At 72.3% G+C, this 57,671-nt stretch carries 40 protein-coding genes and 2 pseudogenes (1 of these 42 running past the window's edge); 13 read left to right on the plus strand and 29 right to left on the minus strand.

Annotated features, from left to right (window positions below):
* Positions 1-276 precede the first annotated feature (276 nt).
* The 3 genes from BBK14_RS22630 to BBK14_RS22640 all read right to left on the minus strand — a co-directional run bounded on the left by BBK14_RS22630 (position 277) and on the right by BBK14_RS22640 (position 4,725).
* On the minus strand, positions 277-1,947 hold the full coding sequence (locus BBK14_RS22630) for an ABC transporter substrate-binding protein (RefSeq protein ID WP_071065281.1): 1,671 nt from the start codon (positions 1,945-1,947) through the stop codon (positions 277-279).
* A gap of 121 nt (positions 1,948-2,068) precedes the next feature.
* Entirely contained in the window at positions 2,069-3,913 is a 1,845-nt protein-coding gene (locus BBK14_RS22635) for a dipeptide ABC transporter ATP-binding protein (protein ID WP_071065282.1), read from the minus strand.
* Entirely contained in the window at positions 3,910-4,725 is an 816-nt protein-coding gene (locus BBK14_RS22640; RefSeq protein ID WP_071065283.1) for an ABC transporter permease, read from the minus strand. Before BBK14_RS22640 ends, BBK14_RS22635 begins: the two co-directional genes overlap by 4 nt.
* Positions 4,726-5,014: 289 nt before the next feature.
* On the opposite strand from BBK14_RS22640, the gene BBK14_RS22645 reads away from it, so the two are divergent.
* A complete protein-coding gene (locus BBK14_RS22645) occupies positions 5,015-5,416 on the plus strand; it encodes a winged helix-turn-helix transcriptional regulator (RefSeq protein WP_071065316.1) in 402 nt (133 codons plus the stop codon).
* A gap of 152 nt (positions 5,417-5,568) precedes the next feature.
* Entirely contained in the window at positions 5,569-7,107 is a 1,539-nt protein-coding gene (locus BBK14_RS22650) for a multicopper oxidase family protein (protein WP_071065284.1), read from the plus strand.
* Positions 7,108-7,227: 120 nt separating this feature from the next.
* On the opposite strand, the gene BBK14_RS22655 is transcribed toward BBK14_RS22650, so the two are convergent.
* The 3 genes from BBK14_RS22655 to BBK14_RS22665 all read right to left on the minus strand — a co-directional run bounded on the left by BBK14_RS22655 (position 7,228) and on the right by BBK14_RS22665 (position 10,514).
* A complete protein-coding gene (locus BBK14_RS22655) occupies positions 7,228-7,857 on the minus strand; it encodes a lactate utilization protein (protein WP_071065285.1) in 630 nt (209 codons plus the stop codon).
* A gap of 265 nt (positions 7,858-8,122) precedes the next feature.
* On the minus strand, positions 8,123-8,821 hold the full coding sequence (locus tag BBK14_RS22660) for an alpha/beta hydrolase (RefSeq protein WP_071065286.1): 699 nt from the start codon (positions 8,819-8,821) through the stop codon (positions 8,123-8,125).
* A 598-nt stretch (positions 8,822-9,419) separates the two neighbouring features.
* Complete coding sequence (locus BBK14_RS22665; RefSeq protein ID WP_071065287.1) at positions 9,420-10,514, minus strand: LLM class flavin-dependent oxidoreductase; 1,095 nt, start codon at positions 10,512-10,514, stop codon at positions 9,420-9,422.
* A 281-nt stretch (positions 10,515-10,795) separates the two neighbouring features.
* Here BBK14_RS22665 and BBK14_RS40460 point away from each other — a divergent pair, with 281 nt between their 5' ends.
* Positions 10,796-11,221, plus strand: a complete 426-nt coding sequence (locus BBK14_RS40460) for a winged helix-turn-helix transcriptional regulator (protein WP_275078507.1) — start codon at positions 10,796-10,798, stop codon at positions 11,219-11,221.
* Positions 11,222-11,225: 4 nt separating this feature from the next.
* Here BBK14_RS40460 and BBK14_RS22675 read toward each other — a convergent pair whose 3' ends face one another.
* Positions 11,226-12,782, minus strand: a complete 1,557-nt coding sequence (locus tag BBK14_RS22675; protein ID WP_241831761.1) for an MFS transporter — start codon at positions 12,780-12,782, stop codon at positions 11,226-11,228.
* Between the two features lie 339 nt (positions 12,783-13,121).
* Between BBK14_RS22675 and BBK14_RS22680 the strand changes: the two genes are divergently transcribed.
* From BBK14_RS22680 to BBK14_RS22690, 3 genes are read left to right on the plus strand one after another with little or no spacing between them, the layout of a single operon-like run.
* On the plus strand, positions 13,122-14,114 hold the full coding sequence (locus BBK14_RS22680; RefSeq protein ID WP_071065289.1) for an aldo/keto reductase: 993 nt from the start codon (positions 13,122-13,124) through the stop codon (positions 14,112-14,114).
* A 30-nt stretch (positions 14,115-14,144) separates the two neighbouring features.
* Entirely contained in the window at positions 14,145-15,572 is a 1,428-nt protein-coding gene (locus BBK14_RS22685; protein ID WP_241831762.1) for a TrkH family potassium uptake protein, read from the plus strand.
* Positions 15,565-16,239: a potassium channel family protein gene (locus BBK14_RS22690; protein ID WP_071065291.1), complete on the plus strand. Its 675-nt coding sequence runs from the start codon at positions 15,565-15,567 to the stop codon at positions 16,237-16,239. The genes BBK14_RS22685 and BBK14_RS22690 overlap by 8 nt, the downstream gene beginning before the upstream one ends.
* Before the next feature lie 51 nt (positions 16,240-16,290).
* On the opposite strand, the gene BBK14_RS22695 is transcribed toward BBK14_RS22690, so the two are convergent.
* Genes BBK14_RS22695 through BBK14_RS22705 form a run of 3 tightly spaced genes read right to left on the minus strand, consistent with a single transcriptional unit; the run spans position 16,291 to position 19,378 of the window.
* Positions 16,291-17,022, minus strand: coding sequence for an ABC transporter permease (locus BBK14_RS22695; protein ID WP_071065292.1), 732 nt, complete (start codon positions 17,020-17,022; stop codon positions 16,291-16,293).
* Entirely contained in the window at positions 17,019-18,632 is a 1,614-nt protein-coding gene (locus BBK14_RS22700) for an ABC transporter permease subunit (protein ID WP_071065293.1), read from the minus strand. Before BBK14_RS22700 ends, BBK14_RS22695 begins: the two co-directional genes overlap by 4 nt.
* On the minus strand, positions 18,629-19,378 hold the full coding sequence (locus BBK14_RS22705) for an ABC transporter ATP-binding protein (RefSeq protein WP_071065294.1): 750 nt from the start codon (positions 19,376-19,378) through the stop codon (positions 18,629-18,631). Before BBK14_RS22705 ends, BBK14_RS22700 begins: the two co-directional genes overlap by 4 nt.
* 88 nt (positions 19,379-19,466) lie before the next feature.
* Between BBK14_RS22705 and BBK14_RS22710 the strand changes: the two genes are divergently transcribed.
* Both BBK14_RS22710 and BBK14_RS22715 read left to right on the plus strand, forming a co-directional pair.
* Positions 19,467-20,129: a response regulator transcription factor gene (locus BBK14_RS22710; RefSeq protein WP_071065295.1), complete on the plus strand. Its 663-nt coding sequence runs from the start codon at positions 19,467-19,469 to the stop codon at positions 20,127-20,129.
* Entirely contained in the window at positions 20,126-21,223 is a 1,098-nt protein-coding gene (locus BBK14_RS22715; protein WP_083391180.1) for a sensor histidine kinase, read from the plus strand. Before BBK14_RS22710 ends, BBK14_RS22715 begins: the two co-directional genes overlap by 4 nt.
* Positions 21,224-21,230: 7 nt before the next feature.
* Here the strand turns inward: BBK14_RS22715 and BBK14_RS22720 are convergent, their stop codons facing one another.
* From BBK14_RS22720 to BBK14_RS22750, 7 genes are all read right to left on the minus strand, one after another.
* Complete coding sequence (locus tag BBK14_RS22720; protein WP_071065296.1) at positions 21,231-21,713, minus strand: hypothetical protein; 483 nt, start codon at positions 21,711-21,713, stop codon at positions 21,231-21,233.
* A gap of 28 nt (positions 21,714-21,741) precedes the next feature.
* On the minus strand, positions 21,742-24,000 hold the full coding sequence (locus BBK14_RS22725; protein ID WP_071065297.1) for a hypothetical protein: 2,259 nt from the start codon (positions 23,998-24,000) through the stop codon (positions 21,742-21,744).
* A gap of 134 nt (positions 24,001-24,134) precedes the next feature.
* Positions 24,135-24,536, minus strand: coding sequence for a hypothetical protein (locus BBK14_RS40465; RefSeq protein ID WP_071065298.1), 402 nt, complete (start codon positions 24,534-24,536; stop codon positions 24,135-24,137).
* Positions 24,427-25,476 (minus strand): alkaline phosphatase D family protein, encoded by a 1,050-nt coding sequence (locus BBK14_RS42945; RefSeq protein WP_241831763.1) that lies wholly within the window; start codon positions 25,474-25,476, stop codon positions 24,427-24,429. The genes BBK14_RS40465 and BBK14_RS42945 overlap by 110 nt, the downstream gene beginning before the upstream one ends.
* Complete coding sequence (locus BBK14_RS42950; RefSeq protein WP_241831764.1) at positions 25,427-25,786, minus strand: PhoD-like phosphatase N-terminal domain-containing protein; 360 nt, start codon at positions 25,784-25,786, stop codon at positions 25,427-25,429. Before BBK14_RS42950 ends, BBK14_RS42945 begins: the two co-directional genes overlap by 50 nt.
* Positions 25,787-26,059: 273 nt before the next feature.
* Complete coding sequence (locus tag BBK14_RS22745; protein WP_071065301.1) at positions 26,060-26,737, minus strand: histidine phosphatase family protein; 678 nt, start codon at positions 26,735-26,737, stop codon at positions 26,060-26,062.
* 113 nt (positions 26,738-26,850) lie between these two features.
* Entirely contained in the window at positions 26,851-27,384 is a 534-nt protein-coding gene (locus BBK14_RS22750) for a GNAT family N-acetyltransferase (RefSeq protein WP_071065319.1), read from the minus strand.
* 734 nt (positions 27,385-28,118) lie between these two features.
* On the opposite strand from BBK14_RS22750, the gene BBK14_RS22760 reads away from it, so the two are divergent.
* Complete coding sequence (locus BBK14_RS22760) at positions 28,119-28,712, plus strand: hypothetical protein (protein WP_131802398.1); 594 nt, start codon at positions 28,119-28,121, stop codon at positions 28,710-28,712.
* Positions 28,713-28,803: 91 nt separating this feature from the next.
* On the opposite strand, the gene BBK14_RS39060 is transcribed toward BBK14_RS22760, so the two are convergent.
* Positions 28,804-29,607, minus strand: a complete 804-nt coding sequence (locus BBK14_RS39060; RefSeq protein WP_198541398.1) for a hypothetical protein — start codon at positions 29,605-29,607, stop codon at positions 28,804-28,806.
* A 190-nt stretch (positions 29,608-29,797) separates the two neighbouring features.
* Positions 29,798-30,835: pseudogene (locus BBK14_RS35780) on the minus strand (serine/threonine-protein kinase); the annotation flags it as partial.
* Here BBK14_RS35780 and BBK14_RS40480 point away from each other — a divergent pair.
* Both BBK14_RS40480 and BBK14_RS40485 read left to right on the plus strand, forming a co-directional pair.
* Positions 30,750-30,938, plus strand: coding sequence for a hypothetical protein (locus BBK14_RS40480; protein WP_241831765.1), 189 nt, complete (start codon positions 30,750-30,752; stop codon positions 30,936-30,938). The pseudogene BBK14_RS35780 and the gene BBK14_RS40480 sit on opposite strands and share 86 nt — an antisense overlap.
* Positions 30,939-31,187: 249 nt before the next feature.
* Complete coding sequence (locus tag BBK14_RS40485; RefSeq protein ID WP_241831766.1) at positions 31,188-31,340, plus strand: hypothetical protein; 153 nt, start codon at positions 31,188-31,190, stop codon at positions 31,338-31,340.
* Here BBK14_RS40485 and BBK14_RS22780 read toward each other — a convergent pair.
* The 7 genes from BBK14_RS22780 to BBK14_RS22810 form a co-directional block, all read right to left on the minus strand.
* Positions 31,321-33,591 (minus strand): DEAD/DEAH box helicase, encoded by a 2,271-nt coding sequence (locus BBK14_RS22780; RefSeq protein ID WP_071065305.1) that lies wholly within the window; start codon positions 33,589-33,591, stop codon positions 31,321-31,323. The genes BBK14_RS40485 and BBK14_RS22780 overlap by 20 nt on opposite strands.
* Positions 33,588-34,943: a BREX system ATP-binding protein BrxD gene (gene brxD, locus BBK14_RS22785; RefSeq protein WP_071065306.1), complete on the minus strand. Its 1,356-nt coding sequence runs from the start codon at positions 34,941-34,943 to the stop codon at positions 33,588-33,590. Before brxD ends, BBK14_RS22780 begins: the two co-directional genes overlap by 4 nt.
* The gene (gene pglZ / locus BBK14_RS22790; protein ID WP_241831767.1) at positions 34,940-38,113 is read right to left on the minus strand and encodes a BREX-2 system phosphatase PglZ; all 3,174 of its coding nucleotides are present in this window, start codon (positions 38,111-38,113) and stop codon (positions 34,940-34,942) included. The genes brxD and pglZ overlap by 4 nt, the downstream gene beginning before the upstream one ends.
* A gap of 71 nt (positions 38,114-38,184) precedes the next feature.
* A complete protein-coding gene (locus BBK14_RS22795; RefSeq protein ID WP_071065308.1) occupies positions 38,185-42,387 on the minus strand; it encodes a BREX-2 system ATPase PglY family protein in 4,203 nt (1,400 codons plus the stop codon).
* 85 nt (positions 42,388-42,472) lie between these two features.
* Entirely contained in the window at positions 42,473-46,084 is a 3,612-nt protein-coding gene (gene pglX, locus BBK14_RS22800; RefSeq protein WP_071065309.1) for a BREX-2 system adenine-specific DNA-methyltransferase PglX, read from the minus strand.
* Between the two features lie 110 nt (positions 46,085-46,194).
* Entirely contained in the window at positions 46,195-51,027 is a 4,833-nt protein-coding gene (gene pglW, locus BBK14_RS22805; protein ID WP_241831768.1) for a BREX system serine/threonine kinase PglW, read from the minus strand.
* Between the two features lie 371 nt (positions 51,028-51,398).
* On the minus strand, positions 51,399-52,001 hold the full coding sequence (locus tag BBK14_RS22810; protein WP_071065311.1) for a TetR/AcrR family transcriptional regulator: 603 nt from the start codon (positions 51,999-52,001) through the stop codon (positions 51,399-51,401).
* 273 nt (positions 52,002-52,274) lie between these two features.
* Here BBK14_RS22810 and BBK14_RS22815 point away from each other — a divergent pair, with 273 nt between their 5' ends.
* Positions 52,275-52,490: a hypothetical protein gene (locus BBK14_RS22815; RefSeq protein WP_071065321.1), complete on the plus strand. Its 216-nt coding sequence runs from the start codon at positions 52,275-52,277 to the stop codon at positions 52,488-52,490.
* 20 nt (positions 52,491-52,510) lie between these two features.
* Here the strand turns inward: BBK14_RS22815 and BBK14_RS22820 are convergent, their stop codons facing one another.
* The 3 genes from BBK14_RS22820 to BBK14_RS22830 form a co-directional block, all read right to left on the minus strand.
* Complete coding sequence (locus BBK14_RS22820; RefSeq protein WP_198541396.1) at positions 52,511-52,840, minus strand: hypothetical protein; 330 nt, start codon at positions 52,838-52,840, stop codon at positions 52,511-52,513.
* Between the two features lie 19 nt (positions 52,841-52,859).
* Positions 52,860-54,857: a PASTA domain-containing protein gene (locus BBK14_RS22825; protein ID WP_071065312.1), complete on the minus strand. Its 1,998-nt coding sequence runs from the start codon at positions 54,855-54,857 to the stop codon at positions 52,860-52,862.
* 1,130 nt (positions 54,858-55,987) lie between these two features.
* The gene (locus BBK14_RS22830; protein WP_083391182.1) at positions 55,988-56,926 is read right to left on the minus strand and encodes a DUF2278 family protein; all 939 of its coding nucleotides are present in this window, start codon (positions 56,924-56,926) and stop codon (positions 55,988-55,990) included.
* Between the two features lie 181 nt (positions 56,927-57,107).
* On the opposite strand from BBK14_RS22830, the pseudogene BBK14_RS22835 reads away from it, so the two are divergent.
* Positions 57,108-57,671 (plus strand): annotated as a pseudogene (locus tag BBK14_RS22835) (cytochrome P450); it runs 629 nt beyond the window's last position.

Raw genomic sequence — 57,671 nt, forward strand, 5'->3', positions numbered from 1 at the left:
CCGGAAGCCCTACACACCAGGGCGATCAACACACCACAAGATCAAAGAGTCACACGTTCAGGACACCGCACGAACGTGCGGAGTACAGGGGGGCTGACCGGCGGCGCGAGGAGGTGGCGCGGCTGCCACGGCCACTCGCCGGCCAGTAGCCGGCCAGCAGCCAGCTAACCGTTGCCGGTCCGCCGGGTTGCCGACCGGCTGGACGTCGCGGCGGGCATACCCACCGCGGACCCGCGCGCCGGCGCTTGGCTGCCGGCGCGCGGGTCGGTCACCGGGTCAGGAGACCCAGACGTCGAACAGCGGGGGGATGCGCGAGTCGAAGTCGAGGGCGAAGTCGTGGACGTCGGCGCCCACGCCGACGACCGCGGTGTCCTCGACGAGCGGCACGGCGAGGCCCTGCTCGGCGATCCGCTCCTGGACGTCGGCGAGGATGCCGGCCCGCTTGTCCGGGTCGGTCGTCACCGCCTGCTGCTGCAGCAGCGGCTGCAGGGCCGTGTCCTGGACGTTGTAGATGTTCGGCGCGGCGTTGGCGAAGCTGCCGCGCAGGCCGTTGTCCGGGTCGACGCCCCCGGCGACACCCGCCAGGAACAGGTCGTACTGGTCGTGCTTGCCGAGGGCCTCGACGGCGGCGGCGGCGGTGTCCAGCCGGGGCTGCAGGTCGATGCCGACCTCGGTGAGCTGCGCCTTGAGTAGTTCCACCAGGCCCTGGTCCCAGGGGTTGCCGCGATCGATCCAGCCGAAGACGACGGTGAGCTTCCGGCCGTCCTTCTCCCGGATGCCGCCGTCGCCGCCCCGGCGCCAGCCAGCCCCGTCGAGCAGGCGGTTCGCCTCGTCGACGTCGGTCTTCAGATGCGCTGACTGGTCCGCCCACCCGATGACGGTCGAGGTGAGGACGCTCGTGGGCAGCTTGAACGACGGGTGCAGCAGCGAGTCGCGGATCGCGCCGGTGTCGACGGCGCGCACGATCGCCTGGCGGACGGGTAGTTCGTTGAGCGGCGTCCGGTCGGCGCCGGTCACGACGAGGGCCTCGGTGTTGCGGGGCAGCGGCTGCGTGATGACCGTGGCGCCCGCGGACCCGGCGGCCTCGATGTCGGCCGGGTTGAGTGACGTCGACACCTGGACCTGGCCGTTCTGCAGGGCGCCGGCGCGGACGCTCGGCTCCGCGATGATCCGGTAGACGACCTTGTCGAGGTAGGCGTCACCGGTACGTGAGCGGTACCGCGGCGCCCACCGGTAGCCGTCGCGCCGGCTGAGCACGACCTCGCTGTTCTTCGTGTACGACGTGAGGACGAACGGACCGGAGCCGACGACCTTGTTGAAGCGCTGCTCGTAGGGCAGATCCAGGGTGGCCGGGGCGAGGATGCCGAATCCGGTGTTCGCCAGCGCGACCGGCCACGCCGGGAACGCCGCGCCGAAATGCTGGACGACGGTGAGCTCGTCCACGGCGTCGGTGCCGGTGTAGCCGCTGGTCTTCAGCGTCGACAGCGCCGCGGAACCGGTGCTCTTCGCCGCGTTGGCGAGGATGTCGTCGAAGTTCCGCTTCACCACCTCGGCGGTCAGCGGCGTGCCGTCGGAGAAGGTCACGCCCGCGCGCAGGCGGAAGGTGTACTCGGTGGCGTCGGCGTTGGCCTCGTACTTCTCCGCCAGCCACGGCACCGGCTGGCGGGTCTTCGGGTCGAGCGCGAGCAGCGAGTCGACGACCGGCCGGGCCACGTCGCGCACGATCGGGCTCACCGCCCGCGGGTAGATGCTCACCGGGTCGCTGCTCAGCGCGATGGTCAGAGTTCCGCCGGACGTTGGCGAGGCGGCCTCGCCGCCGGCGTCGTCCCCGTCGTCGCCGCACGCCGCGAGTCCCAGCGCGAGCGCGGGTACGAGCGCGAATGCGCTGAGCAGGCGCGATGTGCGCGCCAGGCGGGCCGGCCTTCGCGGCCGGATGGTTCTCGACATGCGAGTTTCCCCCTCGGGACGGATGACGTGCGGTGACGCGTGGGAACGCAAAGGGATGCGGTGCGCGGCGCCCGTTGGTCGGCGGCTGGTGACAGGTGACAGGTGGTCGGTGGTCGGACGGTCAGCTGGGCGGTTTCGGCCGGCGGCGGGGAACGGACGCCAGCAGCTCACGCGTGTACGGGTCGGCGGGGCTGGTGAAGACCGCTTCGGTGCTGCCGCTCTCGACCAGCCGGCCGCGGCGCATGACGCCGACCCCGTCGGCGATCCGCCGGACGACCGCGAGGTCGTGCGAGATGAACAGATAGCTGACGCCCAGCTCGGTCTGCAGCCGCCCCAGCAGGTCGAGGATCTGCGCCTGCACCGAGACGTCCAGCGCGGAGACGGCCTCGTCGCAGACGACGAGCTCCGGGCGCAGCGCCAGCGCCCGCGCGATCGCGACCCGCTGGCGCTGGCCGCCGGAGAGCTCGGCGGGACGCCGCGTCAGCATGGCCGCGGGCAGCGCGACGAGGTCGACGAGCTCGGCGGCCCGCCGCCGGCGCTCGGCCCGGGCGCCGACGCCGAACGAGGCCAGTGGGTCGGTGATGATCTGCTCGACGGTGAACCGCGGGTTCAGCGAGGCGTACGGGTTCTGGTAGACGACCTGCATCTGGCGCCGCAGCGCCCGCTGCTCCTCGCCGCGGGTGTGGGTGATGTCCTCGCCGGCGAGCGCGATCCGCCCCGAGGTGGGTTCGGTCAGCCGCAGCACGAGCCGAGCGGCCGTCGACTTCCCCGAGCCGGATTCGCCCACCAACGCGAAGGTCCGTCCGCGCTGGATGGTGAAGCTGACGCCGTCCACCGCGCGCACCGCCCGCGCGGAGGTCCCGGAGCGGGGCAGCCGGAACTCCTTGACCAGGTCGTCGACACGCAGGTGTGGAACCTCGGCCGGCGGTGCCGCGGCCGGTGGCTCCACGGCCGTCGCTGTCGCGGGGTGCGTTGTAGCCGAGGGTGTTGTCGTGGAGGGTGTTGTCGTGGAGGGTGCTGCCGAGAGGGGCGCCGCGGCCGGGGTTGCCGGCGTCGGGCGTGGTACCAGTCGCGGGCGGGGTTCGAGGCTCGGCGCGGCCGCGATCAGCGCCCGGGTGTACGGGTGCTCCGGTTGGTCGAGAATCCGTTCCGGGGCGCCCTCCTCGACGATCCGGCCGTCCGCCATGACCAGGATCCGGTCCGCCCGCTCGGCGGCCACCCCCAGATCGTGCGTCACCAGCAGGACGCTTGTCCCCGCGTCCCGGGTGAGACCGGTCAGATGGTCGAGGATCCGGCGTTGAACGGTGACGTCCAGGGCGCTCGTCGGCTCGTCCGCGACGATCAGGCGTGGCTTCGCCGCGATGGCGACGGCGATCAGGGCCCGCTGGCACAGGCCGCCCGAGAGCTGTGACGGGTACTGGCGGGCCCGCAGTTCCGGCTCGGGCATGCCCGCGTCCGCCAGCACCCGCAGTGCCTCCCGCCCGGCCGTGCGCCGGTCGGCCAGGCCGTGGACGATCAGCACCTCGGCGACCTGCGTACCGATCCGCTGGGTGGGGTTGAGGGACGTCGTCGGCTCCTGCGGGATGAGCGTGATGTCCCGGCCGCGCAAAGCCCGGAAACGGCGCTCGCTCAGGCCGGTGACGTCCTGGCCGTCGAACCGGATCCGGCCGGCGGAGATCCGGGCCGAACGCGGCAGCAGTCGCAGCACCGCGTGCGCGGTCGTGGACTTCCCCGAACCGGACTCGCCGACGATCGCCACGACCTCCCCGGCGGCGACCCGGAGGCTGATCGAGCGCACGGCGTGCACGACCTCACCGCGTGGCCGGTAGTCGACCTCCAGGCCGTCGATCTCCAACAGGGCAGGCCKTTCGTCCCGCTCCGCGGCCACGCGCTCCGCCGCGACAGGGCCCGCCGTCACAGGCTCCCGGGCCACGGGTTCCGGGGCCACATCGGGAACCGTGTTCATCGGGCGGCACCCGGCTCGTCCCCGAACTCGTGCGACAGCCGGTTCGCCGCCAGCACCGTCAGCGCCACGACCACGCCGGGCAGGATCGACATCCACCAGGCCCCGCGCAGGAAGTTCCGGCCGGTCGACACCAGCGAACCCCACTCCGGGGTTGGCGGCTGGGTGCCGAAGCCGAGGAAGCTCAGCGTCGTCACGCCCAGGATCGCCGCGCCGAACAGCAGCACGGTCATGGCCCAGACCGGCCCCATCGAGTTCGGCAGTACGTGCCGGGTGAGGACCCGGTGCCAGCGTGCACCCCCCGATCGGGCCGCCTCGACGAACAGGCTCTCCCGCACCCGCAGCACCTCGGCGCGCATCACCCGGGCGGTGCTCGCGACGGCGGCGACCCCGATCGCCACCGCCACGTCGATCGTGTCCCCCCGGCCGAGCACGGCGATCAGCGCTAGCGCGAGCAGCAGCCCCGGGATCGACAGCAGGACGTCCACGACCCGCATCAGCACGAGGTCCGTCCAGCCGCGCAGGAACCCGGCGAGCAGCCCGACAAGGGTGCCCGCGAGGAGCCCGATCACCGTGGCGAGCAGGGCTGCCGGAACCGTCCGGCTGGTGCCGTGGATGGTGCGGGTGAACAGGTCCCGGCCGAGCTGGTCGGTGCCGAACGGGTGACTCCAGGACGGCCCGAGCAGGCGGTTCGCGGTGCTGGTCGCCAGGGGGTCGCGGGAGGTGAACAGTTCMGGGACCACCGCGGCCAGGACGATGACCACGAGCCAGACCAGTGCGAGCAGCAGCCCCGGTCGGCGCATCGCGGCGGACATGAACGGTCACACCCCTGTCAGTGAATTCGGCGTTCCGCGGGGCGCCGGTGACCAGGTGCGGCGGTCACCGGGGTCCCGGTCCGACGATGATCGGCGCGGCGGGATCGGGCTCGGCGTGGCGATGGTGCCCACCTGGGGAAATGTCCATCGCGCCGAGTGCGGCGCATACCCCTACAGCTCCCCACTCTGGCGGAGTCCTTTCCGCCCGCTCCACACGCGGCGAGGCAGGGCCGCAAGCGAGGCCCGGTCGGTGAGAGGGTGGAAGGCCGTGAAGGGTGGTGATCGGGTCATGCAAACGTGGTCCGCCGGTTGGACGGCCGGTTCCCGCGGTCCGCTCGAGGGCGATTCCCAGGGCGGGGCGGCGGACCGTGCCCGGGAGATCGTCGGTCGAGTGGGTGACAAATGGACGGTGGCGGTGGTGCACGCGCTCGGAAACGGGCCGCTGCGATTCACCGAGATCCGGCGCGGCGTTGACGGCATCAGCCAGCGGATGCTCACGACCACGTTGCGGGCGCTGGAGCGTGATGGTCTGGTCCTCCGCACGGTCTATCCCGAGATACCGCCCCGGGTGGACTACGAGCTCACCCCGGTCGGCCGGTCGCTGCTGGACACCCTCTGGCTGCTGATGAACTGGGCGGTGGTGCACACCGAGGACATAGACCGGGCCAGGCGGGAGTACGACGCGAAATAGCTCGGGAACCGTCCCGCGGACTGCGGACGGATTCGCGGGCATTCCGGAGTGTGGGAGGTCTTAGGGGTAGGCATCGGCATGTGTGCCCAGGGATGGTGCTGGCCGTCCGGTGACTGTCCGGAGCGCACCGACCATGGTGGAGGCAATCGCTGATGAGTCGTCTGCTGAGCCGACGAAACGTGCTGGGCGCCTGGGTCGCCGCGACCGCGGCGGGCACCGTCCGGCTGGCCACGGCCGGCGGCGGCGGTGACGGCGGTGCCTCGCTGGCCTCCGCCAGTGTGTCAACCGACCACGCAGCCCATCTCGGTCACTCCGGAACCGTCGAGACGGTCGCGAACGAGGTGACCGCGGCCCCGCCGGTGACGCCGTTCTCCGTTCCGCTGCCGGTCCCGCCGACGCTCGCGCCGACGTCCACAACCGCGGACACGGACTTCTACGAGATAACCAGCCGGACCGCGGCGGAGGAGATCCTGCCCGGTTTCTCCACCGAGATCCACGGCTACGGCGGGAGCTACATCGGGCCGACGATAAAGGCGAAGGTCGGCCGCAGGGTTGTTGTCCGGCACACCAACCAGCTGCCCCACCCGACCGCCGTCCACCTGCACGGGGCACATGTCCCGGCGTCCAGCGACGGCTTTCCGACCGATGTCATCGACACCGGTGCGACGAAGACCTACGAGTACCCGAACAACCAGCCGGCCGCGACCCTGTGGTATCACGACCATGCGCATCATCACGAGACCGAGAACATCTACCGGGGCCTGCACGGCTTCTACCTGTTGGAGGATCCGGCCGAGGCGGCACTGAACCTTCCGAGCGGGGAGTTCGACATTCCCGTCCTGCTGTCCGACGCCAACATCGACGCCGACGGCCAGCTCGTCTTCATCAGCCTGGATGAGTACGGACGGACGACGCTGCTGACGAACGGCCGCCCCGCCCCGTACTTCCAGGTGCAGGCCCGCCGCTACCGGTTCCGGTTCCTGAACGCCAGCAACATGCGGGTGTTCAACCTGGTGCTGGGCCGCCAGGAGCGGTTCACTCAGATCGCGGGGGACGGCGGCCTGCTGCCGGCGCCGGCGACCGTCGACAAGGTCCTGCTCAGTGCCGGTGAGCGGGCCGAGATCGTCATCGACTTCTCCAGGTACGCGCCCGGCACCCAGCTCGTCCTGAACAACACCCGGAACCTCAACGATCCGAGCCGGCCGGTCGCCCTGCCCGTGCTGCGCTTCGACGTGGTCGCCCGGGTGGGGCAGGACACCAGCGCCGTCCCGGCCACCCTGCGAGCGCATCCGCCGCTGCCCGCCGCGACCCGGGTCCGGGACGTGGTCCTCTCGTACCACACCGCGGCCTTCCCGTTCGCGATCAACGGGATGCTGTTCGACCCCAACCGCGTCGACTACACCATTCGCCGCGGCAGCACCGAGATCTGGCGGATCACCAACCCGGTCACCCCGGTGGCGGTCTACCACAACCTGCACCTGCATCTGGTGCAGTTCCGGATCCTGGACCGCAACGGCGTACCGCCCGGTCCGGCCGAGTCGGGCTGGAAGGACACCGTGTTCGTGGCGCCGGGCGAGACGGTCCGCATCCAGGCGACGTTCACCGAGTACCTCGGTAAGTACCTCTACCACTGCCACGTCCAGGATCACGCCGGCACCGGGATGATGGCACTGTTCGAGACTGTGGCCTGAGAACGGGCGCGCACGTGGGCCGCGGCCCCGGTGGATATCCACCGGGGCCGCGGCCCACGCCGTGCGGCGGAAGCCGATTTCGTGCGGCTCGGCCACCGCGGGGAACCACGCTGAGCCGGCTCAGAAGCCGATGGTCTCCCGGACGAGGATGACCGTGCCGCGCTCCGGGAACGCCTCGCGCTCGAGGATCAGGATCCGCCCGATGAACGAGGACTGGCCGTAGAGGTCGGCCAGGCGCTGGTGCTCCCGGGGCAGGCTGTAGGTGCGGATCCGGCGCAGCGCGGTCTCCAGGTCGCCGACGACCTTCTGCGCGCCGACGACCCAGATGGCGCGCCGAGCGCCCGACGCGTAGGGCGCGAACTGGCTGCCGCTGGCGGATCCGACGACCAGGTGACCGTTCTCCGTGATGGCGTGGACGCTGCCGACGACCACGTCCGGCGTCGCGCCCAGCCGGATCGTGGCGTAGACGTCCTCGCTCGGCGGCGGGGCGGCGGCCCGGACGGAATTGTATTTTCCGGACTCGTCGATGTCCGCGGTGATGCCGGCGAGCCGCAGCGTCTCGCTCGACGCGGTGAAGACCGACTGGTCGGTCGGCAGTAGTTCGGCGACCAGTTCACGGGCCTGCGCGGCGGTGTCCACCACGTGTACGAGATAGCCGTTCTCGCGCAGTGCGGCGGTGGCCCGATCGATCACCGCCTCGTCGGCGGCGGTGGCGAAGGTTTCGTCGAGAGGCGGGGCTTCGACAGTCATTTTTGTCCCTTCGGTACGAGTGTTCACTGTTCTCGGGCGCACGCGGCGACGCGATGGCGGAAACGCCGCGTCGGTGCACGATCCGCATGACATTTCCGCCGCTGACGAATACGGCTCCGGGTGACACGGAGGAGTGGGCGAAAGCACCGTGCCGGGCCCGTGACCCGTCGCGTGGTAGGCGCCCTGACCAATTTTTGCCCGGACCGGTGTCAGGGGGAAGAAGGCACCTTTTTCTGCCCTGGTGAACTGGAGGGAACCGACAACGTCACAGCCGGTTCGCGGCGGGCTCGGGCTGGCGTGGGACGCGCGCGAGGCGGGCCCGCCCGCCTCCCACGCCCTCGATCTGGCGCAGGGTCTCGACAAACAGCACCGTGAGCGCCGCTACCAGGCGCACTCCGGGCCCGGTCATGATCTGGTGCCCACCCGGCACGGTCGTCAGTCGAGCCGTGCTCACCGTCCGCGTGATCATCTTGGTGAGGTGGAGCGGGCTTGTCTCGTCCTGCTCGCCGTGGATCAGCAGTACCGGCAGGTCGGGCAGCACGCGCGGTGGGAGCTCGGTCGGCAGCTCGCCGGCGAATGGCTGGTGCACCAGGGGAAGTCCCAGCAGGATCAGGGCGTCGGGTCGCAGCGCCGGTGAGCCCGCCAGCGACAGCGAGCGCAGGGCCCCGGTGTCCGAACCGAGCAGGATGAACGGCACGCCGGGCACCCGCGCCTCCGCCAGCGCGACGGCGCCGTGCTCCTGGGTGGACAGGTAGGTCACGTCGTAGCCGTCGATCGCCAGCCGCACGGCGGTCCGTTCGTAGCTGTCCACGCTCTCGCCGCGGCCGGGGATCATCACGATCGAGGCCCGCGGCGGCCGGCCCGCGTCGGCGGCGGGCCAGAACCGGGTCGCGGCGCGGCCGACGAAACCGCGCACCTGGCGGCCGGACCGGATCGGGTTCCGGGTGTCCGTCGGAGAATGCATGATCTGCTCCAGGGAAAATGGGGCCGGTGCGGTTGGAATGCGCGAGACGACCCAGGCGAGGGTGGGAGTGGCGGTAAGAAAGACCGCCCGGTGGGCAGCCCAAAGAAAACATGCCACGCAGGATAAGGGAGAACACGGCTGTTACCGGAAAAGTCGGAAGAGCGCCGGCGTGGACGTCGCTGAAGGTACGCCTGCCGTCGCTGGAAGAGCCGGCACCGGAATCGTGGGGCCGAGCGGGCGGACGAATCCGTCCTGGTGGCCTGGCTCGGCTCGCCCTCGGTGAGGTCAGCTGGCGGGTGACCGCGTACAGGCGGCCGACGCCACCCGCAGGAAATCGATGTGGCCGCGGATTACGAGGCGTGTCGTCTGCAGGAGCCGCCGGGTCGCCCTTAGAGACTGCTGTGTTGCCCGTGGAAACCGAGGTGTCGCCCGTGGAAGCCGAGGTGTCGTTGAACCCGGCCGGAGCATGGTCCAACTCTGTGCCGTCACGGCGCGGATGTCAACACCATTACGAAATCCGCCCGGCCGGGTCTGCCTGGCGAAAGTACCGCGGGGCCGGGCGGTGGTATTTCCGGTTCCGTCCAGGACGGGGTCGAGGTCACGGGGACCATCGGCCCCGGGCACGCAGGATCGGGAGCACACCCTCCCCGAACCAGTACGCCTCCTCCAGGTGGGGATACCCGGAGAGCACGAACTCGGTGACGCCGACCTGGTGGTAGGTCTCGATGAGGTCCGCCACCGCGTGGTGGCTGCCGACGAAGGCGGTCCCGGCGCCGCCGCGGACCAGCCCGATCCCCGCCCACAGGTTCGGGAAGATCTCCAGCTTCGCGGTCGACCCGTTGTGCAGCGCGAGCATCCGGCGCTGGCCCTCGGACTCGCTGCGCGCCAGCTGCTCCTGCACCGCCGCGACCGTCCGGGCGTCCAGGCCGGCGATCAGGCGGTGCGCCGCCGCCCAGGCGTCCTCGGCGGTGTCCCGGGTGATGACGTGGGCGCGCAGCCCGAAGCGCGGCGCCCGCCCGGCCGCCTCGGCCCTGGACCGGACCTCGGCGAACTTGGCGGCGACGGCGTCCGGCGGTTCGCCCCACGTCAGGTAGACGTCGGCGTGGCGCGCGGCCACCTCGACCGCGGCCGGCGACGAGCCCCCGAAGTAGATCTCCGGTGGCGGGTCGGGGAGCCGCGACAGCCGCGCCCCGCTCAGCCGCACGAAGCGGCCGTCGACGTCCACGGTCCGTCCCCGCCACAGATCGGAGAGCACCGACAGGTACTCGTCGCAGCGGGCGTACCGGTCGTCCTTGTCGAGGAAGTCGCCGTAGCCGCGCTGTTCGTCCGCCTCGCCGCCGGTGACGACGTTGAGCAGCAGCCGCCCGCCGGAGAGCCGTTGGAACGTGGACGCCATCTGTGCGGCCAGCGTCGGCGAGACCAGCCCCGGCCGTACGGCGACCAGGAATTTCAGCCGCTTCGTCGCCTCGACCAGCATCGCCGTGGTCAGCCAGGCGTCCTCGCACCACGAACCGGTGGGGGTCAGGGCGCCGGCGAAGCCGAGCTGCTCGGCCGAGCGGGCGATCTGGCCGAGGTACTCAAGTGTCGGCGGCCGGCCGCGGGTGCTCGCCGTGGCTGGTGCGCCGTGCCCGCCGCCGACCACGTCGCGCGCGTCGCCGGAGGTGGGCAGGAACCAGTGGAAGGTCAGGGACATGAGTGGGCTCCCGGCGGAGGGGACGTGGCGTCGGCATTCGCCACGTCAAGGCCACCAGGTGGGAGGGGACCGGATCTCGAGCGACCGGATCGTGACGAGGCGGCGCGGGAGCGGTCGGACGCCCTGGCGGCCGGCGTGGCCGAGGAGCGTCTCAGGAACAGCGCATGCTGCCGCTGCGCGCGAGGTCGACGGCGAGACGTCGGATCAATCTCAACTTCATCGACACGGAAAGTAGTATTTGCCGAGAGAGAGCCGCCGTCAACCACCGACCGGAGGTCGCGGTGACCCACAACGTGCCAGTGGCCCACAACGTGCCGGTACAGCCGGCGGAGCACGGTTCGCTCGCCGCCGACTGGGAGCCTCGGGGTGAGGCCGACTGCCGGGTACGGACGATCATGGATCGGGTGGGTGACAAGTGGTCGGTCGCGGTCGTCACCGAGCTCACCGCCGGCCCGCGGCGCTTCAGTGAGCTGAAGCGGGCGCTGCCCGGCATCAACCAGCGCATGCTGACCAGCACGCTGCGCGTCCTGGAGCGGGACGGGCTCGTCACCCGCACGGTGTACCCGCAGGTGCCCCCGCGCGTCGACTACGAGCTCACCGGCCTGGGGCGAACCCTGCTCGACACCGTCGCCTCGCTGCTCGACTGGGCCGAGCGCAACGCCGACGGGATCGACGAGGCCCGTCGGCGTTACGACGCCCGCGGTTAGTCCGCTAGTCCGCGGATGCCGCGACGGCAGCCCCGGCGACGGCAGCCCCCGCGACGGCCGGTGCCGCGGGTGGGCGGCGGAGAACCAGGGAGCCCAGGAAGGCCACGCCGACCGAGATGAGGCCGCAGATGATGGCGGCGAAGAGGCCGGCGTCCGCGCCGCTGCGTGCGGTCTCGGCGAAGAAGAGTGCCCCCACGCCGGAGACGCCCAACGCCGAGGCGAACTGCTGCGTGGTGGTGAGGACGCCGCTCACCGTCCCGCTGATGTCGGGGGGAGCGGCCGCCATGACACTCGCGGCCAGGGCCGGGATCACCAGGCCGTTGCCGATGCCGGCGAGCATCAGCAGCGGGGTGAGCTCGTAGGCGGTCATGCCGGTGCCCTCGACCGACACCGCCACCGCGATTCCGACCAGGGACAGGGCGGTGGTGAGCGCCCCGGCGGTCAGCACCCGCGGCCCGTACACGGTGACCAGCCGGCGCGCCGCCAGCGAGGAGAACGCGAAGACCACGCCGAGCGGCGCGAACATCAGCCCGGCGTTCAGCGGGGAGCGGTGCTGGCCCACCTGCAGGAAGATCGTCAGGGCGAGTAGGAAGCTGCCGAAGAAAAAGAAGTACCCCGCGCTCATCACCATGCCGCCGACGACCGCCCGGGACCGCACCACGGCCGGCGGGATGATCGGATGCCCGCCGGAGCGCGCCAGCCGGGCCTCCCAGGCCCCGAACCCGCCGAGCACCACGATCCCAGCGGCGAGCGCGAGCCACGTCCACAGCGGCCAGCCCTCGTCGCGGCCGAGGGTGAGCGGGATGAGGACGAGCCCGATGCCGAGGGTCAGCGTGCCCAGCCCGACCGGGTCGAGCCGCTCCGCCCGAGCCGCGCGCGACTCGCGGACCAGCCGCCGCGCCCCGACGAGCGCCGCCAGCCCGATCGGCACGTTGACCAGGAAGATCGGCCGCCAGCCGAGGCCGAAGATGTCGAGGTCGAGCAGCACCCCGCCGAGCACCTGACCGCAGACCCCGCCGAGCCCGATCGTCACGCCGAAGAACGCGAACGCCCGCGGCCGCTCGGCCGGCGGGAAGGTCACGCTGATCAGCGCGAGCACCTGGGGCACCATGGCCGCGGCACCGACGCCCTGCAGCAGCCGGCCGCCGATCAGCACCGCCTCGTTGGGTGCGAGCCCGCACAGGGCCGACGCGGCGGTGAAGACCGCCATCCCGAGCAGGTAGATCCGGCGGCGGCCGAACCGGTCACCCAGCCGGCCGCCGGTGACCAGCGCGGCGGCGTAGGTGAACGAGTAGCCGCCGACGACCAGCTCAAGCCCGGCGTTGGACGCGTGCAGGTCCGATTCGATGCTCGGTGCCGCGACGTTGACGACGAACACGTCGAACAGGCTCATGAAGCTGGCGATCAGGATCACTGGCAGCGCCCGCCACCGCCGCGGATCGACGCCCGCCTCGTCCACCGCCGCCACGGTGCTGGACGGCGGTGCCCCGGCGGCCCGGGCGTCGCCGTCCCCGCCGCTCGCGCCGGCTGGATCCATCTCTGTGACCTGGGCCTTCGTCATCTGGTTCCTTCCGCGACAGGCGCCGGACCGCCCGCCGAACCACAGCCCCGCACCCGCGGACCTGTCGCGCACCTCATCGGTGACAGCGAAGTCCACACCGGACGTCGGCATTCCCGGCCCCGGCCGGCCGGACGTGCGCGAGTTTCCGCCCGCGACGGCCCCGGGCCGGCCTTTTCTCTGCGGCGGCGCAGGTCATTGGCCTGCGCCGGGTTTGGCGGACGGCATGGTGACTCCGGACACACACCGGACGCGGCCGCGTCGTGGCAGAGTCGTGGGCTGGTGATCGCGCGGCGGCGCGGTGGCGGTGGGTGCGGCTGTGGTGGAGAGGAGCCTGATCTCGTGGAGTACGTCAAGCTGGGGTCGACCGGCCTGGAGGTCTCCCGGGTCTGCCTGGGCTGCATGAGCTACGGCACCCCGGGGGAGGGGAACTGGCCGTGGTCTCTTGACGAGGACGCGTCGCGGCCGTTCTTCCGGCGTGCGATCGAGGCGGGGATCAACTTCTTCGACACCGCGAACGTCTACTCGCTGGGCCGCAGCGAGGAGATCACCGGCCGGGCGCTGAAGGACTTCGCCCGCCGGGACGAGATCGTGCTGGCCACCAAGGTCCACTCCCGGATGCGGTCCGGCCCGAACGGGGCCGGCCTCTCCCGCAAGGTGATCATGCACGAGATCGACGCGAGCCTGCGGCGCCTCGGCACGGACTACGTCGACCTCTTCCAGATCCACCGCTGGGACGAGACGACGCCGATCGAGGAGACGCTCGAGGCGCTGCACGACGTCGTGAAGGCCGGCAAGGCCCGTTACATCGGCGCCTCGTCGATGTACGCCTGGCAGTTCACCAAGGCGTTGTTCATCTCCGAGCGGCACGGCTGGACCCGTTTCGCGACGATGCAGAACCACTACAACCTGCTCTACCGGGAGGAGGAGCGGGAGATGCTCCCGCTGTGCGCGGACCAGGGGATCGGCGTGATCCCGTGGAGCCCGCTGGCCCGCGGCCGCCTCACCCGCGACTGGGACGCCACCACGACCCGCGCCGAGTCCGACCCCTTCGCCCGCGCCTTCTACCAGGACGACGACCGGCTGATCGTCGAGGAGGTCGCCCGCATCGCTGACGAGCGCGGCGTGAGCCGGGCCCAGGTGGCGCTGGCCTGGGTGTCACGCAATCCCGTCGTCGCCGCGCCGATCGTCGGCGCCACGAAGCCCGGGCACCTCGACGACGCGCTCGCCTCCCTGGAACTGACCCTCACCGACGACGAGGCCGCCCGGCTGGAGGCCCCGTACCGCCCACGGCCCGTCACCGGCATCCAGGTGCCGCAGCGGCGACGGCTCTGACGTCCGGCTGAACTCGTCAGGAAACGTGCGGTGGCCCCGCGGCGAGCCGCGACACCCGGCGCGGACGGGATCGCGAGTCTCCTGCGCCCGGAAAGCGGTCGCCCCGCCCGTCGGTTGCGCCCCCGCCCGCGGGCGGGGTTGCTGACCCATCCGGTCCGGCTCGTCGTGCTGGGCTTCGCGGTCACGGTGGCGGCGACGACGCTGTTCCTGCTCCTGCCCGTCGCGACCACGCCCGGCCGGACGACGTCGCCGCTGGTCGCCGTCTTCACCGCGACCGGGGCCGCCAGCGGGGCGCTCGCCGTCGTCGACACCGGCACCCACTGGACCACCTTCGGCGAGGTCGTGATCGCGGCGGCGGTCCAACTGGGCGGGCTCGGGTTCATGACCTCGGCGTCGCTGCTGGGACTGCTGGTGTCGCGCCGGCTGGGTATGCGGATCCGGCTGCTGGCCGCCGCCGAGACCCAATCGTTCGGCCTCGGCGAGGTGCGGCGGGTGGTGCGCGCGGTCGCCCTGGTGACCTTCACCGTCGAGGCGGTGATCGCCGCGGTGCTGTTCCTGCGGCTGTGGCTGACCTATGACAGGTCACCGGCCCGCGCCGCCTACGAGAGCGTGTTCCACTCGATCACCGCGTTCAACAACGCGGGCCACTCGCTCTACGGGGACAACCTCGTCGGCTTCGCGGCCGACCCGGTGATCATCCTGACGGTGGCCGGCGGTGTGATCCTGGGCGGGCTCGGGTTCCCGGTGCTGTTCGAACTGCGGCACGAGCTTCGGACACCCCGGTACTGGTCCCTTCACACCAGGGTGACGCTGCTGGGATACGGGATTCTGACCGTCGCCGGCACGATCGCTGTCGCGGCGACGGAGTGGCGCAACGCCGCGACACTGGGGGAGCACGGCGTCGGTGACAAGCTGCTCGCGGCGTTCTTCGCCAGCACCACCGCGCGCACCGCGGGCTTCAACTCGATCGACTACGCGGACGCGGACGCGAGCACGCTCGTCGTGACCGACGTGCTGATGTTCATCGGCGGCGGCAGCGCCAGCACCGCCGGCGGAATCAAGATCACAACATTCATGATCCTCTTCTTCGCCATCCTGGCCGAGGCCCGCGGCGACGAGACGGTGGACGCCTTCGGCCGCCAGGTCTCCCCGGCCGCGCTGCGCCAGGCGCTCGCGGTCGCGCTGCTCGGCGTCGCGCTGATCGTCGTCGCCACGTTGTGCCTGCTCTCGGTCAGCCACCACACCCTCGACCAGGTGCTCTTCGAAGTCACGTCGGCCTTCGGCACCGTCGGCCTGTCCACGGGGATCACCGCCGAGCTGCCCGCGTTCGCGCAGTGCGTGCTCATCGTGCTGATGTTCATCGGTCGGACCGGGCCGATAGCCGTCGCGTCGGCGCTGGCGCTGCGCGAACGGCGGCGGCTGTACCGCCTACCGGAGGAAAGGCCCATCGTTGGCTAGCAGACATTCCGAGGACGGCGTCCTCGTCATCGGTCTCGGTCGTTTCGGAAGCACCCTGGCCGAGACCCTGCAGGAGCTGGGACATCACGTGGTGGCCGTCGACTCCAACCACGACCTGGTCCAGCGCTGGTCCGGGAAGCTCACCCACGTGGTCGAGGCGGACGCCACCAGCGAGGAGGTGATGCGTCAGCTCGGCGCGCACGAGTTCCGGCAGGCGGTCGTCGCGATCGGCACCGGGATCGAGGCCAGCGTGCTGGCCACCGGTGTGCTCCTCGACCTGTCCGTCGCCGAGGTCTGGTCGAAAGCGATCACCCGCGAGCACGGCCGCATCCTGGAACGCATCGGCGTCAACCACGTCGTCTATCCCGAGCGGGATGCCGGTGAGCGGGTGGCCCACCTGCTGACCGGCCGGCTCATCGACTTCCTGGAGCTCGACGACAACTACGCGATAGCGAAGCTGCGCGCTCCGCGCGGGATCTGCGGGCGGGCGCTGGAGAAGACGGCGCTGCGCAGCAGGTACGGGATCACCATCGTCGGAGCGAAGAAGCCCGGCGGCGAGTTCACCCACGCCGAGGCCGGAACGGTCCTCGACGTGGGTGATCTCGTGGTGATCGCCGGAAGGACGGACCGGGTCGAGAGCTTCGCCGCCGAGATCGGCGGATCCTGAGACCGCTCGCCCGCTGTGGTGAGGCATCGCGGTGGTCAGGTGTCGCGGTGGTCAGGCGTCGTGCCGGGCGAGGAGCAGGCCGCCGGTGAGGAGCGCGGCCAGCGCCCACAGCGTGAGCACGCCGAGTCCCTGCCACGGTCCGATCGGCACGGCGTCGACGTCGCCGGTGGCCTGGACGGCGAGCCCGGCGCTCATCGGCCCGGCCTGCTGCAGGTGCCGCCGCCAGCCCGGGTCGGTGACCACCTGGGCGATGATCGGGAACACGTACAGCAGTCCCAGGACGATCCCGGACGCGGCCGCCGGGTTCCGCGCGGCGGTGGCCGTTCCCAGGCCCAGCAGGCCGATGAGGACGAGGTACAGCACGGAACCGACGGCCGCCCGGGGGACGACCTCGTGCCCGGGAAGGATGAACCACCCGACGGTCAGGGACCCGAGGACGGCGGGCACGGCCGTCACCGCGACGACCCCGGCGACGACGACGGCCTTGGCGGCCAGGACAGTCGTCCGTCGGGGCAGCGCGGTGAGCGTGACCCGGACCATCCCGGTGCTGTACTCGTCGCCGATCACCAGGACCGCGAGGACGGCGACGACGGCCTGACCGACCTGGACCCCGGTGAGGCTCAGTCTCGTCAGGTCCTGCCCACAACCTCCCGGCGCGCACCCGGTCGCCGCGGCCACCGCGGCGCTCGACCCGACCGTGCTCACGATCACGGCGAGCGCCAGCCCGAGCGTGCCGGGCGAGGTCCGCAGCTTGGTCCACTCGGCGTGCAGGGCCGATCTCACGCGCTCCTCCGCCGGAGGAGGACGGCGGCCGTGCCCAGGGCGAGGGCGGCCCACCCGGCGAGCACCCCGAAGCCGGCCCACGGGGCGAGGGGGAAGTACCCGTTCGCCGGCGTGTAGAGGTTGGCGACCTGCGGATACTGCGTCGCCGTCTGCTGCAGCGCGAACGCCGCCGCCGGGCTCACCCGCAGCAGCCACCGCGCGGCCCCGTCCGGCAGGACGGTCATGGCCAGCAGGTACGGCAGGACGATCACGGCGACGGCGGTCGCCACCGCGGTGACACCGCGCCGCAGCAACGTCCCCAGCCCGAGCGCCAGGACCGCGGCGACGGCGAGCAGCGCGGCGGTCCCGACGATCACGCGCAGCTCGGTCGGCGTCGTCGCGGGGTGGACGTAGACGCCGTTGCCGCGCAGCACGCGCTGGCCGAGGACGACGGCGACGGCGGCGGCGACCAGGCCGGTCACGAACGCGACGGCGCCGACCACGACGGCCTTCGCGGCGAGCAGCCGGCCGCGGCGGGGGCTGGCGGTCAGGGTGGTCCGGATGAGGCCGCAGCGGTACTCCGCGGTGATGAACCCGGTGCTGACGACGGTCACGACAAGCAACATCACGAAGGTTCCGGCGAGGGTCCGGGCGAGGGACACGCCGATACCGGCCGCGCCGGCGACGGCCGGGGCGATGTCGCCGGAGCCGGTCACCGTGAACACGCCGCCGGCGCGTTCGAGATCGCCGCCGGGAACCTGCGGCGCAGGCCCCGGCATGCCGACGTTCTCGCCCTCCCACGCCGGCCGCGCCACCTGGCCGGGCGCGCCGGCTGAGCGAGCCTCGTCCCGCACGAGAAGGTGGTCGAAGGTCCCGGTCGCCTCGGTCGGGCCGCCCGTGGTGCCGGCGCCGAGCGATCCGCCGACCCGCTCCGCGTGCTGCGGGGACGTCGTGAACAGCCCCGCCTCGACCGTCGGCGGCAGGCCGGCCAGCCGCACGGAGCCGACCGTGGTCCAGGTGGTGCCGTCCGGCGACTCTGCTCCGGCCACGGTGTCGCCGGTGCGGGTGAGCCGCAGCCAGCGCGGGGAGTCGGTGCTGACCGTGCCGGGCGTCCCGGCACGGTCGTGGGTGTAGTCGTACTGCATCCGAACGCCATGGCCGCCGGTGACCAGGACCGCGGCGTAGGACGAGCTCTGCGCCGTGCCCGCCTTGAGGATGAGCCCGGCCTTGGACCACGGCACGACGGCAGGGCGCGACCCGCGCGGAGACGCCCCTGGCGTGGCCGCCTCGCGTGCAGACGCCTCGTGGGGAGACCCGTCGTCCGGTGGCGGCCCGTCCGGGCCCGGGTCCAGCAGGCGGCTGGTGAGCGAGGTGACGCGGACGGTGATGCTGCCGTCCCCGGTGAGCGGGCGGTGCGCGAAGGCGAAACTGTCGACGACCACCTCCCCGCCGGGCCCGAGCGTCGGCGCACACTCGGACCCGGGCCCGTTCCGGCCGCACGAGCCCTGCATGCCTGGCAGCAGGCCCAACAGGATCGTCGCGCCCGCGGCCGCGACGGCCGCGACGACCCAGCCGCGGACGGTGCGGAACTTCGTGAACTCGGCGCGCAGCACCTGGCCGAAGGCGTTCATCGGGCCCGCGCCGGGTCCACGGCGCGGAACTCGACCTCGTCACGGGTGAGCGCCAGATAGACGTCCTCCAGCGTCGCCCGCCGCGCCCCCGGCGCGGTGGCCAGCAGGTGAGCCACCGGCGCGTCGGCGATGACCTTTCCGCGCCCGACCACCACCACGTGGTCGGCGGTTTCCTGCAGTTCGCTCATCAGATGACTCGACACCAGGACCGCGCGGCCCTCGGCGGCGAGCGCACGCAGGAGCCGGCGCATCCACACGATGCCCTCCGGGTCCATGCCGTTGAACGGCTCGTCGAGCAGGAGCGCCGGTGGGTCGCCGAGCAGCGCGGCGGCGATCCCGAGCCGCTGCCGCATGCCGAGCGAGAAGCCGCCGGCCCGGCGCCGGGCGACCGCCCGCAGGCCGGCCTGATCGAGAACCTCGTCGACGCGCCGGGCGGTGAGGCCCTGCGAGTGGGCGAGCCAGAGGAGATGGTTGCGGGCGGTCCGGCCGGGCTGCAGCGCCGCGGCGTCGAGCAGGGAGCCGACGTGGCGCAGCGGGTCGCGCAGGCCGCGGTAGGGATGGCCGTCGATGAGGGCGTCACCGGCGTCGGCCCTGTCGAGGCCAAGGATGACGCGCATGGTGGTGGACTTGCCCGCGCCGTTCGGGCCGACGAACCCGGTGACCTGCCCCGGCCGGACGGCGAAGGTCATCCCGTCGAGGGCGACGGTTCCGCGGAACCGTTTGCGCAGCCCGTGCACAGTAATCATGGGTCCGGGTTCTACGCGTGCGCCGGTGTCATCCCGGTGCCGGTGGACGACACCGGGCTGACACCCGGGGCATGGCACCGTGAGGGGCGTGCGTGTTCTGGTGGTCGAAGACTTCGAGATCCTGGCCCGGACCCTGGGCACCGGGCTGCGCCGTGAGGGCATGGCGGTCGACGTGGTCCTCGACGGCGCCGACGCTCTCGATCACCTGGCGGTGACGCGGTACGACGTGGTGGTCCTCGACCGGGACCTGCCCGGCGTGCACGGCGACGAGGTGTGCCGGCGGATCGCCGCCGCGCACTCGGCGAGCCGGGTACTGATGCTGACCGCCGCGAGCACCGTCAGGCAGCGCGTCGACGGACTCGGTCTGGGCGCCGACGACTACCTGCCGAAGCCGTTCGACTTCGCCGAGCTGGTGGCCCGGGTCCGGGCGCTGGGCCGCCGTCCCGCCGTGGCGCTGCCGCTGATCCTCGAGAGCGGGGACCTGACCCTCGACCCGACCCGCCGGGTCGCGTCCCGCGCCGGGCGCCGCCTGGATCTGAGCCCGAAGGAGTTCGCGGTCCTGCAGTGCCTGCTCTCCTCGGCCGGTCGGCTGCTCTCCGCGGAGGAGCTCCTGGAACGGGTGTGGGACGAGACCGCCGACCCGTTCACGACCGCCGTGAAGACGACGATCCGCCGCCTGCGGGCCAAGCTCGGTGATCCCCCGGTGATCCACACGGTCCGCGAGGGCGGCTACCGGATCGGTGAGTCGTGACGCTCCGGTGGACGCTGCGGACGCAGCTCACCCTGCTCTACGCGGGCCCGTTCCTCGTGTCGGGCGTCCTGCTGCTCTCCGTGCCGATCCTGCAGACCCGCCAGTCCGTCCCCGTGGGAGTCCCGCCCGGCCTCGGGACGAGCGCCCCGCCCGGCCCGGACACGTCCCGTCTCCTCACCGTCTCCGCGGTCGCCCTCGCCGCCATGGTGGTGATTTCGATCATCCTCGGCTGGCTGGTGGCGGGCCGCTTCCTGCGCCCGCTGCGCACCATGACCACGACAGCACGGGACATCTCCGCCACCAACCTGCACCGCCGGCTCGGGCCCCACCGGCGGCCCGGCGAGTTCACCGAGCTGGCGGGCACGCTGGACGACCTGTTCGAGCGGCTGGAGGCGGCGTTCGCGTCGCAGCGGCACTTCGTCGCCAACGCCTCCCACGAGCTGCGGACGCCCCTGACCGCCACACGGACGGTGCTGCAGGTGGCCCTCGCCGACCCGGACGCGACGGTCGACTCGCTGCGGGCCGCCTGCCAGGACGTGCTCGCCCTCGGCGAAGCACAGGAGAGCCTCATCGAGGCGCTGCTCACGCTGGCCGGCGGCGAGCAGGGGGTGGAACACGGAGAACCGTTCGATCTGGCGGTCGTCGCCCGCGGCGTCCTGCTGACCCGGCGGACCGGAGGCGTCGACGGCACCGGACGGGACGATGGCGTCGAGGTGATCAGCACGTTCGGCGCGGCGCCGACGGCCGGCGACCCACGGCTGGTCGAGAGCCTGGTGGCGAACCTGGTCGACAACGCGCTGCGGCACAACGTCCCCGGCGGACGAGTCGAGATCGTGACGGCGGCCACCAGGCACGGAGCACACCTCACGGTTCGCAACACCGGACCGGTCGTCCCACCGGACCAGGTCGAGCGGCTCTTCCAGCCGTTCCAGCAGCTCGGCGGCCAGCGGGTCCGGCGGGCCGCCGGGCACGGCCTCGGGCTGGCGATCGTCCGCGCCGTCGCGGGCACGCACGGCGCCACCCTGACCGCGCGCGCCCGGCCCGAGGGTGGCCTGGACATCGAGGTCCTCTTCCCTGGAGTCAGGATCCCCTGAGCCAGGCCTAAAGATCCACGCTGTCGTCGTCGACCGGGTCGTCGTCGACGAGGTAGGCGCCGCCGTCGTCGTCGAGGCCGAACGAGGCACCACCGGCTCCGGAGCCGGTGGTGCCGTAGTCCTCGGGGTGCTTCCACCCGCCGTCATCGGAGTGCTTCGCCTCGTGGCTCTCGTGATGCTCGTGGGTTCCGCCGGTCTCGTGGACCCCGTCGGTCTCGTGCGGGTCCGAGTCGTGGAGCTTCGTCTCCTCGGCGCCGGACGCGTCGTGGTGGGTGCCCGTAGCCGTCTCGGCGTTCGAGCCGTGGCCCGGGTCGAGGTCCCAGTCGTGGTCCCAGCCCTCGCCCCAGCCGGCGCCGTCGACGGAACCGGCGTCCAGGCCCGCGTCGCCGTGGCGGGTGACCGGGTCCGTCAGGTCCGGGTCGGCGTGATGCCCGGCATAGTCGTCGGCGTAGGCGCGGGCCCGGTCGAACTGGCTGGTGAAGATCGACATTCCTGCTCCCCGCGGGTCAGAAGGTGGATCAGAAGTCGACGAAACGGGGCGTGGCGACGGTATCCCGGGCGGCCCGGAGATGGTCCGCGACCGCGCCCCGCCCGACCCGGATCCCCGCCCCCGCGGGATAGCGTCGCAGCACGTCCAGCCGCGCGAGCCGGTACGCGACCGCGCTCAGCACCGCCTCCCGGGTGTGGACGGGCGCTCCGCGCAGCTCGGACGTCATCCGCCGCGCGGTCTCCCACCGTGGCGCGAACAGGTTCTCGGTGAGGACGTAGCCGAGCACCGGCAGGGTGGTCGAGACGAGGACGTTCCACCGGTCGAGCAGCGTCGCCCAGCCGCGCGCGGACTGCGCCCCCAGCTGCGCGGTCCGCTTCTCGCCCTGCGTGTAACGGCTGTAGGCCTGGGTCGCCCCCGACACCAGGAAGACCGGGTTCAGCAGCGCGGCGACGCCCAGGGAGACCGCCGTCCCGGTGTAGTTGGGGCGTGGCAGCGCCGCCGGGTCCAGGTCGAGCAGCCGGGTCGCCTGGGCGGCGAGCTGCGCGGTCTCCGCCGCCGCCCGCTGCACCGGCGTCAGCGCCGCCCGCAGCCGACCCTCCTGTGCCTTCAGCCAGGCGGGCTCGGCGCCACCGGTCACCGGTTCCAGCAGCAGGGCGTCGCGGTGGCGCACGAACGCGGGCAGCACCGAGCCGACCTGGTCGAGATGGCGCTGCAGCTCGACCAGGCCCTCCGCGAGGGTCGCGGCCGTCCGCGCCCGCGCCTCGTCGTCCGTGGGCTGTGGCACCGCCCGGCCCAGCTCGGCCGCGGTACCGTCACCGAGCAGCACGGCGTGCAGTTCGTAGAACGGCCCGAAGATCGTATAGAGGAAGTAGTCCTCCTCCAGCCCGACGGCCGCCCGCAGCATGTCGGGGACGGCCCGCGGCCCCGCGGTGGCGTGCCGGCCGGCCACGATGTCGGTGTGCACCGCGCGGACCAGTTCGAGCTGGCCGACGATCGAGACCTCGGCGTCGCCGGTCGCCACCCGCAGACCGGCCCGCTGCTCCTGGGACGTCCCCTCGACCGCGCGCAGGGCCGTGAACGGCAGGCGCAGCTCCAGGCCGGGACCGCGGACCCGCAGCGCGTCCGGCCCGACCGCGCAGACGACCGGCCGGCCGTCGGCGAGCTCGGCCGGGTACGGGCCGTCCGCCAGGGTTCGCTCGGCGGCGGTGCGCAGCGCCGGATGCTCCAGCAGGCGCCGGCCGAACACCGCCGACTCGCTCTGCACCGTCACCGGGCCGTGCTCCGGGTCGACGACGACGAACCGCTCGGCCGACCCGGCGACGCGCAGCCGCGAGTCGAACAGGTCGAACCTGGCCACCACCCGGGCGCTGTGATGCTCCTGCAGCTCGAGGGCGGTGTCGTCGAGCACGCAGTCGACCCTGGTGACCTCGGCGTCTCCCGCCAGGCCCCGCGCCGACACCGGGGCCGACGTCCCGATGGCGGCCGGCGCGTCCGAGGCGTCCGCCCGTACCGTCCCCGTTCCCGCCGCCGCCAGGAAGGCGTGCAGCACCTGCGGGGTGACCAGGTGCAGGACGACTCCGGTGAGGAACCGGCCGTCCAGGACGGCGCCGCCGCTGACCACCGCGACACTCGGGCCGCCCGGGCCGACGCCGATTCGGTTCAGCGGCCAGTCGAGCAGCGCCCGCCCGCGGGCCCGCAGCTCCAGCCGCCCGCCCCGCACGACCACGTACGCCGTCAGCTCCCGCGGCGCGGCGACGGCTGGTGTCGCCTCCATCGCGGACGGCGCGGCCGCGGTGGGCTCGGCCTCGTACAGCGGTGTCACCGAGACCGCGCACGGGCTGACGAAGGACGTCGATGCCGCGTCCGCCAGCAGCGCGCCCCGCAGGCCGGTGAGCAGCGCGAGCGCCTCGGTCGGCAACGGTGCCACGGTGGACGCGGCGAACGCCCGTCCCGCCGGTAGCCGCAGGTCGACGACGAGGCGGCCGCTGTGCTCGACGAGCTCCACCGTCGCGCCCGGGTCGACGGCCGGCTCGAGCGCGGTCACGGTGGTGGCCCCACCGAGGACGTTCGTGTCATGGACGTAGGCCGCGGGGTGGTCGGTGAGCACCAGCCGGCGGCTGCCCATCCGGGAGAAGCCCTGCGATCCGTGCTCCCGGAGCGGGAACCACGCGCTGTCGAACACCACCTGCCCGCGGATCCGCTCCAGCCCACCGGAGGCGGGCCCGCCTCCGGCCGGTCCGAGGGACGCCCGGCTGGCGGACGGCGGGTCGAGCGGCGTCGGATGCACAGGCGGGTCCTCGGTCTCGGGCTTCTCGTGTTCCTCGCCGGATGCGGCTCAGCGGTGGCTACAGCCGACGTCCACGGAGTGGAACCCTATCCGCACGTTAGCGCGGATCATCCCCATCGATGCCGGCCCCCTGTTCACCAGGTGCTGTTGACCAGGCCGGTGCCCAGATACACCTGGTCGAAGCCGTTGCCGTCGTTGTCGTCGGTGCAGGCGATCACGATCTGGCCCCACGGGTTGACGCCGAGCGCCGGCTCGTTCTGCTTGCCGGCGACGGTGCTGTGGACCCGCAGCCGGGGCAGCCGGCCGGTGACCGTGCCGTCCGGGTTGAGGCCCTGGGCGTGGACGTCGGTGGACTCGCCCCAGGACACCACCGCGTTGCGCTGGTCGTCGATGCCGGTCTGCGGGTCCGCCCCGGGCAGGACGACCTCAGGTCCGGCCGCGTTCGCCGCGCTGAAGGAACGGGCGCCGACCTGCGCGCTCCCGTTCTGGTCGGTCTCCCACGCGACGACCTGGTCGCCGTTGAGGTTCGCGGCCACCGACGGGTGGAGCTGGTTCCTCGAACGCGACCGCGAACCCGGGGCCGTCCGGGTCCGCCGCGACGTGCGCGTTGAGCTGCTGCCCGTCGGCGTTCGCGTTGGCCTGGGCCGAGCCGGTCACCGTGCCCGCGGTGTTCACCGCACGCACGGCGATGTTGTAGTACCCGTTGCCGTCAGGGTCCTCCGCCCAGATGACCACCGCGGTGCCGTCCTCGCGCAGGGCGACGTCGGRCTGGACGTGCCGCCAGCCGCCGCTCCCGCCCGCCGACAGCTTCTTCTCGTACAGCGACGTCCCGTCGCGGTACAGGCGGAAGTCCACCGTCATCTGGGTGGGTGTGGTGACGGTGCGGACGTAGCCGCGCCGGTTCCAGTTGAACTTCACATGCGGGTTGAGGCCGGACAGGCCGGTCCCGGCACCGGCGCCGTCCCCGCCTGAGGTGATCGAGGTGGACACCAGCTCGGTGCCGATCACCTTGTTCTGGGTCGTGTAGTCGTCCATGATGTCGGCCGCCCAGTGCTGGTGGACGTCTCCGGTGAGCACGACCGTGCTGGTGTTGCCGCGGGCCTGCCAGCCCGCCTGGATCCGGCCGCGGTTGGCGGTGTAACCGTCCCAGGCGTCCATGCTCTTCAAGCCGTCGGCGGCGGCGAGGCGCTGGGCGAAGAACACCTGCTGGCCGATGATGTCCCAGGTACCCAGGCGCTGGCCGAGGCCGTCGAGCAGCCATGCCTCCTGCGTCGCCCCGGTCAGCGTGCGTGCCGGGTCGTCGGCCGCGGCGCAGACCTTCGTGCCGTCACCGCACGCCTGGTCGTCCCGGTGCTGCCGGGTGTCGAGCATGTGGAAGGTGGCCAGGCTGCCCCAGCGCAGGCGCCGGTAGAGCTGCAGGTTCTCGTTAGCGGTACCAGTACTCCCGGTTGGGCTGCAGGCCGCCGACCTCGACATGCACGCTGTGCGCCCAGGCCTGGACGGCGGAGACCGAGCCGCTGGCGGCGAGCTGGGTGAAGTACTGGTCCGTGGCGACCTGCCACTCCACGGTGACGGCGCCGCTCGACATGCCGCCGAGCCCGTCCGTGGCGAGGGGCCTGGGCGCGAGGCGGGTCCACAGCACGAATCCGTCCGCGCTGGGCTCACCCGAGGCGACGCCCAGCGTGAACGGATAGGAGGCGGCACGGGCCGCCGCGGCACCCGCCAGCACCGTTCCCACACCCGCAATTCCGCCGAGAACGACGGACCGTCGGCTCACCTGGCTCATGAATGATTCCTACGACCTGCCGAAGCAACCGGAGGTGCGATCCAGAAAGCGTTCACGGCCCGTTGGCCAGTGCGATCCCAGGTCCCGTCTCGACGGATCATCCGTCATCTGCTCGACGCCTGGAACGGTCTATGCACACAGCACGGTTTATGGCAGGGGCACGGCCGCGGAAGAAACCAGGAGACGTGTTTCGCGCCAGGCCCGCCCACGGTGGCGGGGGATGTCGGGTCGAGCGGCGTCGAGCCGTTCAGGCACATGGCCGCGTACTGCCCGTCAGGGGCCGGATTCCCGCGCCGCGGGTGTGAGACGGGCGGACTCGATCTGATCGAGGTGTCGGGTGCTGTTGTGCTTGACGAGCTGCCAGCGTGCCGCCCCGAACTCCGGCGCGCGGTGTGACCACCAGGTGATCGAGCAGTGCGCCACGGCGAAACCGACCCCTGGGCGCGACGGCAGCCGCAGGAACCGTGTGTGGGCGGCCTCGACGGTCTCGGCGTGCGCGACGACGAGCACCCGCTGCTCCGGATGTCGTTCGATGATCTCTCCCAGAGCTGCCATCGCCCTGGCGAGGTACTGGTTCCAGCTTTCCGCGCCCTCGGCGAACGGCCGGTCCGGCTCGTCGCCGGGGCTGGCACCGAACGCGGCCCAGATCTCCGTCCAAGGCCGGCCGTCCGCGACGCCGTGCTGCGGCCCCGCCAGTGCCGGCTCGACGGTGACCGGCACGCCGAGCCCGCCGGTGGCGAGTTCCGCGGTCTCCCGGGCACGGCGCCTCGACGAGACGTAGACGGCGTCGAAAGGCTGGTCGTCGTGCATTCGGCGAAGCCGCCTGCCGAGCTGCCGCGCCTGGTCACGGCCACGTTCCGTCAGTCCGGTGCAGCCGATCTCGCCGCCCGCGACACGTCTGAGATTGCAGTGCGCCTCACCGTGCCGTGCGAGCAACAGGTCCGTCTCCATCGCCGCGATGCCCCCGTCTCGGAATGCGCCTGTCGCAGAGAGTGTCACTCACCACGCTGCGACGCGTACCGATTCGCGGAGGACGAATGCGCGAGCGGCTCAACGTCGGCACCTCAGCTGACGGAGCTGGGCGGGGAGCCTGGCGCCCAGGGATCGGGCGTGTACGCGGAGCCGGTGTCGCGTCGCCACTGCATCCATCGCTGGAGTTTGGTCAGGGGCGTGAATCCGCTCGCGGCGTAGTGGGCGTGCGCGTCTTCCGTCACCAACGTGAACTGCGAGATGCCGCGCAGCAGTCGATGCTGGAGCAGCCCGCACACCAGCCAGCGCCCAACACCTTTGCCACGATGGTCCGCATCGACGTAGACGTCGTCGATGAATCCGACGGCCACCCGGTCGGTCACGCAACGGGCGACTCCCCGCTGCCGACCAGCCGGATCGTAGACGCCCACGGTGAGGGAATGGTCGAGCGAGGTGTTCACAGCCTCCTGGCTGCGGCCACGCGACCAGGCGGCCTCCAGCGACAACCACCTCCACACCTGGTGGCGGTCCAGGAGCTCGGGACTGTCCGACAGCTTCCACCCCTCGGCCTGTAACGGCTGCCAGGGCGGGTTCGCCGGCCTGTCCAAAGAAGTGATCACGTTTTTCATTGTGTCGCCAGTCTCCCACCCGGGAGACTGGTCGAGGTGAAAGGCGCACGCGATTTCCACCGGTGGGTGGTGCGCCGGGACTTGCGCGCACCACCCACCGGTCGGGTCATCAGGCGATGAGGCTCACGTTGAGAACCTGGCCGACCACCGGGTGACGTAGGAGGAAGCTGGTCGGGTGATACGTCCGCTGGCCCGCGACGTCGCATCTCACCTGGACGGTCGCGGTGCTGGGGACGGAAGGATTGGCGAAGACGACTGAGAAGCGCCCGCCCACGCCCACCGAGGCGCCGTGCGGCTCCCCGCCGCCGCTGATCAGCAGCGACTCGGCCGAGCCGATCCTGCACTGGACGGTTCCGGCGACCGCCAGCGGCCTGTCGTGGCGGCCTCGGTGGCCATGTGCAGCTGCTCGGCCTCGATGATTTGACGAGCCAGATCCTGTTCGGAAATGAAAATTTATAAATAAAAATGACTGATTCGTGGAAGGCGGTCCGGGAGGGTCGGGGTGGCTCACGATCCGGCGTCCCTGCTCCGCTCCCACGCCGAGCCACGCGGCGATGTCGTTCGTCGTCCACACGGGGACGTGGCTTAGTTGTGGTCACAGCAAAAGCCTGGCGGGTGCAGCTGATTTAACCCGCTACTGTGGGTTATCCCTCCCAGTGGGGCGGCCCCGCCCGGTGTTAGCAGCACCGGAACGGGGCCTCGATCCGAACCCTGCCAAACCAGGAGCCCGAACCGTGCCATCCAGCATTCCACAACGCTCCGCCGTCTCCGCGATGTACTCCCACGTTCGCGCGCTCACGCTCGTCCCGACCGCCGTCGGCGGCCGGCTCGTGTCCGTGCGTGTCCTGCGTTCAGTCCTGCTCGCGATCGCCTACTACCTCGACGCGGCGGACTGGTCGGGAGCGTTCCCGTCCCGGTACCGCCTGGTCCGCCCAGCGCCAGCGCCAGGGCCGGCACCAGGGCCGGCACCGGCTTCGAGTCATGAGGACCGGGCACCCCGGTCTCCAGGACCGACGACGTCGTACGCCCTGACGCCGGGTCAGACCGACGGTGTGCGCGCTGTGCTGAGGCGTGCCGGGGTGGGAGCGATGGTCGCGGCCGCCTACCGGGCGCACCGGGTGGCTGATCCGGCCCGGTGGTGGTCGGCCTGGCTGAACATCTGGTCGGGCCTGCACACCCCGGCCCCGCCGACCGGCTCGGCGCCAGCGCCAGCGCCAGCGCCAGCGCCGGTTCCGGTCCCGGTGGTCGGTGACGCGGTGGCGGGGGTCGCCGCCTGCCGTGCCGCGCTCGTCGCGGCCGGACGGGGCCGAACTGGTGGCGCCCGGTAGTAGGGCGCCGCGTTGGTCAGATTCTCCGGGTGGCGAAGCGCGCGGGCTCGCGTATGACGGTGGGGGCGCCGGTCTCGGTGGCCTCGGGTCCTCAGCGCAGGGTCGAGGTGATCCACGGCTCGCAGGTGTCGGCGCTCTGGTGGTTGGTGTCCCACTTGCAGCCCCGCCACCGGAAGGAAAGGATCTCCGGCTGGGCGCCGGCGATGGAACCCGACCACTCGACCGGGTCGCAGTCCCCGGAAAGATATTTGCTGCTCTCACGCGGGTTCCCCTGCGAATCCTGGTAGGCGTACTGGACGTAGATGCTCCAGGCGTCGCCGCAGGCGACGTCCTTGACCGTGAAGGAGTTGCGGCCCTTCTCCAGGTTGGCGGTTCCACTGTTGAACCAGATCCAGCCGGCAGTGCCTCCGGCGCCGTGGAGGACGAGCTGGCTGGTCGTCCCGCCGTCCGGGTCGGGCGGCGGGCGGGTGGCGGACGGTGCCGGCGGGACCTGCGCGGGCGGGCCTGGTGCCTGTGGGTCTGGTGCCTGCGGGTTCGGTGTCGGCGTCGGTGTCGAGTGCGGTGGCGCGCCGGCCGTGGGCGCGGCGGTGGGTCCGGCGGTTGCGGAGCGCCGCGGCGGCTGTCCGAGATCCGGGGCGCCGGAAGCTCCCTCCGGGGTGCTGTCGCCGGCTGCCGGCGATCCGGGAGGACCTGCGCTCGGCAGGGCCGGGGTCGCGGTGGCCGTGGGGTCCGGTCCGGTCCGGTCGGCGGAGAGAGCGGACGACCGGGAATCGGACCCGGGGCGAAGGGCGGCGGTGCCGCCCGCGACCGGACTGTTCCCCGGGGGACGACTCGCGGCGATCAGCATCGCCAGGCCCGCGCCCGCGCCCGCGACCAGCAGCGCCGCCACCGCCACGGCCGGCACCAGAGCGCGCGACGGGCGGCGGCCGATCGAGTCGACGAGTCACGTCACCCAGCGAGCGGGGATGTCCCTCAGCCGTGATGGCGGGCCAGGTGGCGGTGACGGCGGGTCGGGCAGCCGTGGCGGCTCTGGCGGCGACGCCCACGCCGTCGAGGTCGGGCTCGGCGTTCAACCTGCGTAGCGCGGAGGCGACCGGAGTGTTCACCGGCTCGCCGGCGAACGGCTGGCGTCCGGTCGCCGCGAAGGCCACACAGAGGGCCCAGGCGAACACATCCGCCGCGGGGCCGGCGCGCTCCCCGAGGAGCTGTTCGGGTGCCATCCAGGCAGCCGTTCCGATGACGTTCCCGGTGTCGGTCAGTGCTGTCTCGTCGAGGGCGCGGGCGATACCGAAGTCGACGACCTTCGGACCATCCCGTCCGAGCAGAATGTTCGCGGGCTTGAGATCACGGTGCACGAGCCCCACCTGGTGCACGGCGACGAGCGCGCTCGCCAGACCCGCGGCGAGGCTGACCACCCGGCGTCCGTCGAGGCGTCCTTCCTCCGCCACGGCCCTGGCCAGGGTGACGCCGTCCACGTATTCGGTGGCCATCCACGGTGGATCCGCGTCGACATCGGCGGCCCGCACCTCGGCGACGAAACTGCTACGCACCCGCCGCGCCGCGGCCACCTCCGGCGGAACCGTGCGTGGAACTCCTGGTGTGCGGCCAGATCGGGCCGGATGATCTTCAGTGCCGTCGACTGGCTGTCCGCGCCGAACGCGAGATAGACGGCGCCCATGCCACCTGAGCCCAGCCGCGCGTCCAGCCGGTACCCGCCGACGCTCCTGGGGTCGGCCTCTGTCAGCGGTGCCAGCACACCCCGTCCCCCGTCGTCCTGGCCCGAGGCGCCCAGCGCAACAAGCCCATCGCTGACCGCGGCCGAGCCGATCATCGTTACCCTGCCGGCACCTGCGAGCGGCGTCAACGTGACTTGTCGGTGTTCGAGCCTTCCGGGCCCCGCGACTGGCCCGCCTACTGTGGGAACGCGACGTCGAACTTGTCGGCCTGCCCGCGATCATCGGTCGTCGTCCGCGGCCATCAGCCGTCGTCCGCATGGCCCGGCCGCCGCGGTGGACACCGCACCGAAGCGAGGAGACCGTGCCAGCTGGCGACAGAGGTTTCGTCGTTCGCGACACCCGCATCGCGTACGAGAACCCGTGGATGCGGGTCCGGGAGGATGCCATCGTTCGGGCCGACGGCAGCCCCGGCCTTTTCGGTGTGGTCGAGAAGTCGGACTTCGCCCTGATCATCCCTGTCGACACTGATGGCGTGTGGCTGGTCGAGTAGTTTCGCCACCCGGTCAACGGCCGCTACTGGGAGTTCCCCCAGGGGTCCTGGGAGGACCAGCCGGAAGTCGGGCCCGCGGAACTGGCCGAGGCCGAACTACGGGAGGAGACCGGGCTCCGGGCCGGCCGGCTCGACCATCTGGGGCAGATCTTCACCGCCTACGGCTACGCCGACCAGGCGTGTCAGGTCTGGCTGGCCACTGAGCTCTCCCCCGGACAGCGCGAGCTCTCCGTGGAGGAGCAGGATCTCGTGACACGTCGTTTCAGTCACCGCGAGTGGGGCGACCTGCTCTCCGGAGGAGTCATCAAGGACGCCTCGTCCCTGGCGGCCTGGGCGTTGCTGTGCGCGAGCCCGCTGCGGGAGCGGGCATTCGGACGAGCGGTCAGTTTTCCAGGGTCGTGAAGCGGACGGGTTCGCGCAGGACGGTGGTGGCTGCGGGGAGGTCGGCGAGGCGGGTGGCGAGTGTCGCTTCGGCCAGGCGCGGGGGTAGCGCGGTGTTGAACTTCAGGCCGGCCAGCGCCTCGTCGGTGACGTGGGGCAGGCAGAGGCGGGATTCCAGGTCCGCGGTCGCGGCCCTCCACTCGGGTGGGGTCAGGTCGCTGCGTAGGCGCAGGTAGGAGGCGGTCGGGGCCTGGAGCGGGTCGGCGAGGTCGCCGAGGCTCGCGACGAGGGTGCGGTTGGCGCGTTCGCCGGCCCAGGTCCACCAGCGGACGTCGGTCAGGTCCTCCGTCCGGACGATCATCGTGCCGCCCGGGTGGACGACGTCCAGATGGTTCTCGCGGACGGTCGCCAGCCGCTGCGTCGCCCGGCGGGTGAGGGGGACCGGCGGGTCGGTGCCGAGCAGGACGTCCCGCATCGCCCTGGTCAGCTCGAAGGACAGCCCGCCGTCGGCGGACGTCAGCCAGCGGGCCCGGCCGCCGCCCTCGGCGGGCTCGACGAAGCAGCGGCGGCGTTTCCAGTCGATGTGGGTGACCCGCCAGCTGCGGCCGGCGAGCAGCAGCAGCCGCGGGCCCTCGACCGGGTCGGTGAGCAGAACCGGGTCGGTGCGGCCGATCTCGTCCCGGCCGTGCAGGACGGTGAACTCGGGTGCCGCGGTGAAGACCGCGGTCAGCTCGGAGAAGTGCCGGTGGCCGAAGAGACGCTCCGCCTCGGGTCCGATGAACAGCATGCCGCCGTCGGAGTCCAGGTAGCCCGCGCGGACGAGGTGCCGCACGATCGGCTCCGCCGAACGGTCGAAGGGCGCGAGGCCGTTCCACTCGTCCGCCCACGTCCGGTCGCCGATCCGGTTCTCCTGGAGGCAGTAGGCGAGCACCTGCTGGGCGACGATGTGCCGGGGCTCCGGCGGGGCGACGACCGGCTCGACCCAGCCCTGGCCCCACAGCGACAGCAGCCCGGCGGCGTGCACGAGCGCGCTCTCGGTCAGGGTGAGGAACAGGCAGTTGCGGGTGGTGCCCGCCCGGCGGCCGGTGCGGCCGAGGCGCTGCAGGAACGAGGCGACGGTTCCCGGGGCGTTGATCTGGATGACCCGGTCGAGGTCGCCGACGTCGATGCCCAGCTCCAGCGTGCTGGTCGCGACGATCACGCAGTCCCGGGCCTGGGCGAAGGCGTCCTCGGAGCGGCGCCGCTCCTCGGCGGACAGCGACGCGTGCGAGAGGAACGTCGCCACACCGAGGGCGCGCAGCGCCTGGCCGAGCTCCTCGACGGTCTTCTTCGAGTCGCAGAACACGAGCCGCTTCTCGCCCCGGTGCAGGGTGGCCAGCACCTTCGCCGCGTTCGTCACCGACCCGACGTAGTCCAGCTCGACCTCGCCCGGCGGCACCGTGACCGGTCCGGCCGCCGTGGCCGATGAGGCGGTCGGCAGATCCGGCGCTATGACGTGGGCCGGGCGCCGGCCCGCGCCCGAGCCCTGCAGCCAGCGCAGCAGCTCGGTCGGGTTTCCGACGGTCGCAGACAGGCCGATGACCTGCAGCTCCCAGCGCGGCTCCGCCCCGGCGGCGGCAGGCGGGCCATCCGGCGCGTCCCGCGGGACGGGCGTGGTGTTCCGCGGAACACCACGATCACCGTGCGCCGAGGCCTGTTCGGCGGCGACGATCCGGCGCAGTCGTTCCAGGACGGCGAGCAGGTGCCACCCGCGGTCGTCGCCGGCGAACGCGTGGACCTCGTCGACGATCACGGTGCGGACGCCGGCGAAGAAGCCGCGATGGTCGGTGCGGAGGCTGACGAGCATCGCCTCCAGCGACTCGGGCGTGGTGAGCAGGACGTCGGGCCGTTCCCGGCGAATCCGGTTGCGCCGGCTTTCGGCGACGTCGCCGTGCCAGACGGCGGCCTGCCGCCCGAGCCAGCCGGTGTAGGTCCCCAGCCGGGGCGTCAGGTTGTTCAGCAGAGCCTTCAACGGACACAGGTACAGGACGGACGTCCCCGGCCAGTTCTCGGCCGCCATCCGGGACAGGATCGGGAACGTCGCCGCCTCGGTCTTGCCGCCGGCGGTCGGCGCGAGCAGCAGCGCGTCCGCACCGGCGAGCAGCGGCGCGACCGCCTCCTCCTGCAACGGCCGCAGCCCCGGCCACTGCAGGGTGTTCACGATGTGGTGCAGCACCACCGGGTGCAGCAGATCCGCCGCGTCGGCGGCGGGCGCCTCCGGCCGCGCGGTCAATCCAGGTCCAGGTCGATGTCGTCGGCGTGGGCGTGGGCGTGGGCGGCGTTGCGTTCCAGGTCGGTCATCTCGGCCGTCCCGATGGTCAGCGGGTAGTCGCGCCGGGGGTCGAAGTCGTCGAACTGGTCGACCCGGTCGAGGACGTCCCCGACGAGCTTCTTCAGGAACAGCCGGGGTGCCACCCCCACCTTCCCGCCTAGACGGCCGGCGACCGCCCCGGCCAGCTCACCGAGATAGGCGTCGTCGACGAGCCGGTCGATCCGACCGGCCGCATCAGCGGGCAGGCCGGCCGTGTACAGGTCGCGGACCCGCCCGCCGAGCTCGACCAGCGACGCCCCGGTGAACCCGGCCAGCCGCAGCTGCACGGCCCGCGGGTTGTCGAACCTCGGGTCGGCGGTGAAGTCGGTCGCCAGCCGCTGCGCGAGCGGGGCGAGCCGCGCCACCCCCTGCTGGCCGTCGTAGAAGGCCGGCGTTCCGGTGATGACGAGGAACAGGCCGGGGAAACGGCCGCTGTGCACCTCGTCGATGAGCTGGCGCAGCGCGTTCAGCGCCTTGTCCCGCGCGTCGGAACGGACCCGCTGAAGCGTCTCGACCTCGTCGAGGACGACGAGCAGGCCACGGAAGCCGCTGTCGCGCAGCACCACCAGCAGCCCCTGCAGGAAGCCGAGCGCCCCGAAATGGTCCAGGTCGCCGCGCACCCCGGCGGCCCGCCGGGCGGCCGCCGCGACATGCGGCTGCCCGCCGAGCCAGGCCAGCACCGCCGCCGCCGTCGCCTCGTCGCCGGCGGCCAGCGCCGCCCGGTAGCCGCGCAGCGCCGCCGCGAACGCGGGCGCCGTCCGGCCGACGTCGGCGAGCCGCCGGTCGACCAGCTCGCCGACGGCCCGGTCGAGCGCCGTGGTGTCGTCGCCCGCCGCTGCGCCGCCCGCGGCCCCGTCGGCGGCGAGGACGTCCTCCTCCAGCGCGTAGAACCAGCCGTCGACGACCTGGCGCAGCGCGCTCGGCGGGAACGTCGCGGTGGTCAGCCGCTCGGTCAGCCGGCGGTAGACGGTCTCCAGCCTGTGCAGCGGGGTCTCGTTCTCCGAGATCTGCACCTCGGCGGTCGCCAGGCCCGCCTTCTTCGCCCGCTCGGCGAGCCAGCGGGTGAAGAACGTCTTCCCCGAGCCGTACTCGCCGCGGACCGCCTTGAACACCGACCCGCCGGCGGCGACGGCGGCCAGGTCCTCGGCGGCGACGCGTTCGAACCGGCCCAGCCCGACCGCGAGCAGGTCCAGCCCGGCCGCCGGCACCGCGCCGCGGCGCAGCGCGTCCAGCACGTCCCGCCGCCGCGCCGCGCTGACCTGGCCGGCCGTCACAGGGTCAGCCCGAACTGGGCGCGCAGCAGGTCGACGTTGAGGCGCAGCGTGTGGCCGTCGTCGATCGGCGCCAGCACAGGGTAGTTGTCGATGTTGAACAGGCGCTGCAGGTTGACGGCGAAGCCGCCGGCCCGCGCCGGTCGCTCGCCGGCCCGTTCGGCGACGACGCTCGTCGCCAGGGTGCCGTTCGCGTCGAGCAGCGCCCGCACCGCCGCCTCGACCTTCTCCGCCGGCACCTTGCGGGCCAGCCCGTCGAGCTGGGACCGGAACAGTTCGGACGCGAGCAGCCCGGCGACGAGGACGTCGACCGGGTCCTCCCTGCCGCCGGCCGTCGCCGTACTTGCGCCCGCGCCCGCGCCCGCGTCCGCGTCCACCGGACCGGCCGCCCCCTCAGCCGTGGCCGCCGGACCGGTCGCCGTCCTACCCGCGGGCACCTCGGCAGCGGGAAGGTCGAACAGCGCCGGGCCGGTCTGCTCCTCCGTGGGCCTGCGCCGCTTGCGGGGGAGCGCCATCGTCTCCCCAGCCTCCTCCACTGGGACGGCGCCGCCGTGCTGCCCGACCGGCCCGGTGGCGCTTGCGCCGAGGCCACCGAGGAGGTCCGTCGTCTCCAGTGACCACCAGCGCGGGCGCTGGTCGGGCAGCGGGCGCCAGCCGGGCGGCGGGTTGCGGCTCGTCGACGCCGCGGAAAGGCGGAACGGCAGGAACGCCAGCACGGGCACCGTCACCTCGGCCGGTGACGCGCCGCCGTGATAGCCGCCCTTGCGGCCCAGGTAATGCACGGCCGGGTCCCAGAGCGCGACGATCCGCCCGTCGGGCGCGAGCACCCGCGGCCCGGCCAGCGCCACCTCGCCGTCAAGGAGGTCGCCGTCCCGGGAGTCGCCGCCGCCCGAGCCGGGGACGCGGTGCCGGGCGGACGCGGCGTCGTCGGCGGTCAGCGTCTCGGCGCGATGGTCGACGACATGGCCGTGGTCGCTGGTCAGGATGACTGACCGCCCGGCGGTCCGGGCGTAGCCCAGCACCGCGCGCAGCCGGCCGACATCGGCCAGGCTCCAGCCGCCGTCGTCGCGCTGCCGGCCCTTCTCGAGCGTGTCGTCGACCGTGTTGATCACGACCGCCACCAGCGGGGTGTCCGAGGTGAGTGCGTCGGTGAGCTCCCCGTCGAGCGCGGTGCCCGGCACGCCGGGCAGATCGGAGTGGTGGAACAGCCGGGCGGTCCGCCGGCCCCAGCGTGGATGGTTCTCGAACCCGGCCTTCTCCGTCGCCTTGTCGCCGGTGAGCAGCCGGCCGGCGAGCAGCGACGTCCGCGAGGTCGCGGTCACCGTCGGCAGCACGGCGACGGCCGCCCGCCGCCGGGCGGGGCCGGCCGGCTCCCCGTCGAGGGAGCCGAGCGGGTCGCACTCCTCCCAGCGTTCGCGCCGCAGCTCGGCGGCCAGCTGGGCGGCGACGGCGGCGCTCATCCCGTCGAGCACGACCAGCAGCGCCCGGCCGCCGCGCGCGGTCACGACCGGCGCGACCACCCGGTCGAGAACCTCCTCGACGCACAGCGGCCCGCCCGGCGCGGCCGCCCCCGCCGGCCGGCCGGTGGGGGTCCACAGGGCGAGGAGCCGCGCGAAGGTCGCGTCGACGGTGCGGCGACGCAGGGCCACCACCTGGTAAAGATCGCTGTATGCCGTGCCGATCGCGGGCGCCGGGGTGCCGGCAGCCAGGTGGCCGAGCGCGATGTCGGCCCAGGCACCGTCGTCGAGGTGGGTGTCGAGGGCCCCGGCCAGCGTCGTCGGCCCGTCGGCCCGCTCCCGGCCTGGGCGTGGCCCGTCCGCGGGGCGGGCGGCGGCGAGCGAACCGGTGGGCTGGGTGGCGAGCCAGCTGACGAGTCGGCCGGCCATCGCGGCCCGCTCCACCTCGGGACGGTCGACGCCGGCCAGCAGGTGCCCGCGCAGCGATCCGACCGCGGCCACGACGTCGCGGGCCGCCCGCGCGAGCAGCGTGCGGTGGAGCCCGGCCCCGGCGGCGGTGAGGAAGTCGCCGACCGTGGCGGCGACGGCGGCCAGCCGGTGGTCGAACCCGGCCCGCAGGATGTCGCTCGCGGTGCCGGCCGCCCGGGCGTCCAGGTCACCGAGCAGCCGGTCCGCGGTGTCGAGTAGGGCCGGGAGGCCGTCATCCGGGTGCAGCGTCGCCGACGCGCCGGCGGCCCCGTCGAGGCCGAGCCGGCCCACACCCGGGCGGGTGGCCACCGGCGTCGTCGTGACCACCTCGCGCACGGCCTCGGCGAACGCCCGCATGGTCGCGTCGTCGAGACGGACATCGCCGAAGTAACGCTCCATCCGGACCCTGGCCCGTTCGACCGCCCGCTCGACCGCCGCCGCGTCCCCGGCGGGCGGCGCGGCTGGCGCGGGCGCCGCGGTCGGTGTGGTCGGTGTGGGCGGGTGGGCGGCGTCGCGGTGGGCCGGCGGCCACAGGCAGTCGCAGACTAGGCCGACGGCGAGCGCCCGCTCGCCGTTGCCGGCGGCGACCAGGGTGAACAGGGCCCGTCCCGCGCGACCGGTCCGCTCGACCAGGTAGTCGGTGAGGCCGGCGCGCTCGTCGTCACCGAGTCGGCGCAGCGCCTCGGTGGCGCCGGGCGCCGTCGTCCAGCGCAGCAGGGTGGCGATGTCCAGGTCGGCGGCGCCCAGACCCAGCTCGGTCAGGCCGAGCCGGACGGCGGCCAGCTCCGCCAGCGCGTCCTCCCGGCTGAGCAGGCCGCCGGGCCGGCGCGGCCAACCGGCCGGAGGGCGGGCCTCCAGCAGTGCCTGCGCGACCCAGCGGTTCTCGGGCGCGCGCAGCCGCGGGTCGGCCTGGGTGGCGCCGAAGTCCTCCAGGACGGCGAGCCACGGCTCGATGACGTCGATCCGCTGCCGGTAGACCTGGGCCAGGACGGAGTCGCCCAGCGTCTCCTCGTCGGCGTCGGTGAGCAGCACCAGCCAGCCGTCCTCGACCGGGTCGCGCGCCCAGCGGGTGACCTCTTCGAGCACGGCGAGCGGCGACACGCACGGCACCACCCGGACCGGCCGGTCACCGACGTCCAGCTTCTCCGGCGCCGGCCAGACCGGCTGGGCGCGGACGAGCAGGACGCGCGGCTGGCCGCCGTGATCGCCCTGCGCGGCGCGCCGCAGCTGGGCGACCCGGTTCCGCACGACGGCCGGAGTCACCCGAGGGGCGCCCGTGCCAGCCGAGGCACCTTGGCTGCCGGGGGCTGAAATGACGGTCACGGTGCCGGCCGCCAGATGATCTCGACCTCGCCGGGCTGGTCGCCGACGTGGGCGCGCAGCTCGGCGAGCGCCCCGTCCAGCTCCCCGGCCCGGACCCGCCACTGCCGAGGGGCCCCGGCTCCCGTGGGGCCACCGGAGCTCACACCACCGCCGGAGCTCACACCACCGCTCGCGGCGAGACTCCGACCCGGCTCGGGGACCATGAGCGGGACAGCCCCGGCGGTCGGCCGGGCACCCGATTCCCCCGGAACGCCGGCCGGCTGCCAACCGGCCGCGGGCCGGGTGATGGGCGACGGGGTGATGATCGGTGGCCTCGGTTCGCCGAGGGCGCCGGGCGGCGCCTGGGTGGCGCGGCGCAGAAGCGCTGTCGCGGCGGCGCGGGCACTGCTGAGCACCGCGGCGAGCGGCGTGGTCAGCTCGTCGGCGGCGCCGGCGGCACGGATCCGCCCGAGGATCTCGCGGGCCTCGCTCTGGTGGGGCTCGGGCAGCCCGGCGATGACGACGAACGTCTCGTCCCAGGGGGCCGCCCTGATCGCGGCGGCGACGTCGCCGGCCCGGCTGATGCTCACGGCGAGCCGCGCCGCCGGGCCGGCGAGATCGGCGCGGGCGAGCCTGCGCACGGTTTCCGCCGCAGCCCGGGGGTCGTCGAGCGCGGCGAGCAGGTCGAGGGCGGCCCGCGCGGTCCGCAGCCGGCCCCCGTCCGCGCTGTCCGCCCCGTCCGCGCTGTCCGCCCCGTTCGCGCTGTCCGCCCCGTCGGTGCCGACTGCACCGTCGGGTCCAACGGCGCTGCCGGTGCCGGCAGCGGCGAGGCCGGTACGCGGGTCGAGCCCGAGGTCGCCGGCACGCGCCTCCAGGGCGCCGACCAGCTCCTGACTGGCCGCCAGGCGGGGCCGTGCCTTCCCGACCAGTTCCTCGGCGAAGCCGCGCAGCAGCCGGCCGCGCAGCAGCGCCGGCGGCCGCAACCCGAAGATCACCTGGGCGCGATCGCCGGCGGCCGCCCAGTCCGCGGCGTCGGGCAGCGGCTGTTCGCGCAGCGTCATGTCCTTGACGATCGCGGTCAGCTCGGGCGGGGTCGGGAGCAGGCCATCGTACCGGTACCAGGCCCGGTCGGTCTGCTCGGCGAACGCGGCGACGACCAGATGCGCGACGTTGTCGTCGAGGCCACGCGGCTTCGGCTCGTCGATCCAACGCAGCAGGTCGCCGACCCGCAGCTCGCCCGGCCCCGAGCCGCCCGAGCCGCCCGTGTCGCTGGCGCCGCTGGCGTCCGGCGTTCCGGGCCCGTCGGCCGCGGTCTGGGCGGCCCGGCGGGTGAAGTGGTCGACCCACTCGCGGCCCAGCTCGAAACGCACCTCGTGCATCACGCCGAGCCCGAGCGCCGGCGCGATCCGCCGCATCGGGATCCGGTCGCCCCGGGCGACCTCCACCGAGCCGCCGTCCGCCTCCGCGGCCTTCGTCACGTAGCCGAGGACGAGCTTCAGTTCGGCCGGCTTGACGGGCGTCCCGGTCCGGTCGGGGTCGAGGTCGGGGTGGCCGGGGAACTGGTCGGCGAGCAGATCCCCGACCAGCCGCCGGACGGCCTCGCGGAACGACGCGCCGAGCGGCAGCGCCGGGTTCAGCCCCGGCCACAGCGCGCGCAGGTGGTCACTGAAGCCGGCGGTGACGTCCTGCTCGTCCTTCGAGGTGAGCCCGTAGGCCGAGCGCAGCACCGTCCGGGTCTTGGTCAGCAGCGCGTCGTGGCGGCTCTTCAGCACGCCGCGGGCGCGCTGCCGGTCATCGGCGCTCAGGTGCTGGGCGTGGCTGTCGAACCGGTGCCCGCCGCCGGCGAGCAGATGATCGAGCCGGACGAGCATCCCCAGGTCGGCCAGCCGCGCGGCGGTCAGGTCGGCGGGGATCCAGCAGACCGTCCGGTGCTGGGCGCCCGCGCCGCGCAGCCGCTCGACGCGCGCCCGGGCGTAGACCGGCCCGTCGCCGGAGTCGTCGAACGGGTAGTCGACGATGAGCCGCCAGGACTCCGGGTCGAGCGGGGCGAGCTGGTCGTCGCGCAGCTCCGCGCCGCGGACCGAGCCGAAGATGACCTCGGCGGAGCGCTTGCTGCCCTTCCAGACGAAGTCGAGCCGGTCGCCGTAGGCGTCGCCGGTGACGGAGACGCCCAGCTCGTCGACGAGCAGCCGCTTCACCAGGGTGCGCCGGTTGCCGCCGTTGTCGTAGGCGACGGCCGAGTTCAGGATGCTGTCGACCTCGACGTCGACGAGCTCCAGGCCGACCCCCGGGTCGCCGCCCTCCACCGGCACGTACTTGATCTCGCCGAACTGGCCGGCCCAGCGCTCGACCTTCTTGCCGACGAGCCCCGCCTCGCCGCCCGGGATCGGGCTGGTGATGCTGCCGTGGTTGAGCGCCGACAGCCGCCGCGGGGTCAGGTTGCGCAGCGCCGGGACGCTCGGCGCGAGCGCGGACAGCAGCAACGTCTTGACCAGCCGGTCGTCCGCGGTGAACCGGCGCACCTTGGTCGAGAGCGCCGGGTCGACGCCGGTGCTGACTCTGGTGCCGCCGCCGATGCCGGGGCCGCCGGCGGCCTGGGCGCGGCGGACCTGGGCCAGCGTGTCCTCGTCGAGGCCCTCCGCATCGAGCAGGTAGGGACGCAGCTTGCGGGCGTAGAGCTTCTGCGCCGCGTCGAACTCGGCCTTCAGGACGTCGGTGAACGGGGTGTCGGCGCCCCGGGTGATGACGTCCCACAGGTCGCCGAGCGGCACGACCTGGCCGAGGCGCAGGTCGTCGCGGTGCTGGACGAGAAGCTGACGCATGAGCTTCAGCGCGGTCCGGTTGCGCTGCAGGGCCGAGGAGACGTGGACGAGGGTGTCCACGAACGCCGGGCTGAACGGGTAGGAGAGCCGGAAAGCGTCCCGGTCGGCGCCGAGCTGGGCGCTGCCGCCGAGCATCGTGTCCCATACCTCGGCACGGACCTTCGCCGTCGTCTCGAATGCCTTCGCGATCGCCGCCGCGGCGTCGGCGTTCAGCGGCTTCAGCAGCCGCCGGTTGGCGATGAGCGGGAGGTTGCGGTCCTCCAGCACGATCTTGTCGAACCGGCCGTCGGCGAGCGTGAGGACATCGAGGAAGGACAGGCGCACGTCACCGGCGATGGACTCGCCGACCAGCTCCCGCAGGTCCCGCTGGCGGGCGATGAAGCTGACGACCGGGATCGGCCGGGCGCCATGCCCGCCCTCGACGAAGTTCGTGACCTTCTGGACCTCACGGGAGACGAACGCCTGGTCACCCATGTTGTTCGCCAGCCACAGGATCAGCTCGTCGAGGAACAGGACGACGGCGTCGTAGCCGAGGTCCTTCGCGTGCCGGGCGATCTCGGTGAGGCCGGCGTCGAGGGAGACGAAGCCCTCGGCGTCCTCGCGCAGATCCCGGAAGGTGTTCGCGAACCAGGTCGAGAGCAGGTCGGAGACCAGCCGGCGGCGGTTCCTGGCGTCCGGTGCGCTGATCAGAGCGCCGTCCGGGGTGGCGGCTTCGGCGAGCGCCGCGTCCAGCTCGGCGGACGTCCAGGAGGCGTCGTCGCCCCACTCGTCCTCCTCCGCGCCGACGCCGACACCGACGCCCATGCCGCCGGTGTCGCCGCCGCCCGAGCCGGCCCCGGCCCGGTTCAGCTCGGCGAGGAAGGTCGCGTCGCCGACCTTGGCCCGCACGCTGCGGGCCTCGTCCAGCAGCGCCTCGGCCCGGTGCACCGCCGGGATGGGGGCGCCGGGGTGCAAGGCACGCAGGTGATCGGCGTAGCCGCCGAGGACCCGTTGCTCGATCGACTTCGCACCCAGCATGTGGAACGGGACGAGCAGGAACTTCTTGCCGGCCAGCTCCGCGTCGTGCTTGCCGATGACGTCCGTCAGCCGGTCGTCCAGCGTCCTGGCCGCCGGCTCGCCGCGCAGCAGCGCGTGCAGCACCGCCATGAAGTGCGACTTGCCGGAACCGAACGAGCCGTGYAGGTAGACGCCCTTGGACGAGCCGGTGCTCGCCGCCTGCGCGATCAGGCCGAGCGCCTCGTCGAAGTTCCCGACGAGCCGGTCGGTCACCACGTAGCTCCGCAGGGTCGCGGCGTCACTGATGCCCTCGGTGAGCTTGAGGACGAAGTCGCTGTCGGACGTCCGCACCGGGATGTCGATGACCTCGCGCAGCAGCGGCTGGGACGACGGGCTGGTCATACGGCACCTCGGGTCAGGTCGTGCGTGTGCGGGGGAGCGGGCGGCCCGGCCGCCATCCGTGTCCGGATCGTAACTTTCGGGCCCGTCACTTTGTGGCCCGTCGTCCGCGGGTGACCGTTTGTGGGCGCCAGCCGGTCAGGGCGTCGGCGGTCAGGGCGTGCCGGCCCATCGCCTCGGCGAGGAAGGCGTCGTAGACCTCGGCGGGGGAGCCGTCGTAGACCGGGTCGATGTCGTTGTGCCACTGGCGCACCCAGGGCATGACCTCACGCAGACCGGCGAGCAGCGGGGTGAGCTTCTCGGCGCCCCAACCGTCGTTGTCCTGCCGCTCGACGATCAGCGTCGCCAACGCCTGGGCCTGCTCGCGGTGATCCCAGCCCGCCCAGCCGATCAGCAGCGTCGGATCGTTGTCCGGCCCGGCCGGCTGGTAGGAGATGAACCGCTCCTTGGGAACGTCGAGCTTCCCGCGGGCCCGCCAGTAGGACGGCTTGCGGAAATCCGCCTGGGCGTACTTCGGCGGGACGGGGATCTTGTCGCGGATCTGCTTCGCGGCCTCCTCGTCGGGGGCTGCGTCCTCGGCGCGCTGCTGATCCCAGACCGACTCCCAGTCGGCCCGCTTCACCAGGCCGGAATCCTTGTAGCGCAGCGCGGCGAGGAACGGCACGTGCTCGTTCTCGACGAGCGCGGCGACGACCTTCGTCAGCTCCTCGCCGGGGCGATAGATCTCGGCGACGGCGACGAAGTCCGCGTCCGCGGCCAGCTCGTCGGCGAGGCGCCCGGTGGTCCACAGCTGCGGCTGAACCATGCCGTCAACGTCGGCGAACCACAGCTCGCGCGCCTCCACCCGATCGAGCAGCCAGTCCCGCAGGGCCACGTCCTGCAGCTTGTCCCAGCCCTCGGTCGCCCACCGCCGCTTGTACTCAGGCCGCTCGATCAGCCCGATGTTCCGATCCGCCTCGATGACGGCGATCCGCTTCTCCACCAACGCCCGGTACTCAGCCGGCCAGTGCGCGGGCAGCTCGATGATCGGGGTGGAGCCATGGCGGGTGAACCACTCGGACGTCTCCTCGCCAGCCGCGATCTTCCGCGCCAGCACGATCTCGAACGCCCGCTCACCCAGCCTGATCTCGGGAACCTCGGCCATCGGCAGGATCAGCTCGTCGCCGAGCAGCCCGTACTGACGGTAAACCTGCCAGTCCAGCTCCTCTTGCAACGCAATCATCCGCCCCTGCGTCAACGCCCATTCGGTCCGCGCCGCCGCCAGCTGGGCCCGCGTCGGTGCCCCCTCCGCGGCCAGCACTGCCGGGCTCACCGCCGTCAGCTGCTGCGCCAGCCCATCCAATTCTTGAGCCATTTCAAATGGCTTCTCGGCAGGTATCGGGAACCTGAGAATATTGGCTCCGTTGAACGCGTAGCGATCTGACCATGGCTGTGTACTTACCCGAGCTCCATCTTGCCCTACCGGATCGCCTCCTTTAGGGTAGCAAACCTGCTTCAGCCAAAAGCATGCCGTCGAGCTATTCAGTATTCCTAGTAGTCGTAGATGCTCGCTCTCTGATGTTCCGGCTGGGAACTTAATGATCGGGGCGGTTTGCTTGAAGATTCTTCCGTTGCGTTCCAGGKTGAAGTGATTGTGTGTCGCCACTTCCCCGTATGAGATTGCCCAATTGGACGCTTCCCGATCGCGTGGAAGCTGGTGCCACTCGTGCCAGGGTCGCCCGTCTGAGAAATACGTACCGCGCGTGAAGGTCGCACGGTTGCCAAGCTCTGTGCGGTACGGCCAGATGCGACGTTGCTGTGCAGGAATCGCGTCCAGCGATGTCAGATCCCTCGATTCGGAATACGGATGGAAGGCATGATCTCCCGGTTTAAAGGCCCAATCACGTACCGCCTCGCCAATGACTAGAGGGCGGTAGGAGAATGACTCGACTCCGAATCTTTCGAAAACTCGTGCGGGTGCTATCATAACATCGTCGGCGCCCATCACGCCGTAGAATCCGATCCTTATCGCTAGGGAGCCAAGCTTTTTCTCTGGTTTATCCAGGAAGGTGCGCAGCTCGGCTGCGCCGCCGCCACCAAGCGACCAGGGGAAGGCGGCAAGCCGCTCCCGTTCCATATCGACGCAGCTGACCCACTCGGACTCCGACCCGGGTTCCCCAAGCTGATCGATGATCGCTTGCCAGACGAGACCCTTGCTTGCATCTTCGGGAGCGGAGGGTTCGCCTCGAATCCCGAGGATCGCGCGGATGGACGCTGCGCGCTGCCAGTGATTCCTACGGCCGACGAGAATCACCGTTGGCGTGCCGTGCCCTGGGATGTATGCCCCCGATGTGTCGACGACGTGTGTCAGCTCAATAGTGGATGCATAGAACTGCTCGATGAGCTTCCTGCCGTACTCGCGGGCCATGAAAGCATTCGAGGTGATTTGGCCGACGCGCCCTGCGCCTCTACCCTGACCGTCCGGCGGTCTCGCTAGCTCGAAGAAGCGTTGTGCAAAGGGAACCGTCAACGCGTACTTGCCCGCACAGGCACTATAGAGATCGCGATATAGCTGGTTAAGGGTCTTATCCTCGGCTGTTATGTAAGGCGGATTGCCGACGACCGCGTGGTAGCGGCCCTCTTCGAGGATGCCGGGGTGGTCGGCGAGATCCTCGGTGGCATAGGCGAACTCCGCGACCTTGTCGCTGTCCTCGCCGAACAGGTCGAGCTGGCGGCGCTTGATGAGCGAGTCGCCGATGGCGACGTGCAGCGGGAAGGTGTAGCCGGACGCTTCGTCCAGCGTGGTCAGCCCGGCGGCGCGCAGAGCCGCGATGAGTAGCCGGAACTTGGCGATCGCCGCCGCATACGGGTTGATGTCTACCCCGTGGACCGCGTTAAGCGCCAGCCGGACCCGCTCGAATACATCCTGGTCGGGGGAATTCTTCTCCCACTCGACGAGCAGCCGGTGCAACGCGCCCAGCAGGAAGTGACCCGAGCCGCAGGTCGGGTCGATCAATTTGAAGTTCTCTAGATCTTCGACTTCCTGACCGAATTCCTCGATGGCTGGTGTCAGTGTCAGGTCGAGGATGAACTCCTCGACGAACTCCGGGGTCTGGAGCAGCGCATACTTCTTGCGGACGTCCTCGGACAGGTCCTGGTACAGGTCGCCGAGGAAGCGGGTGTCCCAGGCGTCACCCATGAAGTCGTGGACCAGCACACCGGCCTCGGTGCGGCGGCGCCAGAAGGTGATCAGATTCTTGGCCGCGTCGTGGGTGAGCGGGATCTGGAACAGGGCGTTGTGTCGCTGGTCGAACAGGCCGGCGCCGACGGGCACCTTCGCGATCTCGTTGAAGCCCGCCAGCAGCCAGTCGCGCGCCGTCTTGGCGGGGTTCCGCCGGTAGAAGTCCTCGGTCCGTTCCTCGGCGAGGGTGAGGCGGGCGGTTGTCGGGCCGGCCAGGAACGGGTCGCCGATCAGGGCGTTGTCCTCGCAGAAGCGGACGAACACGGTCCCCAGCACCCAGGCGGCCGCCGCCTGGGTGACCCGCTCGCCGAGCCACGCCGACCAGGTCGCCGCCGTCCGGCCTACCTCGAAGGCCCGGTCGTACTCGGCCCGCAGCCGGGTCCCGACCTCGGGGAGGTCGTCGACCTGGGCGCGCAGGTCCTTCTCCAGCGCCTTCACCTGCCGCTGCGCGTCCTTGAGCAGCGCCACCCGGTCGATCACAAACGTTCCCCCACCCACTCAGCGAAAATTCGGGCCCAGTCCGGCCCTCGGTCGACGGACATCCGGCAACGACGAAGCCCCGCCCGCCTCGGGGCGCGTCCAGCCATCGGTCAGGACGCCTTTCCGGCGGCGCCGGTCTCCTCGTCGGCGGCGCGGTGCCGGTTGGTGACCCAGGCGTCCGGCAGAGCCACCCACTCGCTCTCGGTCACGAGTTGGACGAGGGCGCCGTCGAGCCGCGGTGGCCGGGTCGGCTCGGTCGTCGGGCACAGGACCCAGACCGGCCGGCTGCCGGCGCGGGCCCGTTCGGCGAGCGCGAACAGGACGTCGAGCCCGCGGCCGTCGTAGCGGCCGAACACGCCGGCGTCGTGCAGCAGCAGGGGCGCCGGCCGGCCGTCGGGCCCTGCGCTGTGAGCGTGGGCGGCGACCAGGGCGGCGAGCTGTGGCGCGGCGCGTTCCCAGGCTGTCCGGACGTACTCGGCGAGGTTGGTGGCCGCCCGGCTGCCGGGTTCGGCGGCGTCGGCGCGCAGGATCGTCGCCCAGGTGGGCCTGGGCCGCGGGTCGACCTCGGCGTGCAGAGCGTCGAGGAACAGGGCCGCGACGTCCACCGGCTCGGCGGCGAACCGGTGCGGCCTGGTCAGCTCGGCGCGGGCGGCCAGGTAGTGGTTGCGCCGAACGGTGAGCGCCCGGAAGCCGCCGGCTTCGGCGGCGGTGGCGAGACGCTGCTCGGCGAGCGCCGCGGCCGCCTGGTCGGGGCGGTCGAACACCATGCGCGCCGACGGGCCGCTCAGGCCGGTGGGCTGGCGGACGACCGGAGTCGCCCGCGAGCCGAGCCCGGTGGAGGAGAGCAGGCCGTGCGGCGGCACATAGCCTTCGCGGGCCGCGTCCCATTCGAGGGGGAACCCGGCGGCAGTGAGGGCGCGGTCGAGTGCCGGGTGCGTCGGCAGCTCGGTGGCGAGGCCGGGGAAGCGGTTCTGCACCCGCTCGTGGATGACCGGGACTTCCAGCAGCGGCCGGTCGGGCCGCTCGTCGATCCCGACACCCGGCCGCGGTGGCGCCGTGGCCGGGCGGGTGGGCAGCACGCCGGCCTGGGCCAGGCGCAGCGCCCGGACGAGGTCCAGGTCGCGCGGGTAGATCTCCAGGCGGGCGTTGGCGGCGGCGGTGCGCGACCCGGCGGCGGCGAGCCGGACGAGGCGCTGCTGGTCGAGCGCCGGCAGCCCGGCCAGCCCGTCGACGGTCGCGGCGGTGGCGGGCCCGGTGCCGGCGTCCGCCAGGCCCTCGGCGTCGGTATCGGCATCGGCGACGGCGGGCGCGGAGCGGACGGCGGCCAGCTCCCGCAACACGGTCGCCGGGGCGGGCAGTTCCTCGGCCCGCGCGAGCCGGTCGGCGGCCTTGCCCAGGGCGATGGCGTAGTCGAAGAGCGCGGGCGCGGCCGGGGTGAGCGGGCCGTCGTCCTCGGCGGCCTCCAGGGCGACCAGCGTCCGCTCGTAGAACTTGCGGCGGGCCAGGCGCGGCTCGGAGTCGAGGTCGACGGTCTCCAGCGCGGCGCGGACCGCGGCGCCGGTGAGGGCGCGGCGCTCGGCCGGGGAACGGCGGGCGCTGCCGCGGCGGGCGAGGACGGCGGTGACCAGCTCGTCGAAGCCCAGCACCCGGCCGGCGTCGCCGAGAATCTCGACCAGCTCGTCGTGCACCGAGCGGACCGCGCCGTCGGCGTGCCAGGCCCGGCGCCGCGCGGTCAGCACCTGCGCGATCCGGCCGGCCGTCACGCCGACCCGTTCGGCGATCTGCTGCTGCGGCGCCCACAGGGGCACGTCCGGCAGCGTGCCCGCGGTGTCGGGCAGGCCGAGCAGCAGTCGGGTCGCCTCGCGTTCGGTCGCGTTGCGCTCGGTGGCACCCTGTTCAGCGGGCCTGCGTTCGGCGGCGCGGCGCCCACCGGACAGGGCACGGGGGAGTAGCCGGTCGGCGATGTCCTCGACCGGCATGCGGGCGTAGTCCGGCGCCGCTGCCGCCGACGCGCCGTCCTCCCGCTGCCCGGCCGGCGTCGGCTGGGCCGGCATGACGGCGGGCGTGGCGAGGGCGGCGGCCGGGGCCGCGGCGAGGGCTCGGCGCCACTGCCGGATCCGGGACTGCAGCTCCTGGCGGGTCTTCGCGCCGGTCCCCGGCAGGCTGATGATCTCCTTGGAGCCGAGTGTGAGCAGCTCGCCGACGGTCGTCGCGTTCAGCCGGTGCGCCGCGGAGACCGCCCGCGGTGACAGGCCCGCGGCCTCCAGCGGAGTGTCGGCGGTGGCCGCCGCGGCGGCCAGGCCGCGGGCCCGCTGGGCGGCTGCCTCGTCGACAGCGCCCGCGGGGCTGACTGGACGGAGCCCGGCCGGGCCGCTCGTCGCCGCCTGGCCACCGGTGGCCGGCTGGCCGTCCGTCGTCGGATGGATGCTCGGGGCCGGTGGGGTGGAGTCGGCGGCGCGGAAGACGGCCTGCCAGGCGTCGCGCATGTCCTTCAGCGACGCGAACCGGCGCCCGGCGTCCCGGTCGAGCGCACGCAGGAAGAAAGAGGTGAGTCCGGAGCGGATCGCCGGGTCGAACGCCTCGGTGGCCAGCTTCGGCGGTCCCTCGGCGAACCGCGCGTCGGAGCCCCCGTTGCCCCACAGCGGCAGCTCGCCGGAGGCCATCTCGTGCAGGGTGACCGCCAGGGCGTAGCGCTCGGCGTGGTCGTCGTAGGCGGTGCGGGTGCCGGCGCCGAGGAACGGGTCCAGGTAGCGGGGCGTGCCGGCGCCGATGTCGCGGACGGAGATGTTGGCCAGCGAGAAGTCGATGAGGACCAGCTGGTAGGTGCGGTTCGGCCGGCGGCGGATGACGATGTTGTCCGGCTTGAGGTCACGGTGGACGACGCCCTCGCCGTCCAGGTAGTCGACCGCGCCGAACAGGTAGTCGCTGTAGGTCTCCAGCTCGTCGACGGAGAGCCGGCCCTCGCGCAGCTTGCGGGCGACGGTCTGCTCGCCGGCGTGGTCGAGGACGAGCACCGTGCGCCCGCCGACGACCAGGGTGTCCGGGCGCGCCAGGCGGATCACGCGGGAGTCGTTCAGCTGGCCCAGCACCGACGCCTCGTGTCCAAGGCGGCCCGCCCGCTCGTCGGAGAGGGCGATCTTGAGGACCTCGTCGCGGTTGGTCTTCTCGTTGTGGGCCAGGAAGGCGCGGCTCGTCGAACCGGTGCCCAGCCGCTCCCGGATCCGCCACTCGCCGCCGACCAGGTCGCCGCGCTGGGCCTCCAGCGGGTCCGCCTCGGGTTCCTGCCCGGCCGTGTCCCGCCCGGCCGTGTCCCGCGCCGGCTCCGGCTCGGCCGGCTCGCGTTCCGGCTGCTCCGTCGCGGACGGGTTCGCCGGCGTGCCGTTCGCTCCACCCGTGCCGCCGTCGCCGCCGGGGGTGGCCGTCGGGACGTCCGGCCGGGTGAACTCGTCCTCGACCTCCTGTACCCAGTCGAGCAGCTCGCGGACACTGTCGAAGCGTTTCTCGGGCAGCGGGTGGGTCGCCCCTGCCACCAGCTCGTTCGCCGTCTCGGACAGCGAGTCGACGACCTCCGCCGGGTACAGGCCGCCCGACTGTTCCAGCCGCGCCTTCAGCGCGTTCGGGCTGTCCGCGGGCGGCTGTCCGGTGAGGATCAGGTAGGCCAGCGCGCCGAGGCCGAACACGTCGATGCCGACCGGGTCCGGGTAGGGGGCGCCGATCTCGGGCGCCAGATAGCCGCCCGTCGCCAGCTCCAGGTGTGGCAGCAGCCGGGCCGCGGGCTCCACCGCCAGCGCGCGCGACGTCGTCGTCAGCCCGCTCGTCGGCACGCCGCCGCTGCCCGAGCCGGCGTCCCGGGCCGCCGCCTGCCAGTCACTGATCATCAGTCGGGGTGAGAGCCAGCCCCGGCCGGCGCGCGGCACGACCAGGACGCTGCGGGCGGCCAGCGCGCGGTGGTAGAGATGCCGGCCGTGGGCGTAGGCAACCGTCTCGGCCAGCTCACGGATCATGCCCAGCCGGGTGCCGGCGTCGAGGTGGTCGCCGTACTGGTCAAGGTAGTGGTCGAGGCGCATCTCGTCCGGGCGGTGCCGGAAGATCAGCGCCGGGCCGGCCTCGTGGTTCTCCAGCCCGTCGACCTGGACGATTCCGGGGTGGTTGATCCCGTGCAGGACGAGGAACTCGCGGCGGGCGACCGCCTCCCGGCTCGCCCGCTCGGCCTCGCCGGCCGCCCGCTCGACGAGGTAGATCCGCACCCGCCGCTGCTCGGAGGCGACCTGGGCGTGGGCGGCGTGGTGGTCCTGCCAGGTCGGGCCGGAGTCGAACGCGGGGAACTCCAGCTGCCAGGAGCCCACCTGCTGGTGACGCCGGCTGCGAGCGATCCCGACTGCCGGCAGCAGCTTGGCCAGGGCCTTCGACAGGTCGGGGGTGATCCGCTGCTTCTCGTCGCGCAGTGGCGCGTCCAGCAGGCCGGACCAGATCGACGGCAACGCCGGGCCGCCGTGGTTGCCCCGCTCGGGGCCGAAGACCCAGTGGAGCTGGTGGTCGGGCAGCTCGACTCGCAGCGTCGGGTTCGACAGGAAGACCGCTGGCTGGATGAACGGGATCTTCGTCCGGCTCGCGCCGCCGGCGTTCTGCAGCAGGGACCGCAGCTCCTTGGACTTCTGGTTCGCCAGGTGCAGCGGGTTGTCGAAGATCCTGGGGCTGCCCGAGGCGCGGTGCTGGAGCCAGGACGACCCGGACGCGCTCAGCCGGCCGACCAGGCTCTTGATCTCGATGAGGTAGACGCCGCCGCGGGCGACGACCAGCAGGTCGACCTCGCGGATGTGCCCGGTGGCCGCGGTGAAGGTGAAGTTCGACCAGGCGCGGTACGGCTCGGCGTCCGGCAGCAGGAGCCGGACGTGCTCCAGCGCCTCCCGCTCGTGCGGGAACTGCGACGGCGTGACCGTCACCCACCGGCCCTGCTCCTCGCGCACGCCGCCGCCCCCGCCGTGTCCGCGGCCCCGCCCCCGACTGTCGAGCCCGCTAGGTCACCACTCGCGACAATAACCCTGCTCTCAGTAAAAAAGCAGCGAAACCTGACGATTTTTTCTTTGCTCCGTAGCTGGTTTGCTGTACGGAGTGGTGGAGTTGGAGCGGCAGTGACTCTGCCTGTCGCGGCGGTTGCTCCTGCGGCCACGGTCTGGCGCCGCGGCCGTGCGGAGCGTGGGGCGCGGGTGCGAGCCGCGGCGCGCCATCGACTACGTGGTGGCGCACCAGGCCAGCGCGGGGGGCACCGTCACCCCGACGGGCTGGTCGCTGCGGACCAGACAGCCACCCGTTGCTACCGACCCGGGCGACGTGCCCGCTTCTCCTCGAGGCGGGTCACCAGGCGTGTCATGGCGACCGCGGCCTCCTCGTGCGCCGTGTCGTAGCCCGTCGACTTGTCCGCCACCACCGCGAACGCGAGGCCCTGGATCGTGGCGGCGACGAGCGCGGGCGGGTACTCGTCCGCGTCGAGGCCGTACTCGTCGAGAATCGTGGCCAGTTTCTCGATCTGCATCCGCCTGAGCTCGCGGGCCACCTTGCCGACCTCCGCCCGCAGCGCCGGACGGTGGTTCGCCGCCGCCACGAACTCCACGATCAGGGCTGTTCCGCGTGGATCCGAGACGAGCTCCCACCAGGCGCGCAACGGTTCCGCGGATGCCAGCGCCGCGGCCATCTGCTCCACTGTGCGCTGCGCGCGCCGCCGCAGGACCGCCACGAACAGGTCGTCGATCGTCGGGAAGTAGTAGTGCACGAGAGGGGCGTTGATGGCGACGCGGGCGGCCACGCTCCGGGAGCTGACCGCCGCGTAGCCCTCCCGGAGAATGATCTCCTCGGTCGCGTCGAGAAGACGAGTGGCCTTCTCGACGGTCGCCGCTCGGCGCCGACGGGGCGCGGTCATTCGCCTTCCTCCAGAGTGCGGAGTCCCAGCCTCGGATGGCAGCCGGCCTTCCATCTTCGCGGATGATCCCGACCGGATCGAGCCCGCGGCTCCGGACGCGCCTGGGCGTCGTTCATGGAACGGCGGCGGCTGGGCGGGAAGTGGCTGGGCTGCGGAAGCGGATCGCCAGTGCCGCTGGCCACCTTTCCTGACATCATCGTGGCTTCCCCCGTAGCGTCACCATGGCCCCTCGGTACAGGGGGCGATCAGGTTCGCGACGAAGGGCATGTGACGATGGCGGACGTATCGGTGCGGTTGCAGGCGGAAGCCGGCACCGAGATCGTTCTGAATCTGTCTGTCCTTCAGGCGATCCGGCTGGTCGAGGCCATCGCGAGCGGGGCGGCGAACGTGATGCCCGAGCCCGGACGGGCACAGGCCGACTCACCTTGGCTGGTGCCGCACACCGGCCCGCAGACGGCAGCCGCGATGCCGCTCCGGCCGGGCCGGTGAGGCGGTAAGTCCTGCGATGGTCAGCGAGGGCCGTCCGTCGGCGGCGCGAACAGGCGTAGCAGGCGTGCTTGTTCCGGCTCGACCGTCAGCAGCTCGCTGTTCGCCCGTGGGAAGATCTCGGCTGCCTCCCAGTGCGCGGCGCGCACGCTCGCCGCGGTTCCCGTCCTGACGCCTCGGGCGCGGAGCTCGTCGAGCAGCCGCTGCGCGTCGAACAGGTAGACCGCCGCGATGGTCCACGGGCGGGTCCCGCCGCGCGAGGACGCCGCCGCCGATGCGGGGCCGGTGAACAGTTCACGGTTCGTCCCCGCAGCGGGCCGGATGCGAAGCGGCCTGTATGGCTCTTCGTTCAAAGGGTCAGGATTCTTCGCGTTACCACGACCATGACTGACCGTCGCTGGGTCTCGGTCGAGGAGCGGGCGCTCCGGACGAGACGGTGAGCGTAACCGTCGAGCCAACCGCTACGCGCTGGCCGGCGCCGGGCCTGCTTCTGATGACCTGGCCTGCGGGGACCCGCGTGCTGGTCTCGAAGGTCCCGTTGACGGTGAGGCCGAGGTTCTTCAGGCGCTGGCGGGCGGTGCCATAGATTTGGCCTTCGAGTCCGGCCGGAATCACGACGGTGGCCGGTCCGGAACTGACGACCAGCGCGACCTCGCTCCCGCGTGCGACGCGTTGTGGATGTGCGGGGACGCTTCGGATCACCTGACCGGGCAGTCGATCGTCACTGAGCTCGGTGGACGCCGTCACCACGAACCCCGCCGAGGTCAGGGCGCTTTTGGCCTCCTCCTCGGTGCGCCCGACGACATCGGGGACCTCGACCTGCGCGCTCCCGGAACTGAGGGTCAGCCGCACCGCACCGCCTGCGGGGACTCGCCGACCATCGGGCGGATCCTGGGCAACCACCTGACCAGCGGCGACCACGTCGCTGGTCACTGCCTCGGCTCGCACCGGGCGCAGCCCGAGAGCCCGCAGCGCTTCCTCGGCGTCGGCGACCGCGCGACCTGTCAGTAGAGGTACGGCCACCATTGGTGATGGCTGCGCGCCGTCCGCCCTCGGCGAGGAACCGGGACCGCCGGCCTCTCCAAGGGCGAGCAGGACGCCCAGAAGCACGAGCACCCCGACAAGTCCCAGGGCGACGATCTCCCGCCGGCTACCGTCCGCCAACGATCCGCCGAATGTGCTCAGCGGCCTCCACGCTCGGACCCGGCGCCGCGTCGGGACCGCCGGTGTGACACCTGGGCCCGATGGCTCTGGCCCAGGGACACCCGCGGAGCCGACGCTGAGGCCAGGACCGCCAACTCCAGGCGCCATGAAGTCGCTCGGTGCCATCGACGCGGTCTCATCGGCCTGAGCGGCGTCGTCGACCTCGATCGACCTTTCAGGCGCGGCGGCCGGGAGGTCGGTTCCGGAATCGGAGGCGCCCACCGTCGTGGTGTCGGCGTCGATCTCGGTGCTGGTGCCGGTGCTGGTGCCGGTGTCCGTGTCCGTGTCGGTGTCGGTTTCGGAGGCGACGTCGGTCTCGTCCGTCGACACCGCCGGCAGGGGTGAGACGACCACTGGTGAAGCCTGGGTCGCCGCGGTCAGCAGCAGGTTGTAGAGCTCCTGAGCGGATGGGCGGGCCGCGGCTTCTGAGCGCATCGCCGCAGCGACGACCGTGCGCAGGGGCCTGGGGATACCGCTCAGGTCCGGCCGCTCGTGCACCACCCGGTAGAGCAGTACCTCGGGCCGACCGGTGCCGAACGGCGGCCGGCCGGTGGCCGCGAAGACCACGACGCCACCCCAGGCGAACACGTCGGCGGCGGGGCCCACCCCCTCGCCGCGGGCCTGCTCGGGTGCCATGAACGCCGGTGTGCCGGTCGATGTGCGCGAGAGCTGGGTGGTGCCGTCGAGGGCATGGGCGATACCGAAGTCGATGACGAGCGGCCCAGCTCCGGACAACATCACGTTTGATGGCTTCAGATCGCGGTGCACCATCCCCGCACCGTGAATCGCCGTCAGCGCCGTGGCGACGGCGATCGCGATCCGTTCGAGCTGCGCGGCACCGAACGGTCCGCCGCTGTTGACCGCGTCCCACAGCGTCGGGCCGTCGACATACTCGGTGACCAGGAACGGCCGGCCAGCGTCCGCCCCGACGTCAAGCACCTCCGCTGTGCAGAAGCGGGCGACCCGTCGGGCGAGCTGGGCCTCTCGATGGAACAGGCGGAGGAACTCCGGATCCGCGGCGAGGTCGGATCGGACGACCTTCACCGCCACCTGCCGCCCGGCCGGCGAGCGGCCCAGGTAGACGCTACCCATGCCTCCACGCCCCAGTAACCCGAGGAGCTGGTAGTCGCCGATCCTTGTCGGTTCCTCCGCCGACAGCGGCACCATCGGCCGGGTCAGCTCTGATCGGTTCGCGGCGGGGCGTTCGTCAGGGGATGCGGCTTCCGTATGAGCGTGGTCGGATGCCGCCGGTCCTGGGGATCCCACCGCCGGCGTTCCGGTTTCGCGGCTGGCCCCGCTCCCGTCTGTCTCCTGGGTGTCTTCCGTGCCGTGGATGTCTCCGGCTTCGTCGGACTCCGCCTGACCGTCAGCGGGTGAAATCACCGGAACTCCGCCGCATCACAAGCACAGCTTGCCTCCCCCCGAGGGCCCTGACGTCGACGATGTTGCGCCGTATCCCTATCACGGCGACATCACGCTCCGGTCGGAGGCTTGCCACGAGCACCGACCTGGCGTTCTCCATCCGAGTTTCCGAAGTCCATCCTGCCCGACAGCGACCAACCTCGCCGAGGCGCACCGGGCAGTGAGTGATCCGGCTCAGGCGAACGCAGAGCCCGCCGGGCCGTCGGTAGACACGGCGTCGATTGATCGTGAAGGCTAGGCCCATGATGCTGGCCGAATTAGATCGGCCGGTAGTCGAGTTCGCCTGTCGCCCCGGGCGGAGTTCACCTGCTCTTGTGTCAGTCCCCGAGCATCGCTGAGGTCCGCCCCTTCTGTCCCGGCCCGCGTCAGGTTTGCCGCGCCCAGCCAGGCTTCAATGAGGCTGCCGCGAGGAGCTCGGAGCCCGCGCAGTCTGGCGGGGCCGGTGAGATCAGCGCCGTCGAGGTCCGCCCGGGGGATGCTTCGACGGATGGGCAGCCGGGCCAGAACCGTGACGGCCGCATGTACGTCTGTCGCCTGGATACCAGACGCCCATAACAGCAAGTGCTGCGCCTGCCACGGCGATTCCAGTGCTGATCAACAGTCAGTGCCGGCTATTCCGCCGGCGCGTTCCCCTGTCGTTGACCACCAGCAGAGTTCTACGCGATGAGGGTCTCCCCGTTACGGCGAATTGATCAGATTTCAGGTCATCGGCCCGGCAACACACGGAATGTTGTGCTCCGGTCGACAATCAAGGGGTGCTCCCGCGACACGAGGGGCTCGACAACCCGGCCAGCGGGAACGCGGCCGCTTCCTAGTACGGCGTCCGACATGCCGCCAACCCTGCTTGCGAGCAGGCCACGGACCAACCCGGGGTGTCAGGTCTGCCCAGGTGGCCGGGGTTGCATGAGGTCGGCGATGGCGGCAGACCCTGCGTCGGGTTCCCCGCGCAGCCCCGCGATGGCCCCGGCGCGGTCGGCGGGGGAGCGGTTCTGGCTGAGTTTCTCCTTCGCCGTCACCGACGCGACGGCGAGTTCGAAGCCGACGATCGCCCGCAGCAGACCGGCCACGAAGTCGGGCGGGGCGTCGTCCACAGCCCAGGGCTGTTCCCGGTGCTGTTCGTGCCGGTCGGTGAGTCGGGTGACGATGCCACGGAGCTGTTCGGGGTCGTGGTGGAACGTGACGGGTCCGCTGAAGTGGATCGCGGTGTAGTTCCAGGTCGGGACGACCCGTCCGTGTTCGGTCTTGGCGGCGTACCAGGACGGTGAGATGTACGCCTGCGGCCCGTGCACGATCGCCAGCGCTGCGCAGCCCGGGGACGCGGTCCGCCACTGCGGGTTCGCGTGGGCGAGATGCCCCAGCAGCCGTCCGTGCGGCGCATCAGGTCCGCTCGGGGTGCGATCCCAGATGATCGGGACGAGGGTGGCCACCGGCTGGGTGTCGCTGACGGTGACGAGGTCGGCTGCTCCCGCGGCCGCAACGCAGCCAGCGACCTGGTCGAGGTCGGTGAGGGCGAAGGCGCGGGGCACATACACAGAGCCCAGGCTACGAGCCGGATCCCGCCCATCCCCGCGGGCGACGTTCATCTGCTCCTGCGTCAGGCCGTGGGCGCCGGTGAGATCCGCCCCACCCAGGCGAGCACGGGTGAGGGTTGCGCTGCCCAGTGAGGCGCCAGGGAGAACCGCCCCACCCAGCAGTGCGCCGGTGAGGTTGGCGCCGCGACCCGGCGGTCCGCGTCCGGAGAAGTGAAACAGCAGTGCCCCGTCCTGCCAGACGCCGTCGTCGGAGGCGGACCGGCGGTAGTCGCCCTGGTTCACCTATCCTGCCGGCGAGTAGTCGGGTGATCGCCATCCGTGTCGCGAGTTCGTGGGTTCTTCTCCCGGTGAGCTGGGCGTATTGACAGCGGCGTCCCATCAAGTTAGAACGACCGTTAAAATTTCGTTTTCGGGTCGTGGCTGACCGGCCGCGGCGCGGCGCCGATCGAAGGAGGCTCGCCAGATGAGTCGTAGCGGTCCGGTCTACTGGGATCCCTTCGACCGCGATATCGCCGGCGACCCCTACCCGGTCTACCAACGGCTGCGCGCGGAGGCGCCGCTCTACTACAATGACCGGCACGACTTCTACGCCCTCAGCCGCCACGAGGACATCGACCGCTGCCTGACCGACTGGAAGACGTTCTCGTCGGCCCGCGGGCCGATCCTGGAAATCATCAAGGCTAACGTCGAAATTCCGCCGGGCACGTTGCTGATGGAGGACCCGCCGGCCCACGACATCCACCGCGCTCTTCTCGCGCGCGTTTTCACCCCGCGGTGGGTCACCTCGCTCGAGCCGCAGGTCCGGGACTTCTGCCGGCGCAGCCTCGACAGACTCGTCGACGTCGACAGCTTCGACCTCATGGCGGAGTTCGCCAACGAGGTGCCATGCGCGTGATCGGGATGCTGCTCGGCATCCCGGAGTCGGACCAGCCGGCGATCCGCGAGCGCGCGGACGCGAAACTGCGCACCGAGCCGGGGCAGCAGATGAAGGTGTCCCAGCAGGCACTCATGGACTCGGACCTGTTCG

Source organism: Parafrankia soli (genome assembly GCF_001854695.1).
GTDB lineage: Bacteria > Actinomycetota > Actinomycetes > Frankiales > Frankiaceae > Parafrankia > Parafrankia soli.

What these genes read in the sequence shown, in the direction of transcription:
- BBK14_RS42950 (WP_241831764.1), bottom strand. Translation starts at nt 25,786, where the DNA reads ATGAGCCAGGTGAGCCGACGGTCCGTCGTTCTCGGCGGAATTGCGGGT.
- BBK14_RS22655 (WP_071065285.1), bottom strand. Translation starts at nt 7,857, where the DNA reads ATGACTGTCGAAGCCCCGCCTCTCGACGAAACCTTCGCCACCGCCGCC.
- BBK14_RS22665 (WP_071065287.1), bottom strand. Translation starts at nt 10,514, where the DNA reads ATGTCCCTGACCTTCCACTGGTTCCTGCCCACCTCCGGCGACGCGCGC.
- BBK14_RS22705 (WP_071065294.1), bottom strand. Translation starts at nt 19,378, where the DNA reads ATGATTACTGTGCACGGGCTGCGCAAACGGTTCCGCGGAACCGTCGCC.
- BBK14_RS22720 (WP_071065296.1), bottom strand. Translation starts at nt 21,713, where the DNA reads ATGTCGATCTTCACCAGCCAGTTCGACCGGGCCCGCGCCTACGCCGAC.
- BBK14_RS22745 (WP_071065301.1), bottom strand. Translation starts at nt 26,737, where the DNA reads ATGGAGACGGACCTGTTGCTCGCACGGCACGGTGAGGCGCACTGCAAT.
- BBK14_RS22630 (WP_071065281.1), bottom strand. Translation starts at nt 1,947, where the DNA reads ATGTCGAGAACCATCCGGCCGCGAAGGCCGGCCCGCCTGGCGCGCACA.
- BBK14_RS22750 (WP_071065319.1), bottom strand. Translation starts at nt 27,384, where the DNA reads ATGAAAAACGTGATCACTTCTTTGGACAGGCCGGCGAACCCGCCCTGG.
- BBK14_RS22825 (WP_071065312.1), bottom strand. Translation starts at nt 54,857, where the DNA reads ATGGTGCCGCTGTCGGCGGAGGAACCGACAAGGATCGGCGACTACCAG.
- BBK14_RS22660 (WP_071065286.1), bottom strand. Translation starts at nt 8,821, where the DNA reads ATGCATTCTCCGACGGACACCCGGAACCCGATCCGGTCCGGCCGCCAG.
- BBK14_RS22810 (WP_071065311.1), bottom strand. Translation starts at nt 52,001, where the DNA reads ATGACCGCGCCCCGTCGGCGCCGAGCGGCGACCGTCGAGAAGGCCACT.
- BBK14_RS22815 (WP_071065321.1), top strand. Translation starts at nt 52,275, where the DNA reads ATGGCGGACGTATCGGTGCGGTTGCAGGCGGAAGCCGGCACCGAGATC.
- BBK14_RS22675 (WP_241831761.1), bottom strand. Translation starts at nt 12,782, where the DNA reads ATGACGAAGGCCCAGGTCACAGAGATGGATCCAGCCGGCGCGAGCGGC.
- BBK14_RS22645 (WP_071065316.1), top strand. Translation starts at nt 5,015, where the DNA reads ATGCAAACGTGGTCCGCCGGTTGGACGGCCGGTTCCCGCGGTCCGCTC.
- BBK14_RS22650 (WP_071065284.1), top strand. Translation starts at nt 5,569, where the DNA reads ATGAGTCGTCTGCTGAGCCGACGAAACGTGCTGGGCGCCTGGGTCGCC.
- BBK14_RS22700 (WP_071065293.1), bottom strand. Translation starts at nt 18,632, where the DNA reads ATGAACGCCTTCGGCCAGGTGCTGCGCGCCGAGTTCACGAAGTTCCGC.